At 73.5% G+C, this 57,112-nt stretch carries 49 protein-coding genes and 1 tRNA gene; 29 read left to right on the forward strand and 21 right to left on the reverse strand.

Annotation, left to right across the window (positions count from 1 at the left end; genetic code table 11):
• Positions 1-69: 69 nt before the first annotated feature.
• Positions 70-705 carry a TIGR03085 family metal-binding protein gene (locus IE321_RS08720; protein ID WP_190222384.1) on the reverse strand — a complete coding sequence of 212 codons (636 nt, stop codon included), beginning with the start codon at positions 703-705 and terminating at the stop codon, positions 70-72.
• Between the two features lie 84 nt (positions 706-789).
• Here IE321_RS08720 and hisI point away from each other — a divergent pair, with 84 nt between their 5' ends.
• From hisI to lgt, 11 genes are all read left to right on the forward strand, one after another.
• Entirely contained in the window at positions 790-1,161 is a 372-nt protein-coding gene (gene hisI, locus IE321_RS08725; RefSeq protein ID WP_043223190.1) for a phosphoribosyl-AMP cyclohydrolase, read from the forward strand.
• Between the two features lie 11 nt (positions 1,162-1,172).
• Complete coding sequence (locus IE321_RS08730; protein WP_190222385.1) at positions 1,173-2,672, forward strand: anthranilate synthase component I; 1,500 nt, start codon at positions 1,173-1,175, stop codon at positions 2,670-2,672.
• A 14-nt stretch (positions 2,673-2,686) separates the two neighbouring features.
• A complete protein-coding gene (locus tag IE321_RS08735) occupies positions 2,687-3,328 on the forward strand; it encodes a TIGR02234 family membrane protein (protein ID WP_043223196.1) in 642 nt (213 codons plus the stop codon).
• 116 nt (positions 3,329-3,444) lie between these two features.
• A complete protein-coding gene (locus IE321_RS08740; protein ID WP_190222386.1) occupies positions 3,445-3,699 on the forward strand; it encodes an HGxxPAAW family protein in 255 nt (84 codons plus the stop codon).
• A gap of 116 nt (positions 3,700-3,815) precedes the next feature.
• The gene (locus tag IE321_RS08745) at positions 3,816-4,307 is read left to right on the forward strand and encodes a DUF2752 domain-containing protein (protein ID WP_190222387.1); all 492 of its coding nucleotides are present in this window, start codon (positions 3,816-3,818) and stop codon (positions 4,305-4,307) included.
• A gap of 131 nt (positions 4,308-4,438) precedes the next feature.
• A complete protein-coding gene (gene trpC / locus IE321_RS08750) occupies positions 4,439-5,248 on the forward strand; it encodes an indole-3-glycerol phosphate synthase TrpC (RefSeq protein WP_043223201.1) in 810 nt (269 codons plus the stop codon).
• 67 nt (positions 5,249-5,315) lie between these two features.
• Positions 5,316-5,492 carry a tryptophan biosynthesis modulator TrpM gene (gene trpM / locus IE321_RS43160; protein WP_373316612.1) on the forward strand — a complete coding sequence of 59 codons (177 nt, stop codon included), beginning with the start codon at positions 5,316-5,318 and terminating at the stop codon, positions 5,490-5,492.
• 308 nt (positions 5,493-5,800) lie between these two features.
• On the forward strand, positions 5,801-7,039 hold the full coding sequence (gene trpB, locus IE321_RS08755; RefSeq protein ID WP_043223204.1) for a tryptophan synthase subunit beta: 1,239 nt from the start codon (positions 5,801-5,803) through the stop codon (positions 7,037-7,039).
• The gene (gene trpA, locus IE321_RS08760; RefSeq protein WP_043223207.1) at positions 7,036-7,857 is read left to right on the forward strand and encodes a tryptophan synthase subunit alpha; all 822 of its coding nucleotides are present in this window, start codon (positions 7,036-7,038) and stop codon (positions 7,855-7,857) included. Before trpB ends, trpA begins: the two co-directional genes overlap by 4 nt.
• A gap of 73 nt (positions 7,858-7,930) precedes the next feature.
• Positions 7,931-8,752, forward strand: a complete 822-nt coding sequence (locus IE321_RS08765; RefSeq protein ID WP_043223272.1) for a DsbA family protein — start codon at positions 7,931-7,933, stop codon at positions 8,750-8,752.
• 76 nt (positions 8,753-8,828) lie between these two features.
• Entirely contained in the window at positions 8,829-9,809 is a 981-nt protein-coding gene (gene lgt, locus IE321_RS08770) for a prolipoprotein diacylglyceryl transferase (RefSeq protein ID WP_190222388.1), read from the forward strand.
• A gap of 103 nt (positions 9,810-9,912) precedes the next feature.
• On the opposite strand, the gene IE321_RS08775 is transcribed toward lgt, so the two are convergent.
• The 7 genes from IE321_RS08775 to IE321_RS08805 all read right to left on the reverse strand — a co-directional run bounded on the left by IE321_RS08775 (position 9,913) and on the right by IE321_RS08805 (position 18,104).
• Positions 9,913-10,749: an HpcH/HpaI aldolase/citrate lyase family protein gene (locus IE321_RS08775; RefSeq protein ID WP_190222389.1), complete on the reverse strand. Its 837-nt coding sequence runs from the start codon at positions 10,747-10,749 to the stop codon at positions 9,913-9,915.
• Entirely contained in the window at positions 10,746-11,951 is a 1,206-nt protein-coding gene (locus tag IE321_RS08780) for a CaiB/BaiF CoA transferase family protein (protein ID WP_190222390.1), read from the reverse strand. The genes IE321_RS08775 and IE321_RS08780 overlap by 4 nt, the downstream gene beginning before the upstream one ends.
• A complete protein-coding gene (gene rbsK, locus IE321_RS08785; protein ID WP_043223219.1) occupies positions 11,948-12,868 on the reverse strand; it encodes a ribokinase in 921 nt (306 codons plus the stop codon). The genes IE321_RS08780 and rbsK overlap by 4 nt, the downstream gene beginning before the upstream one ends.
• A complete protein-coding gene (locus IE321_RS08790) occupies positions 12,865-14,265 on the reverse strand; it encodes an ADP-ribosylglycohydrolase family protein (protein ID WP_190222391.1) in 1,401 nt (466 codons plus the stop codon). Before IE321_RS08790 ends, rbsK begins: the two co-directional genes overlap by 4 nt.
• Positions 14,262-15,413 (reverse strand): ADP-ribosylglycohydrolase family protein, encoded by a 1,152-nt coding sequence (locus IE321_RS08795; RefSeq protein WP_079021945.1) that lies wholly within the window; start codon positions 15,411-15,413, stop codon positions 14,262-14,264. The genes IE321_RS08790 and IE321_RS08795 overlap by 4 nt, the downstream gene beginning before the upstream one ends.
• Positions 15,394-16,734 (reverse strand): ADP-ribosylglycohydrolase family protein, encoded by a 1,341-nt coding sequence (locus tag IE321_RS08800; RefSeq protein ID WP_308439703.1) that lies wholly within the window; start codon positions 16,732-16,734, stop codon positions 15,394-15,396. Before IE321_RS08800 ends, IE321_RS08795 begins: the two co-directional genes overlap by 20 nt.
• Before the next feature lie 377 nt (positions 16,735-17,111).
• Positions 17,112-18,104, reverse strand: a complete 993-nt coding sequence (locus IE321_RS08805) for an ADP-ribosylglycohydrolase family protein (RefSeq protein WP_043219237.1) — start codon at positions 18,102-18,104, stop codon at positions 17,112-17,114.
• Positions 18,105-18,409: 305 nt separating this feature from the next.
• Here IE321_RS08805 and IE321_RS08810 point away from each other — a divergent pair, with 305 nt between their 5' ends.
• The 3 genes from IE321_RS08810 (at position 18,410) to IE321_RS08820 (ending at position 25,717) form a co-directional block, all read left to right on the forward strand.
• The gene (locus IE321_RS08810) at positions 18,410-19,138 is read left to right on the forward strand and encodes a VIT1/CCC1 transporter family protein (RefSeq protein WP_043219239.1); all 729 of its coding nucleotides are present in this window, start codon (positions 18,410-18,412) and stop codon (positions 19,136-19,138) included.
• A gap of 551 nt (positions 19,139-19,689) precedes the next feature.
• Positions 19,690-24,264, forward strand: a complete 4,575-nt coding sequence (gltB, locus tag IE321_RS08815) for a glutamate synthase large subunit (RefSeq protein WP_190222392.1) — start codon at positions 19,690-19,692, stop codon at positions 24,262-24,264.
• Positions 24,257-25,717: a glutamate synthase subunit beta gene (locus tag IE321_RS08820; RefSeq protein ID WP_043219243.1), complete on the forward strand. Its 1,461-nt coding sequence runs from the start codon at positions 24,257-24,259 to the stop codon at positions 25,715-25,717. The genes gltB and IE321_RS08820 overlap by 8 nt, the downstream gene beginning before the upstream one ends.
• 70 nt (positions 25,718-25,787) lie before the next feature.
• Here IE321_RS08820 and IE321_RS08825 read toward each other — a convergent pair whose 3' ends face one another.
• The gene (locus tag IE321_RS08825) at positions 25,788-26,924 is read right to left on the reverse strand and encodes an LLM class flavin-dependent oxidoreductase (protein WP_043219245.1); all 1,137 of its coding nucleotides are present in this window, start codon (positions 26,922-26,924) and stop codon (positions 25,788-25,790) included.
• A 92-nt stretch (positions 26,925-27,016) separates the two neighbouring features.
• On the opposite strand from IE321_RS08825, the gene IE321_RS08830 reads away from it, so the two are divergent.
• From IE321_RS08830 to IE321_RS08850, 5 genes are all read left to right on the forward strand, one after another.
• Positions 27,017-27,613 carry a PadR family transcriptional regulator gene (locus IE321_RS08830; protein WP_051841600.1) on the forward strand — a complete coding sequence of 199 codons (597 nt, stop codon included), beginning with the start codon at positions 27,017-27,019 and terminating at the stop codon, positions 27,611-27,613.
• 1 nt (position 27,614) lies between these two features.
• Complete coding sequence (locus tag IE321_RS08835; protein WP_043219247.1) at positions 27,615-28,334, forward strand: VWA domain-containing protein; 720 nt, start codon at positions 27,615-27,617, stop codon at positions 28,332-28,334.
• A gap of 99 nt (positions 28,335-28,433) precedes the next feature.
• A complete protein-coding gene (locus IE321_RS08840; protein ID WP_190222393.1) occupies positions 28,434-28,811 on the forward strand; it encodes a VOC family protein in 378 nt (125 codons plus the stop codon).
• Positions 28,812-28,869: 58 nt separating this feature from the next.
• Positions 28,870-29,379 carry a pyridoxamine 5'-phosphate oxidase family protein gene (locus tag IE321_RS08845; RefSeq protein WP_190222394.1) on the forward strand — a complete coding sequence of 170 codons (510 nt, stop codon included), beginning with the start codon at positions 28,870-28,872 and terminating at the stop codon, positions 29,377-29,379.
• Between the two features lie 61 nt (positions 29,380-29,440).
• On the forward strand, positions 29,441-30,058 hold the full coding sequence (locus IE321_RS08850) for a TetR/AcrR family transcriptional regulator (RefSeq protein ID WP_043219254.1): 618 nt from the start codon (positions 29,441-29,443) through the stop codon (positions 30,056-30,058).
• A 71-nt stretch (positions 30,059-30,129) separates the two neighbouring features.
• On the opposite strand, the gene IE321_RS08855 is transcribed toward IE321_RS08850, so the two are convergent.
• The 4 genes from IE321_RS08855 to IE321_RS08870 all read right to left on the reverse strand — a co-directional run bounded on the left by IE321_RS08855 (position 30,130) and on the right by IE321_RS08870 (position 34,564).
• Positions 30,130-31,020: a tyrosine-protein phosphatase gene (locus tag IE321_RS08855; protein WP_190222395.1), complete on the reverse strand. Its 891-nt coding sequence runs from the start codon at positions 31,018-31,020 to the stop codon at positions 30,130-30,132.
• 315 nt (positions 31,021-31,335) lie between these two features.
• Positions 31,336-32,805: an ankyrin repeat domain-containing protein gene (locus IE321_RS08860; protein ID WP_190222396.1), complete on the reverse strand. Its 1,470-nt coding sequence runs from the start codon at positions 32,803-32,805 to the stop codon at positions 31,336-31,338.
• Positions 32,806-32,856: 51 nt separating this feature from the next.
• Positions 32,857-33,615, reverse strand: a complete 759-nt coding sequence (locus IE321_RS08865; protein ID WP_190222397.1) for a methyltransferase domain-containing protein — start codon at positions 33,613-33,615, stop codon at positions 32,857-32,859.
• 43 nt (positions 33,616-33,658) lie between these two features.
• A complete protein-coding gene (locus IE321_RS08870; protein WP_190222398.1) occupies positions 33,659-34,564 on the reverse strand; it encodes a hypothetical protein in 906 nt (301 codons plus the stop codon).
• A gap of 194 nt (positions 34,565-34,758) precedes the next feature.
• Between IE321_RS08870 and IE321_RS08875 the strand changes: the two genes are divergently transcribed.
• Positions 34,759-35,544: a S1 family peptidase gene (locus tag IE321_RS08875; protein ID WP_043219260.1), complete on the forward strand. Its 786-nt coding sequence runs from the start codon at positions 34,759-34,761 to the stop codon at positions 35,542-35,544.
• Positions 35,545-35,634: 90 nt separating this feature from the next.
• Here the strand turns inward: IE321_RS08875 and IE321_RS08880 are convergent, their stop codons facing one another.
• Positions 35,635-37,386, reverse strand: coding sequence for a glycoside hydrolase family 35 protein (locus IE321_RS08880; RefSeq protein WP_190222399.1), 1,752 nt, complete (start codon positions 37,384-37,386; stop codon positions 35,635-35,637).
• Positions 37,387-37,481: 95 nt separating this feature from the next.
• Here IE321_RS08880 and IE321_RS08885 point away from each other — a divergent pair, with 95 nt between their 5' ends.
• From IE321_RS08885 to IE321_RS08910, 6 genes are all read left to right on the forward strand, one after another.
• A complete protein-coding gene (locus tag IE321_RS08885; RefSeq protein ID WP_190222400.1) occupies positions 37,482-38,369 on the forward strand; it encodes a helix-turn-helix domain-containing protein in 888 nt (295 codons plus the stop codon).
• Between the two features lie 11 nt (positions 38,370-38,380).
• Positions 38,381-38,707: a chorismate mutase gene (locus IE321_RS08890; RefSeq protein ID WP_043219265.1), complete on the forward strand. Its 327-nt coding sequence runs from the start codon at positions 38,381-38,383 to the stop codon at positions 38,705-38,707.
• Complete coding sequence (locus IE321_RS08895) at positions 38,707-39,696, forward strand: asparaginase domain-containing protein (RefSeq protein WP_190222401.1); 990 nt, start codon at positions 38,707-38,709, stop codon at positions 39,694-39,696. The genes IE321_RS08890 and IE321_RS08895 overlap by 1 nt, the downstream gene beginning before the upstream one ends.
• 78 nt (positions 39,697-39,774) lie before the next feature.
• Positions 39,775-42,261: an aminopeptidase N gene (pepN, locus tag IE321_RS08900; protein WP_190222402.1), complete on the forward strand. Its 2,487-nt coding sequence runs from the start codon at positions 39,775-39,777 to the stop codon at positions 42,259-42,261.
• Between the two features lie 104 nt (positions 42,262-42,365).
• Positions 42,366-43,760 (forward strand): pyridoxal phosphate-dependent decarboxylase family protein, encoded by a 1,395-nt coding sequence (locus tag IE321_RS08905; RefSeq protein ID WP_190222403.1) that lies wholly within the window; start codon positions 42,366-42,368, stop codon positions 43,758-43,760.
• A 111-nt stretch (positions 43,761-43,871) separates the two neighbouring features.
• Positions 43,872-45,284 carry a lysine N(6)-hydroxylase/L-ornithine N(5)-oxygenase family protein gene (locus tag IE321_RS08910; RefSeq protein ID WP_043219270.1) on the forward strand — a complete coding sequence of 471 codons (1,413 nt, stop codon included), beginning with the start codon at positions 43,872-43,874 and terminating at the stop codon, positions 45,282-45,284.
• Positions 45,285-45,286: 2 nt separating this feature from the next.
• Here the strand turns inward: IE321_RS08910 and IE321_RS08915 are convergent, their stop codons facing one another.
• Positions 45,287-47,083, reverse strand: coding sequence for a bifunctional metallophosphatase/5'-nucleotidase (locus tag IE321_RS08915; protein WP_190222404.1), 1,797 nt, complete (start codon positions 47,081-47,083; stop codon positions 45,287-45,289).
• A 116-nt stretch (positions 47,084-47,199) separates the two neighbouring features.
• Between IE321_RS08915 and IE321_RS08920 the strand changes: the two genes are divergently transcribed.
• On the forward strand, positions 47,200-47,916 hold the full coding sequence (locus IE321_RS08920) for an SIMPL domain-containing protein (RefSeq protein ID WP_190222405.1): 717 nt from the start codon (positions 47,200-47,202) through the stop codon (positions 47,914-47,916).
• 147 nt (positions 47,917-48,063) lie between these two features.
• Positions 48,064-49,491 carry a pyruvate kinase gene (pyk, locus tag IE321_RS08925; protein ID WP_043219276.1) on the forward strand — a complete coding sequence of 476 codons (1,428 nt, stop codon included), beginning with the start codon at positions 48,064-48,066 and terminating at the stop codon, positions 49,489-49,491.
• Positions 49,492-49,655: 164 nt separating this feature from the next.
• Here the strand turns inward: pyk and IE321_RS08930 are convergent.
• Positions 49,656-49,728 (reverse strand) — tRNA-Leu (locus IE321_RS08930).
• 115 nt (positions 49,729-49,843) lie between these two features.
• Here IE321_RS08930 and IE321_RS08935 point away from each other — a divergent pair.
• On the forward strand, positions 49,844-50,497 hold the full coding sequence (locus IE321_RS08935; protein WP_043219279.1) for an ANTAR domain-containing response regulator: 654 nt from the start codon (positions 49,844-49,846) through the stop codon (positions 50,495-50,497).
• Positions 50,498-50,574: 77 nt separating this feature from the next.
• Here IE321_RS08935 and IE321_RS08940 read toward each other — a convergent pair whose 3' ends face one another.
• The 5 genes from IE321_RS08940 to IE321_RS08960 form a co-directional block, all read right to left on the reverse strand.
• Positions 50,575-51,291 (reverse strand): ABC transporter ATP-binding protein, encoded by a 717-nt coding sequence (locus IE321_RS08940; protein WP_043219280.1) that lies wholly within the window; start codon positions 51,289-51,291, stop codon positions 50,575-50,577.
• Positions 51,288-52,349 (reverse strand): ABC transporter ATP-binding protein, encoded by a 1,062-nt coding sequence (locus IE321_RS08945; protein ID WP_190222406.1) that lies wholly within the window; start codon positions 52,347-52,349, stop codon positions 51,288-51,290. The genes IE321_RS08940 and IE321_RS08945 overlap by 4 nt, the downstream gene beginning before the upstream one ends.
• 3 nt (positions 52,350-52,352) lie before the next feature.
• Positions 52,353-54,209, reverse strand: coding sequence for a branched-chain amino acid ABC transporter permease (locus IE321_RS08950; protein WP_372470227.1), 1,857 nt, complete (start codon positions 54,207-54,209; stop codon positions 52,353-52,355).
• Positions 54,206-55,135 carry a branched-chain amino acid ABC transporter permease gene (locus IE321_RS08955; RefSeq protein WP_043219283.1) on the reverse strand — a complete coding sequence of 310 codons (930 nt, stop codon included), beginning with the start codon at positions 55,133-55,135 and terminating at the stop codon, positions 54,206-54,208. Before IE321_RS08955 ends, IE321_RS08950 begins: the two co-directional genes overlap by 4 nt.
• A gap of 128 nt (positions 55,136-55,263) precedes the next feature.
• On the reverse strand, positions 55,264-56,502 hold the full coding sequence (locus IE321_RS08960) for a branched-chain amino acid ABC transporter substrate-binding protein (RefSeq protein WP_043219285.1): 1,239 nt from the start codon (positions 56,500-56,502) through the stop codon (positions 55,264-55,266).
• Positions 56,503-57,112: the final 610 nt, after the last annotated feature.

A 57,112-nucleotide genomic window follows, 5' to 3' on the forward strand; every position in this document is an offset into this window, starting at 1 on the left:
CCCCGGCCGCACGCCGATCGCACGCACCGGACGACCCGGCCTGATCCGACGCCAAGGGGCAGACAGGCCCTAGATCCCCAGCTGCTTCGTCGCGTTCAGCAGCTCGATCGCGTCCGGCTCGCCCTCCAGGCCCACCTTCGCCACCTCGGTCCGGCCGTACAGGTACATCGTCAGCTCGCCCGGCTCCCCAGAGACCGTCACCACCGGGGTGCCCTTGTGCGCGACCACCGTCTGGCCGTTCGGGCGGCGCAGGACCAGGCCGACCGGGGCCTTGCGGCCCAGCAGCCGGGCGCCCCTCTCCAGGCGGGACCAGAGGGCGTCCGCGAAGACCGGGTCCAGCTCCCGGGCCGACCAGCCGGGCTGGGCCCGCCGGACGTCCTCCGCGTGGACGTAGAACTCGACGACGTTCGCACCCTCGTCCACCTGCTTGATCGTGAACGGGGAGAAGCGCGGCGGACCCGTGCGGACGAGCTGGACCAGCTCCTCGTACGGCTTCGCCGCGAACTCGTCCTGCACCCGCCGCAGCCGCTCCTTCAGCGCCGGTACGAGCGTCCCGGCCGCCGCGTCCGGCCTCCGTTCCCGCACCACCACGTGCGCCGCGAGGTCCCGGGTCGCCCAGCCCTCGCACAGCGTCGGGGCGTCGGGGCCGGCGGCCTCCAACAGATCAGCGAGCAGAAGCCGTTCACGCCTGGCATGGGTCGACATGCCCGCCAGCGTACGACCGCGCCGCGCCGTCCGCCCAGTGGACGCCCCGCCGGACACGCTCCCGCGCCACGGCACAATGGCGCCATGAGCAGCACGCCCCGGACCCCCAGCGACCTCGACCCGGCCATCGCCGCCCGCCTCAAGCGCAGCACCGACGGCCTGGTCCCCGCCATCGCCCAGCAGTACGACACCGGCGAGGTGCTCATGCTCGGCTGGATGGACGACGAGGCCCTCCACCGCACCCTCACCACCGGCCGCTGCACCTACTGGTCCCGCAGCCGGAACGAGTACTGGGTCAAGGGCGACACCTCCGGGCACGTCCAGCACGTGAAGTCGGTCGCCCTCGACTGCGACGCCGACACCCTCCTCGTCAAGGTCGACCAGGTCGGCGCCGCCTGCCACACCGGCGCCCGGACCTGCTTCGACGCCGACGTCCTCCTTCCCGCATCCGAGTAGGGTCTGGCGCCATGGATCTCGAGACCTTCCGCAAGCTGGCGGCCGACCGCCGCGTCATCCCCGTCAGCCGCAAGCTCCTCGCGGACGGCGACACCCCGGTCGGGCTCTACCGCAAGCTCGCCGGCGAACGCCCCGGCACCTTCCTCCTCGAATCCGCGGAGAACGGCCGCAGCTGGTCCCGCTACTCCTTCGTCGGAGTCCGCAGCGACGCCACCCTCACCGTGCGGGACGGCGAGGCCCACTGGCTCGGCACCCCGCCCGTCGGCGTCCCCACGGACGGCGACCCGCTGGCCGCGCTGCGCGCCACCGTCGAGACCCTCCACACCCCGCGCGACCTGGCCGGCGGCCTGCCGCCCTTCACCGGCGGCATGGTCGGCTACCTCGGCTACGACATCGTCCGCCGCCTGGAGAAGATCGGCGAGCACGCCCGTGACGACCTGGAGCTCCCCGAGCTCACCATGCTCCTCACCAGCGACCTCGCCGTCCTCGACCACTGGGACGGCTCGGTCCTCCTGATCGCCAACGCGATCAACCACAACGACCTGGAGACCGGCGTCGACGAGGCGTACGCGCACGCCGTCGCCCGCCTCGACGCGATGGAGGCCGACCTGGCCCGCCCGGTCGCCACCACCCCCGTCGCCCTCCCCGCCTCCGAGCTGCCCGAGTACTCCGCGCTCTGGGGCGGCCCGGCCTACCAGGACGCCGTCGACGACATCAAGGAGCGGATCCGGGCCGGCGAGGCCTTCCAGGTGGTGCCCTCACAGCGCTTCGAGACCCCCTGCGCCGCCTCCGCCCTCGACGTCTACCGGGTCCTGCGGGCCACCAACCCGTCCCCGTACATGTACCTCTTCCGCTTCGAGAACGGCTTCGACGTCGTCGGCTCCAGCCCCGAGGCCCTCGTCAAGGTCGAGGACGGGCAGGCGATGGTCCACCCCATCGCCGGCACCCGGCACCGGGGCGCCACCCCGCAGGAGGACCACGACCTCGCCGAGGAACTGCTCGCCGACCCCAAGGAGCGCGCCGAGCACCTCATGCTGGTCGACCTCGGCCGCAACGACCTCGGCCGGGTCTGCGCCCCCGGCTCCGTCGAGGTCGTCGACTTCATGTCGATCGAGCGGTACTCCCACGTCATGCACATCGTGTCCACCGTCACCGGCCGGGTCGCCGAGGGCCGCACCGCCTTCGACGTCCTCACCGCCTGCTTCCCCGCCGGGACCCTCTCCGGCGCGCCCAAGCCCCGCGCGATGCAGATCATCGAGGAGCTGGAGCCCTCCCGGCGCGGCCTGTACGGCGGGTGTGTCGGTTATCTCGACTTCGCCGGCGACTCCGACACCGCCATCGCCATCCGCACCGCCCTGCTGCGCGACGGCACCGCGTACGTCCAGGCCGGAGCGGGTGTCGTCGCCGACTCCGACCCGGCCGCCGAGGACGCCGAGTGCCGCAACAAGGCCGCCGCCGTGCTCCGCGCCGTCCACACCGCCAACCGGATGAAGGGTTCACCGAGGCCGTAGGGGATAGTGGGTACGTGAGCGCCGTACCCGTACCCCAGCCCCGAGCCGCCCGCGCGGCCGTCACCTCCGGCGGTCGGCGGAGCCTCGCCCTCGCCCTGCTCCTCGGTGCCCTCGGGGCCACCGTCGTACTGCTCTCCGCCGGCCAGATCTGGGCCGAGGGCACCGCGTCGGTGGCCGGCGGCACCGTCCCCGTCGAAGCCGACGGCGGCACCGTCACCGGCGTCCCGACCGCCCTCGCGATCGTCGGCCTCGCCGCCCTCGTCGCCGTCTTCGCCGTCCGCCGGGCCGGCCGCACCCTCGTCGCCGGGCTGCTCGCCCTCAGCGGCGCGGGCGCCGCCCTCGCCGCCTTCCTCGGCGCCTCCGACAGCGACGCCCTGGACGCCGAGGCCGCCCGGATCAGCGGCGACACCGCCGCGGCCGTCGCCGGCCTCACCCATACGGCCTGGCCGTACGTGGCCGCCGCCGGCGCCCTGCTCATCCTCGTCGCCGGCCTCTTCGCCCTCCGCTACGGCAAGAGCTGGCCCGCGATGGGCGGCCGCTACGAGCGCTCCGGAGCGCCCCGTCCGGGACGCCGTCCCGCCGCCGGCGACCCCGACCGGCCCGAGGACCTGTGGAAGGCGCTCGACCGCGGCGAGGACCCGACACACGACGCGTGATCGTCCGGGACCCCCCGAGTCACCTCCGCGGGGCCATGTGCGGAAGAATGACGCCGTCATCACATGACAGCCGTCATTCGACGTCACCACCGAGCAACATCTACGAGGAGCAACTCATGGCGGGCAGCGCCCACGGACACACCCCGGCCGCCTGGACCGGTGTCATCATCTCCTTCATCGGCTTCTGCATCGCCGGAGTCTTCATGGTGGCGGCGAACGTGACCGGCTTCTGGGCCGGCATCGGCGTCATCCTCCTCGGCGGCGTCGTCGGCCTCGCGATGAAGGTCGCCGGCCTCGGCATGCCGAAGGAGTCGCAGGCCGTCGCCGCGGCCCGCGAGACCGCGAGCGCCGCGGCCCGCGCCCGCGCCTGAACCCCCAGGTCCGCCGCGTGACGCGCGCGGACCCGAGAACCACTCGAACGGCGCAGTCCGGCACGTCCGGACTGCGCCGTCGTGCGTCCCCGGACGCCCCGGGCGACAATCGCCGCGTGACCGCCGAGCCGACGCCGCAGACCGCCCCGCACTCCCCGCCCGACCCGCCGTACCCCCCGGGCCTCCGGGAGGCCGAGGAGTTCCGCCGCCGCCCCCTCGGACGCCGGCTGCTCGCCCCGCTCGCCACCCTCGCCGGAGTCGGCGCCGCCTTCGCGTACGTCGGCGCCGTCGACCCCAACGAACCCGGGCACTACCCCGTCTGCCCGCTGCTCCGCTTCACCGGCCTGTACTGCCCCGGCTGCGGCGGGCTGCGCGGCGCCCACGCCGTCGCGCACGGCGACCTCGCGACCGCTCTCGGTGCCAACGCCCTCGCCGTCGCCGGCTACGCCGTCTGCGCGGTCCTCATGGTGGTGTGGCTGGTTCACGCCGTCCGCGGCGCGCCGACCCGGATCGCCGTGAGGCCCGCCTGGTGGTGGGCGATCGGCGCGCTGACCGCCCTTTTCACGGTGATCCGGAACCTCCCGTTCGGCTCCGGGCTGGCACCCTGAAGTCCCAGCAGTTGGGACGCCGCGCCGCTCGATGCGGAGCCGAAGCCCACCTGCGGATACCATCGACGTGGCTGAACCGTGTTCATCAGGTTCCCGTGGAACCGTCACCGTCCCGGAAGGGGGCCTCTCGCGTGAGTGTGCTCGACGAGATCATCGAAGGCGTGCGCGCCGACCTCGCAGAGCGGCAGGCGCGGGTCTCCCTCGACGAGCTCAAGGAACGGGCCGCCAAGGCCCCGCAGGCCAAGGACGGGGTCGCCGCGCTGCGCGGCGAAGGCGTCACGGTGATCTGCGAGGTCAAGCGGTCGAGCCCGTCCAAGGGAGCCCTCGCGGCCATCGCCGACCCGGCCGGCCTCGCCGCCGACTACGAGGCGGGCGGCGCCGCCGTCATCTCCGTCCTCACCGAGCAGCGCCGCTTCGGCGGCTCGCTCGCCGACCTGGAGGCCGTGCGCGCGCGGGTCGACATCCCCGTCCTGCGCAAGGACTTCATCGTCACCGCCTACCAGCTCTGGGAGGCCCGGGCGTACGGAGCGGATCTCGCGCTCCTCATCGTCGCCGCCCTGGAGCAGGAGGCCCTCGTCTCCCTCATCGAGCGCGCCGAGTCCATCGGTCTCACCCCGCTCGTCGAGGTCCACGACGAGGAGGAGGTGGAGCGCGCGGTCGACGCCGGCGCCCGGATCATCGGCGTCAACGCCCGCAACCTCAAGACGCTCCAGGTCGACCGCTCCACCTTCGAGCGGGTCGCCCCGGAGATCCCGGACCACATCGTCAAGGTCGCCGAGTCCGGCGTCCGCGGCCCGCACGACCTGATCGCGTACGCCAACGCCGGCGCCGACGCGGTCCTGGTCGGCGAGTCGCTGGTCACCGGGCGCGACCCGAAGACCGCCGTCGCCGACCTCGTCGCCGCCGGCGCCCACCCCGCCCTGCGGCACGGCCGGAGCTGACCCGACCGGGACCCCGCGCCGCGCCGTGCCGACCGCCCCGGGCTCCGCAGCCCGCGGGCCGGTCGGCGTGCGCGCGGTCGCCGTGGCCGCCCACGCCCGGCTGGCCCGCGGCTGCCGGCCCCGGGGCTGCCGGGCGCCCGCCCGCCGGGTCCACGGGCGCCGGGTCCGCCACTGCATCGGCTCCGAGCCGGGCACGGTCCCGGGCATGCGATGGCGCCCCCGCCCCACGCGCGCGACCTCCTGACGGACCCCGTTCCGTTGTGGGCATACGTTCCGCAGGGGCGGAACGGGTGGGCACAACGGAACGGCGCCCCCTGCCGGGCCAAGGCTTTCCGCGCCTGGACCCGCACCCGCTGTACGACGCCGTACGGGTGCGGGGCCAGGCCCGGAAGCGGAGGCACCCGGTAACGGTGCCGTTCCGTTGTGCCCGCCCGTCCCGCCCCAGCGGAACGATTGCCCACAACGAAACGGCGGCGGCACCGCCACGCGCGCGCGTACGAAGCGAGTCACGTCCTTTCACGACCGCATCGCCCCGCGAGGAGCAGCATCCGCATGACCAGTGAGTTCTTCATCCCGGACCCGGAGGGTCAGGTCCCGTCGCCCGAGGGGTACTTCGGCGACTTCGGCGGCAAGTTCATCCCCGAGGCCCTCGTCGCCGCCGTCGACGAGGTCGCCGTCGAGTACGAGAAGGCCAAGAACGACCCCGAGTTCGCCCGCGAGCTCGGGGACCTCATGGCCAACTACACCGGCCGCCCCAGCGCCCTCACCGAGGTGCCGCGCTTCGCCGAGCACGCCGGCGGGGCACGGATCTTCCTCAAGCGCGAGGACCTGAACCACACCGGCTCGCACAAGATCAACAACGTGCTCGGCCAGGCGCTGCTCACCAAGCGCATGGGCAAGACCCGGGTGATCGCCGAGACCGGCGCCGGCCAGCACGGCGTCGCCACCGCCACCGCCTGCGCCCTCTTCGGCCTCGAGTGCACCATCTACATGGGCGAGGTCGACACCCAGCGCCAGGCCCTCAACGTGGCCCGGATGCGGATGCTCGGCGCCGAGGTCATCGCCGTGACGTCCGGCAGCCGCACCCTCAAGGACGCCATCAACGAGGCGTTCCGCGACTGGGTGGCCAACGTCGACCGGACGCACTACCTCTTCGGCACGGTCGCCGGACCCCACCCCTTCCCCGCGATGGTCCGCGACTTCCACCGGGTCATCGGCGTCGAGGCCCGCCGCCAGCTCCTGGAGCGCGCCGGACGCCTCCCCGACGCGGCCATCGCCTGCGTCGGCGGCGGCTCCAACGCCATCGGCCTCTTCCACGCCTTCCTGCCCGACACCGGCGTCCGGCTGATCGGCTGCGAGCCGGCCGGCCACGGCGTCGAGACCGGCGAGCACGCGGCCACCCTCACCGCCGGCGAGCCCGGCATCCTGCACGGCTCCCGGTCGTACGTCCTCCAGGACGACGAGGGCCAGATCACCGAGCCGTACTCGATCTCGGCGGGCCTCGACTACCCGGGCATCGGCCCGGAGCACTCGTACCTCAAGGACACCGGCCGCGGCGAGTACCGCGCGGTCACCGACGACGCCGCCATGCAGGCGCTCCGTCTGCTCTCCCGCACCGAGGGCATCATCCCGGCCATCGAGTCGGCGCACGCGCTCGCCGGGGCCCTTGAGGTCGGCAAGGAGCTCGGCAAGGACGCGCTCCTCGTCGTCAACCTCTCCGGCCGCGGCGACAAGGACATGGACACGGCCGCCCGCTACTTCGGGCTGTACGACGGGGAGGGCTCGAAGTGACGACCGGAAACATCCAGCTGCTCGCCGACACCCTGGAGCGGGCGAAGGCCGAGGACCGGGCCGCGCTCATCGCCTACCTCCCGGCCGGCTTCCCGACCGTGGACGGCGGCATCAAGGCGATCAAGGCCGCCTTTGACGGCGGCGCCGACATCGTCGAGGTCGGCCTCCCGCACAGCGACCCGGTCCTGGACGGCCCCGTCATCCAGACCGCCGACGACATCGCCCTGCGCGGCGGCGTCCGGATCGCCGACGTGATGCGCACGGTGAAGGAGGCCCACGAGGCCACCGGCAAGCCGGTCCTCGTCATGACCTACTGGAACCCGATCGACCGGTACGGCGTCGAGCGCTTCGTCCGGGAGCTGGCCGAGGCCGGCGGCGCGGGCTGCATCCTGCCCGACCTGCCGGTCCAGGAGTCCGCGCTGTGGCGGAAGCACGCCGACGAGCACGGTCTCGCCACCGTCTTCGTCGTCGCCCCCAGCAGCAGGGACGAGCGGCTCGCCACCATCACGGCGGCCGGTTCCGGCTTCGTCTACGCCGCCTCCCTCATGGGCGTCACGGGCACCCGCGCCTCGGTCGGCGAGCAGGCCGCCGACCTGGTCCGCCGCACCCGCGTCACCGCGAAGATCCCGGTCTGCGTCGGCCTCGGCGTCTCCAACGCCGCCCAGGCCCGCGAGGTCGCCGCCTTCGCCGACGGCGTCATCGTCGGCTCGGCCTTCGTCCAGCGGATCCTCGACGCCGACGGCGACGAGGCCGCCGGGCTCGCCGCCGTAAAGGAACTGGCGGCCGAACTCGCCGAGGGCGTGCGCCGCACCTCGTAGCGCGCGTAGTCCATTCGGGTGGACATCGGACCGGGGAGGCGCGGACGCGCCTCCCCGGTTCGTTGCTGTGGGCGTGAGCGAGAAGAACCGTGACGGTAGCAACAAGAGCGCGCGGGAGCGCCTGCAGCAGCAGCGCGAGCGCGAGAAGGCCCGCGAGAAGCAGCGGCGCGTCCTGATCGTGACGGCGGGAGTGGTCGGCGTCCTCGGCCTCGCCGCCGTCGTCGGGGTGATCGCCGCGAGCGGCGACAAGGACACCGGGTCCGACAAGGCCGGGCCCGTCGTCGCCCCCGCCGGCTCGATCGAGGGCGACAAGCCGGCCATCCCCACCGGCAAGGCCGACGCCCCCTCCACCCTCCAGGTCTGGGAGGACTTCCGCTGCCCGGCCTGCGCCCAGTTCGAGAACGTGATGCGGGACTCCATCCACGAGCTGGAGGCCGCCGGCGCGCTCAAGGCCGAGTACCACCTCGCCACCCTCATCGACGGCAACATGGGCGGCAGCGGCTCGCTCCGGGCGGCGAACGCGGCGGCCTGCGCCCAGGACGCGGGCAAGTTCACCGCGTACCACGACACGCTCTACACCAACCAGCCGCAGGAGACCGACGACGCCTTCGGGAACAACGCCAAGCTGATCGAGCTGGCGGCCAAGGTCCCCGGCCTCGACACGCCGTCCTTCCGCTCCTGCGTCGAGGACGGCACGCACGACAGCTGGGTCGAGAAGTCCAACGAGGCCTTCCAGGCCGGCGGCTTCCGCGGCACCCCGTCGGTGCTGCTCAACGGAGAATCGATCTTCCCGACCAAGGGCGGCGAGCAGATCTCGCCGGAGAACCTGAAGAAGTGGGTCGCCGAGGCCAACAAGGGCAAGAAGCCCGGCACGGCCTCCCCTTCGGCGGGATAGCGGGACGGAAGGTTACCCAGAAGTTGCCGTGCGGGCTGCCGGTCCGCCCGCCCGGCAGGGTAGCGTCGGACCTGCCATGGACCTTGCCTACATTCCCAGCCCGTCGACCGGTGTCATCCACCTCGGACCGATCCCGCTGCGCGGCTATGCCTTCTGCATCATCCTCGGTGTCTTCGTCGCCGTCTGGCTCGGCAACAAGCGCTGGATCGCCCGGGGCGGCACCGCCGGCACCGTGGCCGACATCGCCGTCTGGGCGGTGCCCTTCGGCCTCGTCGGCGGACGCCTCTACCACGTGATCACCGACTACCAGCTGTACTTCAGCGAGGGTGAGAACTGGGTCGACGCCTTCAAGATCTGGGAGGGCGGCCTCGGCATCTGGGGCGCCATCGCCTTCGGCGCCGTCGGCGCCTGGATCGGCTGCCGCCGCCGGGGCATCCCGCTGCCGGCGTACGCGGACGCCATCGCGCCCGGCATCGCCCTCGCCCAGGCCATCGGCCGCTGGGGCAACTGGTTCAACCAGGAGCTGTACGGCAAGCCGACCGACCTGCCGTGGGCGCTGAAGATCACCGAGAGCGCCAACCGCGAGGCCGGGCTCTACCACCCGACCTTCCTCTACGAGTCGCTGTGGTGCGTCGGCGTCGCCTTCCTCGTCATCTGGGCCGACCGCCGCTTCAAGCTCGGCCACGGCCGCGCCTTCGCCCTGTACGTGGCCGCCTACTGCGCCGGCCGCGGCTGGATCGAGTACATGCGCGTCGACGAGGCCCACCACATCCTGGGCCTGCGCCTCAACGTGTGGACCGCGATCATCGTCTTCGTGCTCGCCGTGGTCTACATGGTGGTCTCGGCGCGGGTCCGCCCGGGCCGCGAGGAGATCGTCGAGCCCCGCTCCCGCAAGCCGGTCGAGACCGGGAAGACGGACGACGACGCCGAGGACGCGGGCACCGGGAAGGCCGCCTCCGACGCCTCCGACGACGCGGCCGCCTCCGACGACGCGGGCGACTCCCACGACGTGGAGAACGGGGCCGGGAACGGCGCCGGATCGGCCGCCAAGGGCTGACGCCCCTTCCGCACGGACGACGCGAGGGCCGCCGGGACCGAAGAGGTCCCGGCGGCCCTCGCGCGTGTCCTGGCCCGGACCGGTGTGCGGGGGCCGGGCCGGGTCAGCCGACGCGCTCGACCAGGTCGAGGACCCGGTGGGCGCCCGCCACCACCGCCGCGTCCACGAACCGGCCGTCCGCCAGGGCCAGCGCGCCCCGGTCGGTCTCGGCGGCCGCCACCACCGCGCGGGCCGCGTCCACCTCCTGCGGGGTCGGCAGATAGGCCCGCTCGATGACCGGCAGCTGCCGGGGATGGATGGCCGCCCGGCCGAGGAAGCCGAGCGCCCGGCCCCGGGCACAGCCGGCGGCGAGCGCGGTCAGGTCCCCGATGTCGGCGTGCACCGACTGCACCGGCGGCGGCAGCTTCGCGGCCCGGGCGGCGACCACGATCCGGCTGCGCGGCCAGTCGAGCCCGCTGTCGTCCCGCACCCCCAGGTCGGCGCGGAGGTCGGCCTCGCCGAGGGAGAGGCCGCGGACGGCCGGGTGGGCGGTGGCGATGGCGTACGCCTGCTCCACGGCCAGCGCGTTCTCCAGGAGCGGATAGAGCGGGAGGCCGGGCGCGAGCTCGCTGATCCGGTGGATGTCGGTGGCGTGGGCCACCTTGGGGACACGGAGACCGCCGAGGCCGGGGAGGGAGGCCAGGACGGGGATGTCGCGCGGGGTGTGGATGCGGACGTGCACCGGGACCGGGTGGGCGTCGGAGAGCAGATCGACCGTGGCGTCGAGGGCGTACGCCTTGCGCTCCGGGGCGACCGCGTCCTCCAGGTCCACGATGACGACGTCGGCGCCGGAGCCGAGCGCCTTGCCGACCACGTCGGGGCGGTCGCCGGGGGCGTACAGCCAGGTGAGGGGGAGACGGCCGCGGTGCCGCCCGCCGTTCGCGGCGGCCGGGGTGCTCATACCGCCCCCTGGGCGCGCAGGGCGCTGATCTCGGCCGGGGCGAAGCCGGCCGCGGTCAGGACCTCCTCGGTGTCGGCGCCGTGCGGGCGGCCCGCCCAGCGGATCCCGCCGGGGGTGTCGGAGAGCCGGAAGAGGACGTTCTGCATGCGGATCGGGCCCAGCTCCGGGTCCGGGACCTCGGTGACCGTGCCGAGCGCCTGGTACTGCGGGTCGTCGAGGACGTCCCGGACGTCGTAGACGGGGGCGATCGCCGCCTCCGCCTTCTCGAAGGCGGCCATGGCCTCGTCGCGGGTGTGGCGGGCGATCCAGCCGCCGACCGCCGCGTCGAGCTCCTCGGCGTGCGCGGCCCGGCCCGTGCCGTCGGCGAACCACGGCTCGTCGATCAGCTCGGGGCGGCCGACCAGGCGCAGCACCCGTTCGGCGATGGACTGCGCCGAGGTGGAGACGGCCACCCAGGAGCCGTCGGAGGTCCGGTAGGTGTTGCGGGGGGCGTTGTTGCGGGAGCGGTTGCCGGTGCGCGGCTGGACGTAGCCGAGCTGGTCGTACCAGAGGGCGTGGGGGCCGATGACGGCGAGCATCGGTTCGATGATGGCCATGTCGACGACCTGGCCCTGGCCGGTCGTCGTCCTGGCGGTGAGCGCGGTCATCACCGCGTACGCGGTGGCGAGGGCGGCGACCGAGTCGGCGAGGCCGAAGGGGGGCAGGGTCGGCGGGCCGTCGGGTTCGCCGGTGATCGCGGCGAAGCCGCTCATCGCCTCGGCGAGGGTGCCGAAGCCGGGGCGGTGGGCGTACGGGCCGAACTGGCCGAAGCCGGTGACCCGGGCCAGCACCAGACGGGGGTTGACCGCGGACAGCTCCTCCCAGCCCAGGCCCCAGCGTTCCAGGGTGCCGGGGCGGAAGTTCTCCACGATCACGTCGGCGTCGGCGGCCAGCCGGAGGAGGGCGTCCCGGCCGCCGGGGGTGGACAGGTCGAGGGTGACGGTCCGCTTGTTGCGGCCCAGCACCTTCCACCACAGGCCCACCCCGTCCTTGGCGGGGCCGTGGCCCCGGGACGGGTCCGGCTTGCGGGGGTGCTCGACCTTCACGACGTCGGCGCCGAAGTCGCCGAGCATCATGGCGGCCAGCGGCCCGGCGAACAGCGTCGCCAGATCGAGGACGCGCAGCCCCTCCAGGGGCGGGGCGGGGGAGGGGGCGGTGGTCATGCGGGATCGGCCTCCAGGGACGAGGGGGTGCCGAGGGCCGTGTCGATCTCGGTGCGGTACGGCATCGAGGTCGACGCGCCCTCGCGCCGGACGGACAGGGCGGCGGCCGTGCCGGCCCAGGCCAGCGCCTCGGGCACGGGACGGCCCTCGCCGAGGGCGACCGCGAGGGCGCCGACGAAGGTGTCGCCGGCCGCGGTGGTGTCCACGGCCCGCACCTGGGGCGCGGGCACGGCGAGCAGGTCCGCGCCGCGCGCCGCGTAGAGGCAGCCGGCCGCGCCGAGGGTGACGACGACCTCGGGGACGACTTCGAGGAGGGCGAGCGCGGCGGCGTGCGGGTCGGCGCGGCCGGTGAGCGCCGTGGCCTCGTGCTCGTTGGGCACCAGCAGGTCGGTGACGTCGAAGAGTTCCGGTGGCAGCGGCTGGACGGGGGCCGGGGTGAGGACGGTCCTCACGCCGCTCCGGCGGGCGTGCGCGGCGCCGTCGACGACGACGGAGAGCGGGAGTTCGAGCTGGAGGAGGAGCAGGTCGGCGTTGGCGATCAGGGCCTCGTCGCCGTGGCTGAGGGAGGTGACGGTGCCGTTGGCGCCGGGGACGACGACGATGGCGTTGCCGCCCTCGTCGTCCACGACGATGTGCGCGGTGCCCGAGGGGCCCTCGACGGTGCGGAGCAGGTCGGTGTCGACGGAGCAGTGCTCCAGGGTGTCGCGGAGCCGGTATCCGAAGTCGTCGGAGCCGACCGCGCCGATCATGGCGACCTCGCCGCCCGCGCGGGCGGCGGCGACCGCCTGGTTGGCGCCCTTGCCGCCGGGGATCGTGCGGAACGAGCGGCCGGTGACGGTCTCGCCGCGCGCCGGGGCCTTCGCCACGTAGGCCACGAGGTCCATGTTGGTGCTCCCGAGCACCACGATGCTGGTCATGGGCGTACTGCCTCCAGGTGGGTCAGGTCGGCGAGCGCGTCGAAGCCGATGCCGTCGAAGGACGGCACCGAGGTCGCGAGCCGGTTCTTGAGGGGGGAGGTCCAGCGGTCGGGGAGCCGGTCCGGGTGGCCGGCGAGGAGGCCGGCGACCGAGCCGGCGGTGGCGCCGTTGGAGTCGGTGTCCCAGCCGCCGGAGACGGCCGCGCAGATCGAGCGGGTGAAGTCGCCGTCGGCGTGGGTGAGGGCGGCGGCGAGCAGCGCGGTGTTCGGCACGGCATGGACCCAGTGGTACCCGCCGTACCGGGAGTGCAGCCGGTCCACGACGGCGTCGAGGTCAGGGGTGGCGCGGGCGGTCGCGATGCCGTACCGGACGGCCTCGGCGAGCCGGGAGCGGGGCGGGACGACGGAGAGGCCGGCGGCCAGCGCCCGGTGGACGTCGCAGCCGCCGCCCGCGGCGGCGGCCACGGTGGCGGCGACGAACATCGCGCCGTGGACGCCGTTGCCGGTGTGGCTGAGGACGGCGTCCCGGTGGGCCTGGGCGGCTGCCGCGGCCGGGTCCCCGGGGTGGGTCCAGCCGTGGACGTCGGCCCGGATCTGGGCGCCGATCCACTCCCGGAAGGGGTTGCGGCGGACGGCGGTCAGCGGGGGCTCGATGCCGTCCAGGAGGTTGCGGTAGGCGATCCGCTCGGCGGTGAAGGCGCGGCCGGCGGGGAGTTCGTCCAGCCAGAGGCGGGCCACGTCGGCGGTGGTGAAGCCGCGGCCGTGGCGGCGGAGGAGGAGCAGGGCGAGGAGGGGGTAGTTGAGGTCGTCGTCCTCGGGCATGCCGTCGATCGTCTCGGCGAGCGAGGTGGCGGCGGAGCGGCGGTTCCAGGGGTGGGCCGCGAGCAGTTCCGGTGGCACCCCGCGGGCGGTGAACCAGTCGTCGAGCGGCCAGTTCCCGGCGGCCCGGGCGAGCGCCCGGATCGCACCGAGCGGCAGCTTCTCGACGGGCTTGCCGAGCAGGCACCCGGCGGCGCGGCCCAGCCAGGCGGCGTGCAGCCGGTCGCGCAGGCCGGGGGCGTACGCCGCTCCGTCGGGCGGCGGGGCGGGCGGGTCGGGGCAGGCGGCCAGGATCGCGTCGAGCGCGGTGGGCTCGGCGTCGGCCAGCGGGGACGGGAGGGCGGCGAGTTCGTCGAGGAGTTCCTCGGCGAGCGCCCGCAGTTCGGGCCGGGCGCCGGGCGAGGCGCCGGCGGCGGCCGGCGCGGGGTGCCCGCCGGCCGCGAACCAGCGGCCGGCGATCTCCCCGGCCTCCCGGCCGTCCTCGGCGGCCTGCCGCAGCTCGTGCCCGACGAGGTCCTCGGGCTGCACCCAGGTGAGCCGTACGGCCTCGGCGCCGGGGGCCGGAGCGCCGGGCGTCACCGGGAGGCGTCCGTCAGGGCGGCGCGGGCGGACTCGTGGGCGCGGCGGCGGGCGGTGTCCCGGGCGAAGACCTCGTGGGCGACGGCGGCGAGGGCCGCGGCCGGGGCGTGCAGGTCCAGCCGGCTGGCCTCCGCGACCCGCTTCACCCACTCGGCGGGGACCGCCGCCTCGCCGTGCAGGGCTCCGGCGACCGCGCCCGCCATGGTGGCGATGGAGTCGCAGTCGCGCCCGTAGTTGACCGCGCCGAGGACCGTGCGGCGGTAGTCGCCCTCGCCGACCAGGAGCATGCCCAGCGCGATCGGCAGCTCCTCGATGGAGTGGAGCCGGGAGGGGCGGCGGGCGTCCAGGCCGGGGTTGCGGTAGTCGGGGCCGACGGAGTCGTACGGGGCGACCGCCTTGCGGAGCGGGACCAGGGCGGACTCGAAGTCGCGGTGCCGGTCGGCGACTTCGGCGACGGCCTCGATCGCGGCGCGGGTGCCGTCCTTCGCGAGGGCGAGGGCGGTGTCGACGACCGTGCGCGCGGTGGCGCCGGGGACGCAGGCCGCCGCGACGGCCGCGGCGAAGACGCCCGCGGCCTCGCGGCCGTACGAGGACTGGTGGGCGCCGGCGACGTCGAGGGCCTCGGCGTAGGCGCCGTGCGGGTCGGCGGCGTTCACCAGGCCGACGGGGGCCATGTACATCGCGGCGCCGCAGTTGACGATGTTCCCGGAGCCGGCCTCGCGCGGGTCGTGGTGGCCGTAGTGGAGGCGGGCGACCAGCCACTTCTCGGCGAGGAAGATCCGCTGGAGGGGGAGGGCCTCCGCCTCCAGCTCGGGGATCCACACGGGGGAGCCCATGAGTTCGGGGACGAGGTGGTCCGCGACCGCGTACGCGTCGAGGTGGTCGCGGACCGTCTCGTACACCCGGATCAGGGCGTGGGTCATCAGGGTGTCGTCGGTGACGTGCCCGTCGCCCTTGTGGTACGGGGCGATGGGGCGGGCGGTGCGCCAGGAGTCGCCGTTCCAGGGGCCGACGACGCCGGTGACCCTGCCTCCGTGGCGTTCGGCGATCTGCTCGGGGGTGTACCCCTCCACGGGGCCGCCGAGGGCGTCGCCCACGGCGGCACCGAGGAGACTTCCGGTGATCCGGTCATCCAGAGTGGGTGTCATGTCGGAATTGTCCACCTGGGGGCGCCGGTTCCGTGGCTCCCAGGAGCCCGGCGAGTTCCACCAGGTCGGTTCCGGCGAGCCGGGGCAGCGCGCAGCCGGAGAGCGTCCGGCAGGCGTCCCGCCAGCTCGCCGGGACCGAACGGCCGCCGCCCAGCGCGCCGGTGAGCGCGCCGGCCAGGGCGGGCGCGGAGTCCGCGACCCGGGACAGACAGGCCGCGGCCGGGACCGCGGCCGTCATCGCGCCGCGCGCGGCGACGGTCAGGGCGAGCGCGACGGGGACGGTCTCGGCGGCGGCGATGCCGTAGCTGTAGACGTGGTCGACGATCTGGTGCTCCAGGAGGGGGACCAGTTCGAAGGCGGAGTCGGCGGTGCGGGCCAGCTTCACGGCGTGGCGGGCGTTGCGGCCGATCTCCGTGACCGGCGGGAGCTCGGCGACCGCGGCCTCCACGGCGGTCTCGGCGTCCGCGCCGCCGAGCGCCGCGGCGACCGCCGCCGCGGTGGCCCGGGCGCCGTGCACGCCGTCGCCGTCCTGGGTGTACCGGGCGTCGAACTCGGCGAGTTCCGCGGCGACGCGCGGGTCACCGGGGTGGACGACCGCGAGGACGGCGGCCCGGACGCAGCCGGCGTCGTCGAAGTAGTGCGGGTTGTCGTGGCCGGTCGCGGGCGGGCGCAGACCGGTGGCGAGGTTGCCGAGCCCGGCGCGGACCGAGATGCGGGCGCGCAGCGGGAGGACGGCGGACTCGATCTCGGGAGCGCGATCGGCCGCGGCGGCGATCTGGCCCGCGAGGTGGTTCCAGGCGAGGTCCACGGCGGCGCGGAGGCGGCGCTCGCGGGGGAGGGCGGCGAAGAGGGGACCGGCGGCGGCCAGGACCGCCTCCGCCGTGAAGGCCGCCCACTCGGCGTCGTCGGACGGGCCGAGGCGGAGCGGCTCGGGGGGCTGGTTCAGGGCGATCGGCACGGGGAGGGTGGTCGTGGCGTTCTGCTCCGCGAAGGTGTCGAGCTCGCGGGTGAGGCGGCGGGTCCACTCGGGCATCCGGGCGGCGCGGTGCCGGGCGGCGGGCCAGCCGGCGGCGTCGCCCGCGGCGAGGCCCAGGAGGAGGCCCTCGATCCTGTCCCGGTCCGCTTCGGTCCGGTCCGTCTCGGTCCGGTCCGTCTCGGCCTGGGCGGTCGGCCGTGGTGCCTCCCGTGGAGTCGCCCAGGCGCCGGCGGTACGTGTCGTGTCGGCGCCCGGCACCGGGGCGGGGTGCGGCGGGGCCAGGCCCTGCGTGTCGGCGCCCGGCACCTGGGGCAGGGTGTCGACGGCCGGGACGGTGCCCGGCACTGGAGGCTGTGCCCACCCTCCCCCAAGCTCTCGGCTCCGCTCGGGCAGGGGGGACCCCCCTCGCCCCGCGGAACGCCTGCCCACAGCGGGGGCGGCGGGCGCGCCTGAGGCGGCGGGGGCCACGGGGGTGCCGGGAGCGGTGGTGGGGACTGCGAGGGTGCCGGGAGTGCCGGGAACGGCGGGCGCGCCGGGAACGGCGGGAGTGGTGGCGGTGAGGGGTGCGGGGGTGCCGGGAGTGGCGGGGGTGGTAGCCGCGGGGGCCACGGAGGTGCCGGGAGGGGTGGGGGTGCCGGGAGCGGCGGGCGTGGGGGCCACAGGGGTCACGGGGGTCGCTGGGGTGCCGGGAGTGGTGGCGGTGGGGTTGGTCGGGTCGGGGTTCATCGGGGGTGCTCCGGGGTGAGGAGGTCGGCCACGTCGAGGACGTGGTAGCCGCGCATGGACGGGAGGCAGCTGCCGGTGACGGGGGTGATGGCCGTCGCCCAGGCGTCCGGGATCGCCGAGACGCCGCCCGCCGCGCCGGCCAGCGCGCCGGCGACCGCGGCCGTGGTGTCGGCGTCGCGGCCCATGTTCACGGCCGTGAGGACCGCGGTGCGGAAGTCGCCGCGGGCCGCCGCGAAGGCGCCGAAGGCGAGGCCGACCGCCTCGGGGGCGAGGTCGGTCCAGGGGTAGCCGCCGATGACGACCGCCGAGCGGACCTGGCGTTCGCGGGTGAGCGGGTCGGGCTGGACGCGCTGCGCGGCGACCACCGCGCGGCGCAGGGAGCGGGCCGTCCAGGAGTCCATCGGGATCACCGAGAGGGCCGCCGCGATGACGGACGTGACGGTCGCGCCGGACATCGCCGCGGCGACGCCCGCGGCGACGGCCTGGCCGCCGTAGATGCCCTCGCCCTCGTGGCTGACGCTGCCGTCGATGGCGACGAGCCGGGCCGCCTCCTCGGGGCGGCCGGCCGCGAAGACGCCGAAGGGCGCGGCCCGCATGGCCAGTCCGTCGGACCAGGCGTGGCGGTGCTGGGCGGAGATGGGGGCCGCCAGTCCGCGCCGGAGGTTCTCCAGGGTGCCGCGCTCGGAGAAGCCCGCGCCGCGGAAGGGGCCCTCGTCGAGGTCGGCGATCCAGTGGTGCCAGGCCCGTTCGACGTGGGCGACGGTGAGGGCCGAGCCGTGCCGGGCGAGCAGCAGCGCGGAGAAGATCGCGTACTCGGTGTCGTCCGTGCCGGCCGGACGGTCCGTCAGGAAGCCCTCGATCCGGCCCCACCGGCGGCGGATCTCGGACGGCTTCATGTTCTCGGCGGGGGCGCCCAGCGCGTCGCCGACGGCGAGGCCGAGCAGCGCCCCTCTCGCCCGTTCACGGGTGTCGCATGTCGTGGTCACCATCTCCGCGCGCGCCCTCTCCTCGGTGCGGGGCACCTCTTCGGCGGTACCCCCTCGCCTGGATCTGTGCCACGGCGGGCCGACGACTCGCCGGTGGGCCGCTTCTGTCACCCGTCTGTCGGTGGCTCGTACGGGGGACGCCGGTGGCGTGCGGGGGTGTTGACCTGGTGTCAGGCAAGGCTTCCCACACTGAGGCGGGCCTTACTAAGTACGGCCTGCCTTGCTGGCGCGCCCCTTACATCGCGCGTATTTTCGAGGGTGTTGGGGGCGGCGGGTGCGACCCGGCCCGCCGGAACGAGGGGAGAACCATGTCCATCATCGAGGCCCAGGCACCACTGCACGAGGCGCACCGGGACAACCACACCCACCGCGACGTGAACGGCGGTTGGCTGCGGCCGGCGGTCTTCGGCGCGATGGACGGACTCGTCTCCAACCTCGCCCTGATGACCGGTGTCGCCGGCGGTGCGGTCTCCTCGGGGACCATCGTGATCACCGGTCTCGCCGGACTCGCGGCCGGCGCCTTCTCCATGGCGGCCGGCGAGTACACCTCCGTCGCCTCGCAGCGCGAGCTGGTCCAGGCGGAACTGGACGTGGAGCGGCGCCAGTTGCGCAAGCACCCGATCGACGAGATGGAGGAGCTGGCGGCCCTCTACGTCTCCCGGGGCGTCGAGCCCGCGCTCGCCCGCGAGGTCGCCATGCAGCTGTCGAAGGACCCCGAGCAGGCGCTGGAGATCCACGCCCGCGAGGAGCTGGGCATCGACCCCGACGACCTGCCGTCGCCGGTCGTCGCCGCCGTCTCGTCCTTCGGCTCCTTCGCGCTCGGCGCCCTGCTGCCCCTGCTGCCGTACCTGCTCGGCGCGACGGCGCTCTGGCCGGCCGTGCTCCTCGCGCTCCTCGGGCTCTTCGCCTGCGGCGCGCTGGTGGCCCGGGTGACCGCCCGCGGCTGGCTCTTCAGCGGGCTGCGCCAGCTGGTCCTCGGCGGTGCCGCGGCGGCCGTCACGTACGGGCTCGGCATGCTCTTCGGTGCTGCGCTGTGACCGTCGGGACCCCGTCCCACCTGGTCTGATCCCGCTGTGTGACGGTCGCGACGGAATCCGTACCACCGCAGAAGTCCGAGAGGCCCCCGCAAGGGGCCTTTCGGGCTTTTCGGGGTGACATTTCGGCGCGAAGGGCCCATTCTCGCTGTGACGAATATCCCTGGTCGGAACGCTCGCGGCGGTGAGACACTATGCAGGACGCAACATATGTAGCCGGTTACCCGGCGGTTTCGAACCCGTGACCAACGGGAAAGAGGCAGAAGCGTCGTGGGGCAACGAAGCCCTTCCCCGACGGACCGGTCCGGTTCCGTCCCCCGCGGAGCAGTCACGGTGCCGTCGCTGCCCCCGCACCCCGAGAAAACAGGTGAACGCACACCACCGCTCCGTGTCGGAGGTGTCCGCATGCTGGAACGAGCTATCCGCTAGGCGAGAAGCACTCCATCATGTAACCTGCACGAAATTTCGCGGAGGGCCAACGTCGTCCCTCGGCAGCAGCTCCCCCAGACGTGGTCTGGGAGGTGCCCCCAGCCACGACGACGACGGGAGAGCCGATGCGTTCCGACGCCTGGTCGCCCATGGACGGTCGCCCCGCCCCCCAGGGCATGTACGACCCCCGTAACGAGCACGACGCCTGTGGTGTCGGGTTCGTGGCCACCCTCACCGGTGTGGCCAGCCATGCGCTGGTCGAGCAGGCGCTGACCGTACTGCGCAACCTCGAGCACCGCGGCGCCACCGGCTCCGAGCCGGACTCCGGCGACGGCGCCGGCATCCTGTTCCAGGTCCCGGACGCCTTCTTCCGCGAGGTCACCGACCTCGCGCTGCCCGAGGCCGGCGCGTACGCGGTGGGCACCGCGTTCCTCCCCGTCGACACCGCCGACGAGAGCGCCGCCGCGATCGAGACCATCGCCGCCGACGAGGGCCTCACCGTCCTCGGCTGGCGCGAGGTCCCCGTCGCCCCCGCCCTGCTCGGCGCCACCGCCCGCTCCACCATGCCGGTCTTCCGCCAGCTCTTCGTCACCGACGGGGAGTCCACCGGCATCGCCCTGGACCGCAAGGCGTTCGTGCTGCGCAAGCGCGCCGAGCGCGAGGCCGCGACGTACTTCCCGTCGCTCTCCGCCCGCACCATCGTCTACAAGGGCATGCTGACCACCGGCCAGCTGGAGCCCTTCTTCCCGGACCTGTCGGACCGGCGCCTGGCCTCCGCCATCGCCCTCGTCCACTCCCGGTTCTCCACCAACACCTTCCCGAGCTGGCCGCTCGCCCACCCGTACCGCTTCGTCGCCCACAACGGCGAGATCAACACGGTCAAGGGCAACCGCAACTGGATGACCGCCCGCGAGGCCCAGCTCGCCTCCGACGTCTTCGGCGAGAGCCGCGACGGCAAGGGCCTGGACCGGATCTTCCCGATCTGTACGCCGGACGCCTCCGACACCGCCTCCTTCGACGAGGTCCTGGAGCTGCTCCACCTCGGCGGCCGCTCGCTGCCGCACTCGGTCCTGATGATGGTCCCCGAGGCGTGGGAGAACCACGACTCCATGGACCCGGCCCGGCACGCCTTCTACCAGTACCACTCCACGATGATGGAGCCCTGGGACGGCCCGGCCTGCGTCACCTTCACCGACGGCGTCCAGGTCGGCGCGGTCCTCGACCGCAACGGTCTGCGCCCCGGCCGCTACTGGGTCACCGACGAGGGCCTCGTCGTCCTCTCCTCCGAGGTCGGCGTCCTCGACATCGACCCCGCCCGGGTCGTCCGCAAGGGCCGCCTCCAGCCCGGCAAGATGTTCCTCGTCGACACCGCCGAGCACCGCATCATCGAGGACGACGAGATCAAGGCCGGCCTCGCCGCCGAGCAGCCCTACGCCGAGTGGCTGGAGACCGGGGAGATCGAACTCTCCGACCTCCCCGAGCGCGAGCACATCGTGCACACCCACGCCTCGGTCACCCGCCGCCAGCAGACCTTCGGCTACACCGAGGAAGAGCTCCGCGTCATCCTCGCCCCGATGGCCCGCACCGGCGGCGAGCCGCTCGGCTCCATGGGCACGGACTCCCCGATCGCGGCCCTGTCCGCCCGCCCCCGGCTGCTCTTCGACTACTTCACCCAGCTCTTCGCGCAGGTCACCAACCCGCCGCTGGACGCCATCCGGGAGGAGCTCGTCACCTCGCTGCGCTCCTCCCTCGGCCCCCAGGGCAACCTGCTCGACCCGAACGCGGCCTCCTGCCGCTCGGTCACCCTGCCCTTCCCGGTGATCGACAACGACGAGCTGGCCAAGCTCATCCACATCAACCACGACGGCGACATGCCGGGCATGAAGGCCGCCACGCTCTCCGGCCTCTACCGGGTCTCCGGCGGCGGCGAGGCGCTCGCCGCCCGCATCGACGCCATCTGCGCCGAGGCCGACGCGGCCATCGAGGGCGGCGCCCGCCTGATCGTCCTCTCCGACCGGCACTCCGACGCCGAGCACGCGCCGATCCCGTCGCTGCTGCTCACCGCCGCCGTCCACCACCACCTCATCCGCACCAAGCAGCGCACCATGGTGGGCCTGCTGGTCGAGGCCGGTGACGTCCGCGAGGTCCACCACGTCGCCCTGCTCATCGGCTACGGCGCCGCGGCGGTCAACCCGTACCTGGCCATGGAGTCCGTCGAGGACCTGCTGCGCGCCGGCACCTTCCTCAGCGACGTCGAGCCCGAGCAGGCCATCCGCAACCTGATCTACGCCCTCGGCAAGGGCGTCCTCAAGGTCATGTCGAAGATGGGCATCTCCACGGTCGCCTCCTACCGCGGCGCCCAGGTCTTCGAGGCCGTCGGCCTCGACGAGGAGTTCGTCGGCCGGTACTTCAACGGCACCGCCACCAAGATCGGCGGCGCCGGCCTGGAGGTCGTCGCGAAGGAGGTCGCCGCCCGCCACGCCAAGGCGTACCCCGCCACCGGCATCGCCTCCGCGCACCGCGCGCTGGAGATCGGCGGCGAGTACCAGTGGCGCCGCGAGGGCGAGCCGCACCTCTTCGACCCCGAGACCGTCTTCCGCCTCCAGCACGCCACGCGGAACAAGCGGTACGACATCTTCAAGAAGTACACGGACCGCGTGAACGAGCAGTCCGAGCGCCTGATGACGCTCCGCGGCCTGTTCGGCTTCGCGAGCGAGGGCCGCACGCCGATCTCCGTCGACGAGGTCGAGCCGGTCTCCGAGATCGTCAAGCGCTTCTCCACCGGCGCCATGTCGTACGGCTCCATCTCCCAGGAGGCGCACGAGACCCTCGCCATCGCCATGAACCAGCTCGGCGGCAAGTCGAACACCGGTGAGGGCGGCGAGGACCCGGAGCGCCTGTACGACCCGGCGCGCCGCTCGTCGATCAAGCAGGTCGCCTCCGGCCGCTTCGGCGTCACCTCCGAGTACCTGGTCAACGCCGACGACATCCAGATCAAGATGGCCCAGGGCGCCAAGCCCGGCGAGGGCGGCCAGCTGCCCGGCCACAAGGTCTACCCGTGGGTCGCCAAGACGCGTCACTCGACGCCCGGCGTCGGCCTCATCTCGCCGCCGCCGCACCACGACATCTACTCCATCGAGGATCTGGCCCAGCTGATCCACGACCTCAAGAACGCCAACCCGCAGGCCCGCATCCACGTGAAGCTGGTCTCCGAGGTCGGCGTCGGCACGGTCGCGGCCGGCGTGTCCAAGGCCCACGCGGACGTCGTCCTCATCTCCGGCCACGACGGCGGCACCGGCGCCTCCCCGCTGACCTCGCTGAAGCACGCGGGCGGCCCCTGGGAGCTCGGCCTCGCCGAGACCCAGCAGACGCTGCTGCTCAACGGCCTGCGCGACCGGATCGTCGTCCAGACCGACGGCCAGCTCAAGACCGGCCGCGACGTCGTCATCGCCGCGCTGCTCGGCGCCGAGGAGTTCGGTTTCGCGACCGCGCCGCTCGTCGTCTCCGGCTGCGTCATGATGCGCGTCTGCCACCTCGACACCTGCCCGGTCGGCATCGCCACCCAGAACCCGGTCCTGCGCGACCGCTTCTCCGGCAAGGCCGAGTACGTCGTCAACTTCTTCGAGTTCATCGCGCAGGAGGTCCGCGAGCTCCTCGCCGAGCTGGGCTTCCGCACGATCGAGGAGGCCGTCGGCCACGCCGAGCTGCTCGACACCAGCCGCGCGGTCACCCACTGGAAGGCGCAGGGCCTGGACCTGCAGCCGCTCTTCCACGTGCCCGAGCTCGCCGAGGGCGCGGTCCGCCACGCCCTGGTCGAGCAGGACCACGGCCTGGAGAAGGCCCTCGACAACGAGCTGATCCAGCTCGCCGCCGAGGCCCTGAACGCCGCCTCGGCCGAGCAGGCCCAGCCGGTCCGCGCCCAGGTCGCGATCCGCAACATCAACCGCACGGTCGGCACCATGCTCGGCCACGAGGTGACGAAGAAGTTCGGCGGCGCCGGCCTCCCGGCCGACACCATCGACCTCACCTTCACCGGCTCCGCCGGCCAGTCCTTCGGCGCCTTCCTGCCGGCCGGTGTCACCCTCCGCCTGGAGGGCGACGCCAACGACTTCGTCGGCAAGGGCCTCTCCGGCGGCCGCGTCGTCGTCCGCCCGGACCGGGGCGCCGACCACCTGGCCGAGTACTCCACCATCGCGGGCAACACCATCGCGTACGGCGCCACCGGCGGCGAGCTGTTCCTGCGCGGCCGCACCGGCGAGCGCTTCTGCGTCCGCAACTCCGGCGCCCTGGTCGTCTCGGAGGGCGTGGGCGACCACGGCTGCGAGTACATGACCGGCGGCACCGCGGTCGTCCTCGGCGAGACCGGCCGCAACTTCGCGGCGGGCATGTCCGGCGGCGTCGCCTACGTCGTCGACCTCGACCGGTCGAACGTCAACTCCGGCAACCACGGGGCGATCGAGACCCCGTCGGACGCCGACAAGGCGTGGCTGCACGATGTCGTGCGCCGCCACCAGGAGGAGACCGGCTCCACCGTGGCCGAGAAGCTCCTGGCCGACTGGGACGCGGCGGTGAGCCGCTTCAGCAAGATCATCCCGACCACGTACAAGGCAGTGCTCGCCGCCAAGGACGCCGCTGAGCTCGCCGGTCTCTCCGAGCAGGAGACCACCGAGAAGATGATGGAGGCGGCGACCCATGGCTGACCCGAAGGGCTTCCTCACCACCGGCCGCGAGGTCGCCGAGACCCGCCCCGTCGCGGAGCGCGTCCGCGACTGGAACGAGGTCTACGTCCCCGGCTCCCTGCTGCCGATCATCAGCAAGCAGGCCGGCCGCTGCATGGACTGCGGCATCCCGTTCTGCCACAACGGCTGCCCGCTCGGGAACCTGATCCCCGAGTGGAACGACTACGCCTACCGCGAGGACTGGTCGGCGGCGTCCGAGCGCCTGCACGCCACCAACAACTTCCCGGAGTTCACCGGCCGCCTGTGCCCGGCTCCGTGCGAGTCGGCGTGCGTGCTCGGCATCAACCAGCCGGCCGTCACCATCAAGAACGTCGAAGTCTCCATCATCGACAAGGCGTGGGACGCCAACGACGTCAAGCCGCAGGCGCCCGACCGCCTCTCCGGCAAGACCGTCGCCGTCATCGGCTCCGGCCCGGCGGGCCTCGCCGCCGCCCAGCAGCTGACCCGGGCCGGCCACACCGTGGTCGTGTACGAGCGCGCCGACCGCATCGGCGGCCTGCTGCGCTACGGCATCCCCGAGTTCAAGATGGAGAAGCGCCACATCAACCGCCGCATCGAGCAGATGCGCGCGGAGGGCACCAAGTTCCGCACCGGCGTCGAGGTCGGCCGCGACATCACCGCCACCGACCTGCGCAAGCGGTTCGACGCGGTCGTGGTCGCCGCCGGCGCCACCACCGCCCGCGACCTGCCGGTCCAGGGCCGGGAGCTGAACGGCATCCACCAGGCGATGGAGTACCTGCCGCTCGCCAACAAGGTCGTCGAGGGCGACTTCGTGGCCGCGCCGATCACCGCCGAGGGCAAGCACGTCGTCGTCATCGGCGGCGGCGACACCGGTGCCGACTGCGTCGGCACCGCCCACCGCCAGGGCGCGGCCTCCGTCACCCAGCTGGAGATCATGCCGAAGCCGGGCGAGGAGCGGAACGCCGGCCAGCCCTGGCCGACCTTCCCCATGCTCTACAAGGTCACCTCCGCGCACGAGGAGGGCGGCGAGCGGGTCTACTCCGTCTCCACCACCCACTTCGAGGGCGACGCGGACGGCAACGTCCAGTTCCTCCACCTCATCGAGGTCGAGTTCGTCGACGGCAAGCTGACCCAGAAGCCGGGCACCGAGCGGAAGATCCCCGCCCAGCTGGTCACCCTCGCCATGGGCTTCACCGGCACGGACGTGGCCAACGGCCTGGTCTCCCAGTTCGGTCTCGCCCTGGACGAGCGCGGCAACATCGGCCGCGACGCGGACTTCGCCACCAACATCGACGGCGTGTACGTCGCCGGTGACGCCGGCCGCGGCCAGTCCCTCATCGTCTGGGCCATCGCCGAGGGCCGCTCCGCCGCCCGCGGTGTGGACCGCTACCTGACCGGCGCCAGCTCCCTGCCGGCCCCGATCCGCCCGACGGACCGGTCCCTGCTGGTCTGACGCGCCCCTGGATGTCCCGTACAACGACGTGCGGAACCGAGCGACGCCCGCCCCGTCCCCGACCAAGGACTCAGGGGCGGGCGTCGCCGCGCGTCCGGGCGCGGAAGCACGGGATGACCCGCTCGCCCCACTGCCGGATCGTCTCCAGGCAGACCTCCTGCGGCACCGTGCCCATCTGGATCAGGCACATCACCTCGTCGACGCCGATCTCCCGGAGCCGCTCCACATAGGCGATCGCCGTCTCCGCGTCGCCGTAGGCGTGGTCGGTGTTGTACGTGCCGGTGTCCACCGGCCGGGCCGGGATGTCCGCCTCGTGCAGCCGGGCCACCAGCTTCTCCCGCTGCTCGGCGAGCGCGCCGGTGTGGTCCTCGTCCTCCGCGTACCCGGTGGGCACGGGCCCGCCGCCGTACCAGTGGGCGATCGACTCGGCGAAGAAGCGCTGGCCGCGGGTGCCGAGCCGCAGCGCGCGGGCCGCGTCGTCCAGCACGATCGTCGGACAGAGCGCCGAGAAGTGGTCGTTGACCTCGGTGGAGACGAAGCGGGAGCCGTCCCGGGCGGCGCGGGCCCGGTCGTACACCCGCCGCATGGCGGCCACGTCCTCGGCGCCGGAGAAGCCCATCACCAGCGCCCCGATGCCGAGTTCGGCCGCCCGGCGGAGCGAGTCGTGCTGCGAGCAGGCCATGAAGAGGGGCGGGTGCGGGGCCTGGACGGGACGGGGGAGGACCGTGCCGGGGCCGATGTCGAGGGTGCCGTTCCAGCGGAACTCCTCCTCGCGCCAGGCCGCCGCGAGGATCCGCAGCGCCTCCTCGGTCTGCGGCAGGGTGTCCTCCGGCCGCACCCCGAACATCCGCATCTCCTGGCGGGTCGCGCCGCGGCCGGCGCCGATGTCGACCCGGCCGCCGGAGAGCACGTCGAGCATCGCGGTCCGCTCGGCGACCCGGACCGGGTGCTGGTAGCCGAACGGCAGGGTGACCACGCCGTGGCCGATGCGGATCCGCTCGGTTCTGGCCGCCACCCAGGTCAGGAAGATCTCGGAGGCGCTCATGTGCGCGTAGCGGACGAGCGAGTGGTGCTCCACCGCCCAGATCCGGTCGAAGCCCATCTCCTCGGCGAGGACGGCCTGTTCGACGCAGTCGTGGATCACCTGCCGTTCGCGGGCGGGGGTCGGGTCGACGAGCTGTGCTTCGAAGATCATGGAGAACTTCACGGGCTGCTCCTCCCGTTGACGGCTTCGTATGCCTATCCGAAGTACTTCTAGCAGGCACGGGGGAAGGGAGGAAGAGCCGTACACTGCGGTCCGTGGAGGACGACGACACGACCGTGCCCGGGCTCCCCGAGCTCCCCGCGCTTCCCGCGACCAGCTGGGCGGTGCTCGGACTGCTCTCCTTCGGACGGGAGTTGTCCGGCTACGACTGCAAGAAGTGGGCCGACCGCTCGCTCGGACTCTTCTACTGGAGCCCGTCCTTCAGCCAGATCTACAGCGAGCTGCGCCGCCTGGAGGCGGCCGGTTACGCCACCTCCCGGCTGGTCGCCCCCGAGTCCGGCAGCCGCGACAAGCGGAACTACCGGATCACCGACGCGGGCCTGGCCGCCGTCCGAGCCTGGGCGGGAACCGCCCCCGTCGATCCGCCCGTCCTCAAGCACGGACCACTGCTGCGGCTCTGGCTCGGCCACCTCCTCGCACCCGACCGCGTCCGGGAGGTCCTGACCGGCCACCGCGACCGGTCCGAGACCCTGCGCCGGCGCGCCGCCGCCGACGCGGCCGAGGCCGGCGCCGACGAGGCGTGGGCCTACCCGCGGCTCACCCTCACCTGGGCCGAGCGGTACTACGCAGCCGAACGCGACCTGGCCGAGGCCATGCTCGCCGACATCGAGAGAGCCGAGGGGGAGCGCTGACATGGCACTGAGCCTGCGCAAGGTGGAGGAGACCGCGCCCGCGCTGGTCAGCCTCTACAAGTCGGCGGGGGAGTCGCTGCGCCGGAACGGCGTCGACGGGCAGCGCGTCGCCGTCTACCTGGTGGTCGACTACTCCGGCTCGATGAAGCCGTACTACCACGACGGCAGCGTCCAGGCCCTCGCCGACCGGGTCCTCGGGCTCTCCGCGCAGCTCGACGACGACGGCCGGGTGCCGGTGGTCTTCTTCTCCACCGACGTCGACGCCGAGACCGAGATCCGGCTCGACGACCACCAGGGCCGGGTGGCGCGGATCGTCGCCGGCCTCGGCCACATGGGCAAGACGAGCTACCACCTCGCCATGGACGCCGTCATCGACCACTACCTCGACAGCGGGTCCACCGCGCCCGCCCTCGTCGTCTTCCAGACCGACGGCGGCCCGATCAACCGGCTCGCCGCCGAGCGGTACGTGTGCAAGGCGGCCCGGCTGCCGCTGTTCTGGCAGTTCGTCGGATTCGGCGACCCCGGCAGCAAGCAGTTCGACTTCCTGCGCCGGCTCGACGAACTCGCCGTCCCGGAGCGCCGCTGCGTCGACAACTCCGGCTTCTTCCACGCCGGGAAGGACCCCGGCCGGGTCGCGGACGCGGAGCTGTACGACCGGCTGGTCGCCGAGTTCCCCCGCTGGCTCGCCGCCGCCCGCGCCCAGGGCATCGTCCGCTCCTGAACCGCGCCGCCGCCGGGGGCGAAGGGCGCCGTGACACGGTCCCGACGGCCCGCCGGAAACGCGGTGGCCGGGGGCGGGCCGGGCCGGGACCATGGGCGCATGAGTTCTCTCGTACGCCACGTGACCATCGACTGCGCCGACGCCTACGCCCTGGCCGGATTCTGGGCGGAGGTGCTGAACGGCAAGGTCTCCGACGACGACCGGCCCGGTGACCCCGAGGCCCTCGTGGAGTCCGAGGGCGCCGGCCTCCTCTTCATCCGGGTCCCGGAGCCGAAGACGGTCAAGAACCGCGTCCACCTCGACATCCAGCCGCAGGACCGCACCCGCGACGAGGAGGTCGAGCGGCTGCTCGCCCTCGGCGCGACCCTGGTCGGCGACCACCGGAAGCCCGACGGGACCGGCTGGGCGACCCTGGCCGACCCGGAGGGCAACGAGTTCTGCGTGGAGCGCGGCCGGGCGGAGCGCGCGGCCTCCTGAGGAACCGGCCGGAGCAATCCGGACCGTGGATGTCGGGTATCCGGTGTCTGCTGGAGTCATGACAGACACCGGAACCACCACCTGGGCGGCCTTCGAGGCCGCCGAGCCCGCGCTCGCCGCCACCGTGCGGGAGCGCTTCGGGCAGTACACCCACCACGCCCTCGCCACCCTCAGGAAGGACGGCGCGCCACGGCTCAGCGGCATCGAGGCCGACTTCCGGGACGGCGAGCTGTGGCTCGGCATGATGCCGAACTCCCGCAAGGCCCTCGACCTGCGCCGCGACCCGCGCCTGTCGCTGCTCGCCAACCCCGGCGCCGGCACCGGCATGGGCGGCGGGGACGTGCGGATCTCGGGACGGGCCGTCGAGGTCACCGACCCGGACGCGCTCGCGCGGTACGCCGCCGAGGCCGGGGCGCCGTCGCCCTTCCACCTCTTCCGGGTGGAGCCCGCAGAGGTGGTGCGGACCTGGGTGGACGGCGAGGAGATCTGCTTCACCACCTGGCGGCCCGGCCGCGCGCCCCGCACCCTGCGGCGGGGCAACGACGACGCGCCGCCGCGCGAGGCGTGACGGCGGACGCGCGGGCGACACCGCCGCCGACGGCGCGCCCGGCGGGGACGACAATGGGCGGGTGTCAGCGACCAAGAAGAAGAACCAGGCGAACGCCGCCGCGCCCGAGCGGCGCCGCGAACTCCTCGACACGGCCGCCGAGGTGTTCGCCGCCCAGGGCTACAACGCCACCACCGTCCGCAAGATCGCGGACGCCGCCGGGATGCTCGCCGGCAGCCTCTACTACCACTTCGACTCCAAGGAGTCGATGCTCGACGAGATCCTCTCGACCTTCCTCACCGAGCTCTGGGAGGGGTACGACGCCGTCCTCGCCGCCGGTCTCGGCCCCCGGGAGACCATCGAGGCCCTGGTCACCGAGTCCTTCCGGGAGATCGACCGGCACCGCGCCGCCGTCGCCATCTACCAGAAGGAGTCCCGGCACCTCACCGACCTGCCGCGCTTCCACTACCTCGCCGACTCGCAGCGCCGGTTCGAGAAGGCGTGGCTCGGCACCCTGGAGCGGGGCGTGGCGGACGGGGTGTTCCGCGCCGACCTCGACATCCGGCTGACCTACCGCTTCGTCCGCGACACCGTCTGGGTCGCGGCCTCCTGGTACCGGCCGGGCGGGCGCCACAGCCCCGACGAGATCGCCCGCCAGTACCTGTCGATGGTCCTGGACGGCATCGCCGTCGGCGGCTGACACCCGGCGGGGCGGCGTCCTCGCGGTACGCGGGCGGGCGCGGCCCCCGCACGGGCCGCGCCGCACCCGCGTCAGCCGACCAGCCGCTCCCGCAGACCCGCCACGGTGCGCAGGTCCAGGCCCAGGCCGGCCGTCACATAGCGGTACAGGCCGCCGTAGCCGGCGCGCACCTCGTCGAGGGCCGCGTCCAGGTACTCCCGGCGGACCTCCTGGAGGGGCACGATCAGCTCCGGGTTCCGCATCATGCCGCTCTGCCTGAGGCCCTCGCGGACGCGGGCGTCGTGGGCGGCGCGGAGGGTGTTGGAGGCCAGGTAGTCCTCGGTGGCGGACCGTTCCGGCACGCCGACGAGCCGGAGGAGCAGCCAGCTGGTCCAGCCGGTGCGGTCCTTGCCCGAGGTGCAGTGGTAGAGCACCGGGCCGGTGCCGGGAGCGGCGAGTTCGCGCAGGGTCCGTCCGAAGGCGGCCCGGTTCGCCGCGTCGGTGACGAAGGTCCGGTAGACGTCCGCCATGAAGGCCGCCGCCCGTCCGTCGCCGAGCATCCGCTCCTGGAGGACCGGGTCGCGCGAGCCGATCGCGGCCATCAGCTGTCCGAAGAGGCCGTTGTCGGTGATCGGCCGGGCGACGGCGGCGACCCCGGAGGGGAGCCGGTCGGCGCCGTCGTATCCGACCTCCATGGGGATCCGGAAGTCGACGGCCCGGGCGAGCCCGAGCCCGGCGAGCGTGACCAGGTCGGCCTCGGTGAGCTTCCCGAGGTGGTCGCTCCGGTAGACGAGGCCGTGCCGGACCCGCTCGCCGTCGTAGGTGGGGTAGCCGCCCAGGTCGCGGACGTTCACCGCGCCCTGGAGCGGGATCTGGCGGATCGGGGTGCCGGTCCTGGGGCGGGCGGCGGCCGGAGGGGCGACCGCGGCCAGGACGGCGGTGGCGCCGGCGGTGCTCAGCAGTGCGCGTCTCGACAGAGACATGGCGGAGTTCCTTTCCACCAAACATTAGTTAGGTGACATCGAGGGGAAGGTAGCAGCCCGGCACCGCCGTGCGGGAGGGGTGCGGCGACCGGTCCGTCGAGGAGATCCCGCGGGTCGCGGCCCGCGGGCGGGCGGTGGCGCCGATCAGGAGGCGCGGCACGGTGCGCGGTTCGGTGCGCGGTTCGGCAGTGCTGAACCCGTCGTGGAGTTCGCGCACTTCGCGGGGCCGGCGCCTACGCCCTCACCGCCCCGCCGAGCCCGGGCCCGCCGCGCACGGCCGTGACGGAGGCCGGCCGAGCGGGCCTCCCCGTGCGGTCAGCGGCGGCGCGGGGGGACCCACTCCAGGCGGGTCCTGACCCGGGCGTCGCGCACGAACTCCAGGGCGGCCAGCGCCGTCTCCCGGGGCGCGCCGTCCGGTTCGCCGTCCGCGAGGACCGTCGCCAGCGCGTCCACCGCCCGCGGGTCCTGCCGGATCGCCAGGCCGCGGGCCGCCTCCGCCGCCGTCTCCGGATCGGGGTCGGCGAGCCGCTCCGCCAGCGCCTCCCGCACCAGCGGTGTGTCGTCCGGCAGCTCGGCGAGGGCCAGCACCGCCCAGTCCCGCACCCGCGCGTCCCCGTCCCGGCTCAGCCGCAGCAGCACCCCGAGCGCCGCCATGTCCCCGGCCGGCACGATCCCGGCCAGCGCGCCCGCCACCGCCCGCCGCACCTCCGGGTCCGGATGGTCCGCGGCGGTCAGCAGCTCCGGCACCGCCGCCGGCTCCGCGCACGCCCCCAGCGCCGTCACCACCGACAGGACCGGCTCCCGCGCGGGGCCGGCCGCCTCCGCCGCCAAGCGCCGCAGCACCGGCACCGCGCTCGCCGCGAACCCCGGCAGCGCGCCGAGGACCCGCACGCCGAGCGCCTGCCGCAGCGGATCGCGGTAGGCGCACCAGGCGGCGGCGGCCGCGAAGGTCTCCTCGTCGGCCCGCCCGGCGAGTCCGGCCACCGCCGTCGTCCAGTCGTCCAGCTCCGGGTCCCCGCAGCGCAGCGCCCGCGCGGCGAGCTCCTCGTGCGGGGTGGTCCGGCCGAGCGCGGCCTCCAGGAGGGTGGCGACGGCCGCGTGCCCGGTCTGCCGCTCGTCGCCGCGCCCGGGCCGGCCGTCCTCGCGCAGCAGCTCGACCACCACGGTCACCCCGCCGTCCTCGCGGACCCGCCGGACCACCGCCTCGTAGGTCTCCCCGCCGCCGTTCCCGGCCACCAGGCCGCGCCGCAGCTCGGCCGCCATGTCCACGCCGATCCAGCGCCGCGCCTCCCGCAGCGCCGGCGCCGCGCCCCGCGCCCCGTGGTCGAGCAGCGCCCGTACGCAGGCGGTCGAGCCGCGCCGGGCCGCCGCCGTCAGCGGGGCCAGCCCGTCGGGGCCGGGGCGGACCGGGTCGGCGCCCAGGTCGAGCAGCGCCCGTACGGTCTCCGCGTGGCCGAGCCGTACCGCCCAGGCGAGGGCCGTGAAGCCGAACTCCTCCTGGAGGGCGGGGTGGGCGCCGGCGGCGAGCAGCTCCCGCACGGTGCCCGCGTGGCCGCCGCAGGCCGCCCCGCACAGCGGCAGGTCGCCGCCGTCCGGGCCGCTCACCCGGCCGGGGTCGGCACCGGCGGCGAGCAGCAGCCGGACGATCCCCGGCTCGTCGGCGACCGCCGCCAGGTAGAGGGCGGTCTCCCCGTCGTCGTCGGCCTCCGGGTCGGCGCCCCCGCGCAGCGCCCGTACGACCGCGTCCTCGTCCCCGGCGCCGATGGCGTCGAACAGCGTGCTCATCCCCCGACCCTGACCCGCCGTCGCCTTCCGGCGCAAATCCGACCCCGCGGGTCAGGGCTTGCGCGCCTCGATCAGGAAGCGGGCGGTCCGTGCCACGAACGGGCCCTCCCGGCCGATCCGTTCGTGCAGCTCGCGCAGCCGGTCGCGGTGCGCCTCCACGGTGAACCCCGGCACCATCCAGATCACCTTGCGCAGGAACCAGACCACGGCCCCCACGTCCAGGAACTCGGTCCGCAGCGTCTCCACCCGCAGGTCCACCACCTCCAGACCGGCGGCCTCCGCGTCCCGCCGGGCGTCCTCGGGGTGCCGGGCGCGGCGGACCTCGGGCGGCTGCGGCCCGAGGAAGTACTCGACCAGCTCGAAGACGCTGGCCGGGCCCACCTGCTGGGAGAGGTAGGTGCCGCCGGGCCGCAGCACGCGCGCGACCTCCGCCCACCACACGGTCACCGGGTGGCGGCTGACGACCAGGTCGAAGGCGGCGTCGCCGAAGGGCAGCGGCGGTTCGTCCTCGTCGTGGACGACGACCGCGCCGAGCGGGTGCAGCAGCCGGGTCGCCGTGGCGACGTTCGGCGGCCAGGACTCCGTCGCCGCCATCAGCGGCGGCAGCCCTCCCGCCCCGGCGAGCACCTCTCCGCCGCCGGTCTGGACGTCCAGCGCGGCCGTGGCGGCGGCGAGGCGCTCGCCCAGCAGCCGCTGATAGCCCCACGAGGGCCGTTCCTCGGTGGCCCGCCCGTCGAGCCAGGAGAAGTCCCAGCCCTCCATGGGGGCCGCCTCGGCCTCCGCCACCAGTTCCTCGAAAGTCCGCTTCATGTCCGTATGGTCGCCGACGGGCGCGGGGGAGTCGCGGTCATTTCTACCCGGCGCAGTCGAGGACCGTCCCGCAGAGCCGGCAGCGGGCGCGCAGCGTGCGGCCGGCGGGGACGCGCAGACGCTGCCGGCAGACGGGGCAGGGGAAGGCGACGGCGCTCGCGGGCGCGCCGCCGTCGAAGGCGTAGGGGGCGCCGGGCGCGGCCCGCCCCAGGCGCCGCTGCCGGACGTACCGGCGCCGGTCGGCCCAGCCCGCCCCGGCCAGCGGGGGCAGCCGCCGCTCCCGGTCGGCCTCGGCCCGGCCCCGCCGCCACGCCTCGTAGGCGACCGCGCTGCTGAACCACGGCGAGGGGTCCTCGCCGAAGAGTTCGGCCCGCTGGGCGAGCACCCAGCCGAACTCCTCCGGGGTCAGGTAGCCGAGCTTCTGGCTCTCGGCGCCGTCCTGCCGGAAGGCGTCGAGAAGCAGCCAGCCCGCGCCCAGGTAGGCGGTCACCACGTCGGTGAGGATCTCGTTGCGCCCGGTGTCGGGGAAGCCCAGGCCGAGGCGGTGCAGCAGGACGTGGGTGATCTCGTGGGCGAGGGCGGCTCCGATGTCCCGGGGGCGGGTCCGGAAGCGGGCGTTGAGCTCGACGAAGTACTCGGGCCCGGCGGCGAGTTCGACGGTGGCGGCGTGCTCCATCGCGCGGAACGACACCACCATCCGGGCCTCCGGGAGCAGCAGGTGGCGCACCAGGACCCCGGCGACCCGGGTGGCGCCGAGGAGCGGGTCCTCGCCGGGGGAGAGGGTCACGTCGGCGGCGGCCACGCTGGTGGCGTACCGGCCGACGCCGTCGGGGCCGAGGCGGCGCCAGAGCACGGTGAGCGAGGCCCGTACGGCCTCCCGGTGGGGGAAGCCGTGCCGCACCCCGTGGGCGTCCTCGCCGACCCGGTCGGCCCTGTGGCGGTCCGTCATGCGCGCTCCACCCCCGCTCCCACTGTACGGTCCGACCCGGGTGGCTGGCCGAAAAGGCTTCCTTGTGACGGCAGTTGAGGGCTGTCCATAATCCGGACATGCCTTGACGGGCGCATGTCATTGCGATGGCGTGCGCGACCCGCCGTCACGGCCGCACCCCCCATGCAGGAACCCCCCACGAGAGAAGGCAGACCGTGCAGAAGAACCGACTCGTCCGCACCCTGCAGAAACTCGCCGCCGCCGGCGCCGTCGCCCTCGCCGCCCTCAGCCTCCAGCCCGTCTCCAGCGCCACCGCGGCCCCCGCCCCGGTCGTCGGGGGCACCCGCGCCGCCCAGGGCGAGTTCCCCTGGATGGTCAGGCTGTCCATGGGCTGCGGCGGCTCCCTGATCAGCCCGCAGGTCGTCCTCACCGCGGCCCACTGCGTCAGCGGCTCCGGCAACAACACCTCCATCACCGCCACCGCCGGCGTCGTCGACCTCCAGTCGAGCAGCGCCATCAAGGTCCGCTCCACCAAGGTCCTCCAGGCCCCCGGCTACAACGGCAAGGGCAAGGACTGGGCCCTCATCAAGCTCGCCAGCCCCATCACCTCGCTGCCCACCCTGAAGATCGCCGAGACCACCGCCTACAACAGCGGCACCTTCACCGTGGCCGGCTGGGGCGCGGCCCGCGAGGGCGGCGCGCAGCAGCGCTACCTGCTCAAGGCCAACGTCCCCTTCGTGTCGGACGCCTCCTGCCAGTCCGCCTACGGCAGCGACCTCGTCCCGTCCGAGGAGATCTGCGCCGGCTACAGCCAGGGCGGGGTCGACACCTGCCAGGGCGACTCCGGCGGCCCGATGTTCCGCAAGGACAACGCCGGCGCCTGGATCCAGGTCGGCATCGTGAGCTGGGGCGAGGGCTGTGCCCGGGCCGGCTACCCCGGCGTCTACACGGAGGTCTCGACCTTCGCCGCCGCGATCAAGTCGGCCGCGGCCACGCTGTAACCCACGGACGGGGGCCCCGGGGCGGCACAGCGCCCCGGGGCCCCTCCCGTCCCCGCCCCCGGCCCGGCTCCACGGGCCCCGTCCCCGCCCTCAGCCCAGCTCCACCGCCCGGGGCCCGGCCCCCTCCACCTCCAGGACCCACACCTCGTTCGCGCCCTCCCGCAGCACCGGACCCGGCACGAACAGGCCCTCCTGCGGGCCCGCCGACGGCCAGTGCCGGCCCAGGCAGAAGCCGTTCACCCAGACGAAGCCCCGGCCCGCGCCCGGCAGCCGCAGCTCCGCGTCCCCGGCACCCGCGACCTCCACCGAGGCCCGGTACAGGCCCCGCCCCCCGCTCCGCTCCGCCACCGGCCGGAACGGCACCCGGCCCACCGCCTCCGCCGTGAAGGCGTCCAGGCGCAGCCCCCGGGCCCGCACCCCGTGCACGTACTGACGCTCGTGCAGCAGCCCGCCGGTGATCCCCTTCGGCTCGGCCAGCCGCGGCCCGTAGTTCACCCGGCCCAGCGACTCCACCCACAGCTCCACCACCGCCGGACCCGCCACCGGCTCCGGCAGCACCGCCTCCTCCTCGGTGAGCACCCCGGCGAAGACGCCGTCCACCCACACCTGCGCCCGGTCCCGCAGCCCCGTCACCCGCAGCGGATACGGCTGCCGGGGACCCGGCACCGCGAAGCGGTAGCGCACCAGACCCCGGTCCACGCCCAGCTCCTCGAAGCCCGGCGGCACCCCCGTCTCCCGCTCCTCGCCGCCCAGCTCCGCCAGGACCGCCCCGAGCGGCGCCCACTCCGCGGCCTCCGCCCGCACCGGCGCCGCCGGCCGGGCCGGCGGCTCCGGCACCTCGGGCAGCGGCCCCGCCGCGTACGGCGCCAGCACCTCCCGGAAGCGGTGGAACTTCTCCGTCGCCCGCCCCCGCTCGTCCACCGGCGCGTCGTAGTCGTACGAGGTCACCGTCGGCAGCAGCCGCCCGTCGTGCAGGTCACCCGAGCGGTTCGCGCCCGCCCAGCCGCCGAAGTTCGAGCCGCCGTGCGCCATGTAGACGTTCACCGACGCCCCGCACTCCAGGACCTCCCGCAGCGCGTCCGCCGCGTCCGCCGCGTCCCGCACCGCGTGCTCCGTGCCCCAGTGGTCGAACCAGCCGCACCAGAACTCCATGCACATCAGCGGCCCCGACGGGCGGTGCCGCCGCAGCACCTCGAACCCCTCCTTCGCGCCCGAGCCGAAGTTCGCCGTCGCCAGCACCCCCGGCACCGAACCGCCCGTCAGCATGTGGTCCTCCGGCCCGTCCGAGGTGAAGAGCGGCACCGTCACCCCGCACTCCCGCAGCAACCCCGCCAGCCACTCCAGATAGCGGGCGTCACTCCCGTAACTCCCGTACTCGTTCTCCACCTGGACCATCACCACCGGACCGCCCCGGTCCACCTGCCGCTCCACCACCTGCGGCAGCAGCCGCCGGAACCACCGCTCCACCGGCGCCAGGAACTCCGGGTCCCGGGTCCGCACCCGCCGCCCCAGCGGCCCCGTCACCCAGTGCGGCAGCCCGCCGTTCTCCCACTCGGCGCAGATGTACGGCCCCGGGCGCACCAGCGCCCGCATCCCGGCCGCCGCCACCGCGTCCAGGAACCGCCCCAGCGCCTCCGGATCCGCCCACCGGCCCGGCTCCGGCTCGTGCAGGTTCCACGGCACGTACGTCTCGACGCAGTCCAGGCCCATCGCCCGCAGCATCCCGAGCCGGTGCTCCCAGTGCCCCTCGTGCACCCGGAAGTAGTGCAGCGCCCCCGACAGCAGCCGCACCGGCCGCCCGTCGACCAGAAAGTCCTCGTCACCCACAGCGAACGTGCTCATGGGCCCACCCTCACCCCCTGGCGGCGAGCCGGTCCATGGACAAAGATCGTCGCAGTTTGGACCTTAGAAGGACGGGCGGAAGGGCAGGCCGGCGGATGTACCACACCTGGATGCGCTACTTCACGCCCGGACCCGTCCACCACCGCCTCGGCCTCGTCTGCCTCGGCGTCGGACTCCAGCACGGCCGCCTCCCCGTCGTCGGCCCCCGCACCCTCGACCACCACGTCGCCGTCGTCGTCACCGCCGGCGGCGGCTGGTACCGCTCCGCCGACGGCCGCCGCACCCCCGTCGCCGCCCCCGCCCTGCTCTGGCTCACCCCCGGCGTCCCCCACCACTACGGCGCCGACCCCGCCACCGGCTGGGACGAGTCCTTCGTCGACTTCACCGGACCCGCCGCCGCCACCTACACCGAACTCGGCTACATCGAACCCGACCGGCCCGTCGTCCCCCTCGCCGACGCCGCCCCCGCCCGCGCCGCCATCGGCCGGATCGCCCGCGCCGCCCGCCCCGGCAACCCGCTCCTGGAGGTCGAGACCGCCGCCGCCGTCCACGAGCTCCTCGTCGCCCTGCGCCGCGGCCGCGCCGACACCGACGCCGACGGCGACCCCGTCCTCACCGGCCTCGCCCGCGACGCCTTCCAGCCGCTCTCCGTCGCCGAACACGCCGCCCGGCACGGCATGACCCCCGCCGAGCTGCGCGCCGCCGTCCGCCGCGCCGCCGGCTGCAGCCCCAAGGACTACCTGCTCACCGTCCGCCTCGGCCGCGCCAAGGAACTCCTCGCCGCCACCGAACTGCCCGTCGCCTCCGTCGCCCGCCGCGTCGGCTACGACGACCCCGCCTACTTCTCCCGGCTCTTCACCCGAAGGGTCGGTCTCGCCCCCGTCCGCTTCCGCGAGCAGCAGGGCCGCGCCGTCCACGGCGGCTGGAGCGACCGCGTACCGGATCCCGAACACCCGCCCACCCTCACCGGAGACTCCGTCTAAGCTCGCTGACCATGAGCGACACCGCGAACGACTCCAGCGCCATCGACCCCGCCGTCCGTGCCGAGCTGACCCGGCTGCGCGAGTCGATCGACAACATCGACGCCGCCGTCGTCCACATGCTCGCCGAGCGCTTCAAGTGCACCCAGCAGGTCGGCGTCCTCAAGGCCGAGCACCAGCTCCCGCCCGCCGACCCGGCCCGCGAGGCCCGCCAGATCGCCCGGCTGCGCGAACTCGCCGAGAGCGCCCGACTCGACCCGGCCTTCGCGGAGAAGCTCCTCAACTTCATCATCGCCGAGGTCATCCGCCACCACGAGACGATCGCGGACGGAGCGCGCTGATGAGCCGCGTCACGGTCTTCACCCTCGGCGGGACCATCTCCGCGCGCGGCGGCGACGCCGCCCGCATGACCGGCCCCGAGGTGCTCGCCGCGCTCGGCGCGCCCGAGGACGTCGAGCTGCGCGACTTCCGCCGGCTCCCCTCCTCCTCCCTCGCCCCCGAGGACCTCGCCGCACTCGCCGCCGAGGTGAACGAGACCGTGGCCGCCGGCTCCGGCGTCGTCGTCGTCCAGGGCACCGACACCCTGGAGGAGACCGCCTTCCTCCTCGACCTGCTCTGCCCCACCGAGCGGGCCCCCATCGCCGTCACCGGCGCCATGCGCCGCCCCGACCTCCCCGGCGCCGACGGCCCCGCCAACCTCGCCGCCGCCCTCGCCGTCGCCGCCGACCCCGCCTGCCGGGGCCTCGGCGTCCTCGTCGTCCTCGCCGACGAGATCCACGCCGCCCGGCACGCCCGCAAGACCCACACCACCTCGGTCGCCACCTTCGCCTCGCCCGGCGCCGGCCCCCTCGGCAGCGTCGTCGAGGGCACCCCGCGGATCCTGCTCCGCCCCACCGTGCCCACCGCCCCCTGCCGGCTCTCCTACGACCCCGCGGTCCGGATCGCCCTGCTCACCCTCACCCTCGGCGACCGCGGCGACCTCCTCTCCGCCGTCGACGACCGCTTCCAGGGCCTCGTCGTCGCCGCCTTCGGCGCCGGCCACGCCCCCTCCTGGCTCGTCGAACCCCTCGCCGCACTCGCCCGCCGCGTCCCGGTCGTCCTCGCCTCCCGCACGGGAGCCGGCACCGGACTCAGCCGGACGTACCGCGGCCCCGGCTCCGAGTACGACCTGATCCACCACGGCCTCATCCCGGCCGGCCCGCTCGACCCCGCCAAGGCCCGGCTGCTGCTCGCCGCGCTCGTCTCCAGCGGCGCCGCGGGACCCGGCGGATACGACCGGCCCCGGATCACCGCCGCCTTCGCCCACCTCGACGGCACCGGCCTCGCCTGACCGCTCCGCCCCCGCCGCCCGGGCCGCGCTCCCCACCACCCCTGCCACCCGACCGGACGATCGGGCAGCATAGGGCCCATGTCCGTACTGACGCGCGACGAAGCGCAGACCCGTGCCCAGCTGCTCGACGTCCACCGCTACACGGTGGACCTCGACCTCACCACCGGCGACGAGACCTTCCGGTCCACCAGCCTGATCCGCTTCACGGCCCGCGCCGCCGGGGACACCTTCGTCGAACTCAAGCCGGACACCCTGCACTCCGTCACCCTCGACGGCGAGCCGCTCGACCCCGCGGACCTCACCGAGAACCGGCTCCCCCTCACCCTCACCGAGGGCGAGCACGAGCTGAGCCTCACCGCCACCATGCGCTACTCGCACACCGGCGAGGGCATGCACCGCTTCCTCGACCCCACCGACGGCGAGTCCTACGTCTACACCCAGCTCTTCATGGAGGACGTCCAGCGCGTCTTCGCCGCCTTCGACCAGCCCGACCTCAAGGCCGTCTTCGAGCTGACCGTCACCGCCCCCGACGGCTGGACCGTCCTCGCCAACGGCATCACCGAACGGCAGGACGACGGCCGCTGGAAGGCCGCCCCCACCCAGCCGCTCTCCACCTACTTCGTCTGCGTCGCCGCGGGCCCCTGGCACTCGGTCCTCACCGAGCACGCCGGCCTGCCCTTCGGCCTCCACTGCCGCCGCTCGCTCGCGCCCCACCTCGACGCCGACGCCGACGAGATCCTCGCCGTCACCAAGGCGTGCTACGACCGCTACCACGAGAAGTTCGACGAGCCCTACCCCTTCGACTCCTACGACCAGGCGTTCGTCCCCGAGTTCAACTCCGGCGCCATGGAGAACCCCGGCCTCGTCACCTTCCGCGACGAGTTCGTCTTCCGCTCCGCCGTCACCGCCACCGAGCGGATGACCCGCGCCATGGTCATCGCCCACGAGATGGCCCACATGTGGTTCGGCGACCTCGTCACCCTCCGCTGGTGGGACGACATCTGGCTGAACGAGTCCTTCGCCGAGTACATGGGCTACCGGACCATCAACGAGGCGTGCTCCGACCTCTTCGCCGACACCTGGATCGACTTCGGCGTCGCCCGCAAGTCCTGGGGGTACGACGCCGACCAGCGCCCCTCCACCCACCCCGTCGCCCCCGACCCGGAGGCCGTCCCCGACACCGCCTCCGCGCTCCTCAACTTCGACGGCATCTCCTACGCCAAGGGCGCCTCCGCCCTGCGCCAGCTCGTCGCCTGGCTCGGCGAGGAGGACTTCCTCGCCGGCATCAACATCCACTTCAAGCGGCACCGGTTCGGCAACGCCACCCTCGCCGACTTCATCGACAACCTCGCCGCCGCCACCGACCGCGACGTCCACGCCTGGGCCGAGCAGTGGCTCCGCACCATCGGCGTCGACACCCTCACCCCCCGCCTCACCGGCGAGGGCAGCCGCTGGGACCTCGCCGTCGAGCGCGCGGGCAGCCGCCCCCACCGCATCACGGCCGGCCTCTACGACCGCCGCCCCGACGGCGAACTCGCCCTGCGCGAGCGCGTCTGGGTCGACGTCCCCCAGCAGGAGCCCACCCGCCTCACCGGCCCCCGCCCCGCCCTCGTCGTCCTCAACGACGGCGACCTCACCTACGCCAAGCTCCGCTTCGACGAGGTCTCCGAGGAGTCCGCCCTCCGCGGCCTCTCCCGCATCCCCGACCCGCTCACCCGGGCCGTGGTGTGGAACGCCGTGCGCGACATGGTCCGCGACGGCGAACTGCTCCCCGCCGACTACCTGGACTTCGCCCTCGCCCACCTCCCCGAGGAGACCGAACTCGGCATCGTCCAGGGCGTCCTGGCCTTCGCCCGGCAGCAGATCGCCGACCGGTACGTCCCCGAGGACCAGCGCCCCGCCGCCCTCGCCACCCTCCGCGAGATCGCCCGCGCCCTGCTCCGCCGCACCGAGGACGGCGAGGAGCCCGGACTGCGCCTCACCGCCGTCCGCACCCTCGTCGACAGCGCCACCACCCCCGACCAGATCGCCTCCTGGCTCGACGAGGGCACCGTCCACGGCGGCCCCGAGCTCGACCCGGAGCTGCGCTGGCGCATCCTCGCCCGGCTCGCCGTCCTCGGAGCCACCGACGAGGCCGCCATCGCCGCCGAGCTGGCCCGCGACCCCAGCGCCACCGGCCAGGAGGGCGCCGCCCGCTGCCGCGCCGCGCTCCCCGACCCGGCCGCCAAGGCGGCGGCCTGGGCCGCCATGTTCGACTCCGACGACCTGTCGAACTACCTCTTCACCGCCACCGCCCTCGGCTTCTGGCAGCCCGAACAGGCCGAACTGCTGCGGGAGTACGTGGACCGCTTCTACGACGCGGCCATCGCCCTCGGCGACCGCCGCGGCCCCGCCATGGCCGAGGCCGCCGGCCGCCTGGCCTTCCCGGCGTACGCGGTCGACGCCGCCTCCCTCGCCGTCGGCGAGGCCCGCCTCGCCGACGGCACCATGCTCCCGGCCCTCCACCGCAAGCTCGTCGACCAGCTCGACGACCTCGCCCGCGCCCTGCGCGTCCGCGAGGGCTGAGCCACCCGGGACGGCACCCCCTCTCTCAAGGTGCCGTCCCTCGTTCGGGTCACAAGCGGCGACTCCCCGGACAGGGGAGCGCCCGCCCCGGCACGCTGTCGTCCATGCGTGCCGCACCCCCGCCACCCCTCGCCGCCCACCCCACCCCGCTCAGCCGCCTCCTCGGCATCGCCCTGGACGCGCTGCGCACCGGAGCGGAGGAACGGGGCGGCCCGCTGCCGGCCGGCGGGCCCGAGGCGGTCACCGCCCGGGTGCGCGCCGCCCTCGGGGAGGTCCTGCCCGGGACGGGCACCGGACCGGACGAGGCGCTGCGCACACTGGTCCACCTCGTCGCCGCCGGCGCCGCCGACCCCGCGCACCCGCTCTGCGCCGCCCATCTGCACACCCCGCCCCTGGCCCTCGCCGCCGCCGCCGACCTGGCCGCCGCCGCGCTCAACCCCTCGATGGACTCCTGGGACCAGGCCCCGGCCGCCTCCGCCCTGGAGGCCGAGGTCACCGCCGCGCTCGCCGCCGAGGTCCACCCGACGGCCGACCGGCCGGACGCGCTCGTCACCACCGGCGGCACCGAGTCCAACCAGCTCGCCCTGCTCCTCGCCCGGGAGCGGCACGGGCCCCGCCTCACCACCGTCACCGGCGCCAACGCCCACCACTCCTTCCGCCGCGCCGCCTGGCTCCTGGGCCTCCCCGAGCCGGTCGCCGTCCCCACCCCGCGCGGCCTCCTCGACCCGGAGGCCACCGCCCGGGTCCTCGCCGGCCTGGACGGGCCCGTCCTCCTCGCCGCCACCGCCGGCACCACCGACGAGGGCCTGATCGACCCGCTGCCCGCGCTCGCCGACGCCTGCGCCGCGCACGGCGCCGACCTGCACGTCGACGCCGCCTACGGCGGGCCGCTCCTGTTCAGCGACGCCCACCGGCACCTCCTGGACGGCCTGGACCGGGCCCGCACCGTCACGCTCGACCTGCACAAGCTCGGCTGGCAGCCGGTCGCCGCCGGACTCCTCACCGTCCGCGAGGCGACCGACCTCGCCGCCCTCGCCCACACCGCCGACTACCTCAACGCCGGCGACGACACCGAGGCCGGCCTCCCCGACCTCCTCGGCCGCTCCCTGCGCACCACCCGCCGCCCCGACGTCCTCAAGGCCGCCGTCACCCTGCGCGCCCTCGGCAGGACCGGGCTCGGCGCCCTGGTGGACCTCTGTCTGGAGCGCGCCCGGGACCTGGCCGACCTGGTGGAGAAGAGCCCGGAGCTCGAACTGCGGGACCGGCCCGTCCTCACCACCGTCCTCTTCCGTCCGGCCGGCGCCGACGACGCGGCGGTCGCCGGGGTCCGCCGCCGGCTCCTCGCCGACGGCCGGGCCGTCCTCGGCCGGGCCCGCGCGGACGGCCGCCTCTGGCTGAAGGCCACCCTGCTCAACCCCCACACCACCCTCGACGACCTGGCCCGGCTCGTCACCCTCGTCGAGACCGCGCGCCCCACCGCACCCGCGGCGCGCCCCTAGCTCCGGCCGCGGTGCCGACGCGCCCCGCGCCCCCGCCGAACCCCGCACCCGCACTCCCGAACCCGCACCACACGTCGACCCCGCAGCACTCGTGGAAGGCAGCACCGACCGATGACCGGCAGCACCCCTCAGCAAGAACTCGACCGCCCGCACGACCTGGTGGGCGTCGGCATCGGCCCGTTCAACCTCTCGCTCGCCGCGCTCGCCGACGGCGTCCCCGGCGGGCTCGCCGCGACCTTCTTCGAGCAGCGCCCGGCCTTCCACTGGCACCCCGGCCTGCTGATCGAGGGCGCCACCCTCCAGGTGCCCTTCCTCGCCGACCTGGTGACCCTCGCCGACCCGGCCAGCCCCTGGTCCTTCCTCAGCTACCTGCGCAGCCGCGAGCGGCTCTTCCCCTTCTACTTCGCGGAGAAGTTCCACATCCAGCGCGCCGAGTACGACGCCTACTGCCGCTGGGTCAGCGAACGGCTGCCCGGCCTCCACTTCGGCCACCAGGTCGACTCGGTCCGCTGGAACCCCGAACGACGGCTCTTCGAGGTCGACTTCACCCAGCTCGACCCGGACGGCGAGGCCGCCGCGCTGGGCCGCGCCTACACCCGGAACGTGGTCCTGGGCGTCGGCACCGAGCCCTACGTCCCCGAGCCGCTGCGCCCGCTCGCCGAGGCCCCCGGCGTGCCCGTGATCCACGCCGCCGACTACCTCGCGCACCGGGAGTCCCTGCTGGCCGCCGGGCACGTCACCGTCATCGGCTCGGGACAGTCCGGCGCCGAGGTCTTCCTCGACCTGCTGCGGGCCCGCCCGGCCGGCGCCGAGCGGATCAGCTGGCTCTCCCGCACCGAGGCGTTCGCGCCGATGGAGTACTCCAAGCTGGGCCTGGAGCACTTCACCCCCGACTACACCCGCTACTTCCACGCCCTGCCGGAGCCTGTCCGGGGCGAACTCGTCCCGCGCCAGTGGCAGTTGCACAAGGGCATCGACGCGGAGACCATCGCCGCCGTCCACGACGAGCTGTACCGCCGCACCCTGCACGGCGGCTGGCCGGACGCGGTGCTCACCCCCGGCGTCCGGGTCCGCACGGCCGGGCGGGTGGCCACCACCCAGGTCGAGCTGCACCTGGAGCACGTCCAGCAGGGGACCCGGTCCCGGCTCACCACCGACGCCGTGGTCCTCGCGACCGGCTACCGGGAGCGCCCGGTCGACTCCATGCTGGCCGGCCTGGACCCGTACCTGCGGCACGACGCGGCGGGCCGGGCGCGGATCGACGAGCGGTACCGGCTGGTCCTCGACCCCTCGGTGACCGGCTCGGTGTACGTGCAGAACGCGGAGCGCCACACCCACGGCGTGGGCGCCCCCGACCTGGGCCTGGCGGCCTGGCGCAGCGCGGTCATCCTCAACGCGGTCACGGGCAAGGAGCCGTACCCGCTGCCGCGCCGGACCGCCTTCACCAGCTTCGGCCTGGACGCGCGAGAGGCGCCGAGCATCCCGTCCCAGGACCGGAAGCTGACGCCCCTCGTGCAGAGCTGAGGCTAGAAGACGGGCACGCCGTCCCGGGTCAGCCTCCAGTCCACCGACGCGAACCGCGCCGGGTCGACCGTCCCCTTGGCCCGCACCCACTGGATGATCGTGTTGCGGATCTCGTCCGAGTTCGCCCACAGCTGCTCGGCCTTGGCGACGTGCGGGAAGGCGCCGCCGCCGCTGGCGCGGTAGTTGTTGACGGCGAGCACGAACCGCGCGGCCGGGTCGAGCGGCGCGCCCTCGAAGGAGAGGTTCACGATCCGCTGCCCGGCCGGCCTGGCGATGTCGATGTCGTACGTCAGCCCGGAGACGGCGTCGTAGTTGTAGTCCGGGGTGCCGTCCGCGTTGGTGAGCTTCGCGGTGTCGACGGGGGCGCCGGCCGGGGTCTGGACGTAGTACTTCGCCGAGTACTCCAGGTACTCCCGGAGCTGGGCGCCCGTCATCAGACGGGCCTCCAGGGTGTTCTCGAAGGGGTAGAGCCCGGCGGCGTCCTTGATGGTGATCTCGCCGGCCGGGATGCGGGCCGTGCGGGAGAAGCAGGACGCCTGCGAGAGCACCGGCAGGCCGGCGTACGCGCCGCCGGCCAGGGCCGCCTTCACGGTCTCGGCCTGGACGACGTTGATCAGGTCGATGATCGGCTCGTCCTTCCACGGCGCGTCGGCCGTGGTCATGGCGGCGGTGGAGGTGCCGATGACCGTGTTGACGTAGGCCACGACCTTCTTGTGCTCGTCGGCGAGCAGGCCGGTGATCTCCGGGTCCTCCTCGACGGTGTTGGAGTTGAGGACCTGGGCGGCGACCTTCTCCACCGTCCAGCGGCCCTTCTCCCACACGAGGTCGAAGTCGAAGAGGGTGAGGCGCTGGCCCCACTTCAGCGGCTCGGAGAGGACGACCTCCTTGCCGGTCTCCTTGTTGGCGATCCGGTACTCGGGGATCTCGGTGTGGGCGTGACCGACCAGGATCGCGTCGATGCCGGGGACCTGCTCGGCGACGAGTCCGGCGGCGTTCTCGACGTGGGGGAGCTGGTCACCGTACGAGGAGGTGCCGCTGGAGCCGGAGTGCGCGGAGACGACCACGACGTCGGCGCCCATCGAGCGCAGCTTCGGCACCCACTTCGCGGCCTGCTCCTCGAGGCCGGGGAAGACCATCCGGCCGCTGACGTTGGCCTTGTCCCAGATGGCGATGCCGGGGTTGGTCAGGCCGAGCACCGCGACCTTGACGTCCTTGCCGTGCGGGGTGCGCAGCCGGTGGAAGCTGTACGGCGGGAAGGCCGGGCGCAGCGTCTTCGCGTCGAGCGCGTTGGCGCCCAGCAGCGGGAAGTCGCACTGCTCCTCGAACTTCCGGAGCACCGGGATGCCGTAGTTGAACTCGTGGTTGCCGAGCGCGGCGGCGTCGTAGCCGATGGCGTTCATGGCCTGGGCCATCGGGTGGACCGGGCCGCCGGCCTTCGTGATCGGGTCGATCTTCGCGTAGTAGTACGAGAGCTGGGTGCCCTGGATGGTGTCGCCGGCGTCGATGAGGAGGGTGTTGCGGCGGCCCTTGGCGGCGCGGACCTGCTCGACGAGGGTGGAGATCTTGGCGAGGCCGACGTCGTTGTGGGCCTTGTCGTCGAACTCCTTGTCCGTGAAGTAGTCCCAGTTGAGGACGTTCCCGTGCAGGTCGGTGGTGCCCATGACGGTGAAGGAGTACCGCTTGGCCGGCTTGGGGCGGGCTCCGTGGGCCTCGGCGGGGGCGGCGACCCCGGCGGTGAGGGCGGCCCCGGCTCCGATGGCGGCGGAGCTCTCCAGGAAGGTCCGGCGGTTCAGCGGCATGTGTGTGACTCCTCGGTGTTCGTGGCGCTGTCTCAGGTGCACAACGCGCGTAGATTCTGGCTCAGACGCCTCCTCCGCAACAGCCCTTTCGGGTTACGGAGTGGGAAAGTGTTCGTATGCCACCGATCCCCGGTTCCGAGGAGCACGCCGTGTCGCATCCCCACCCCACCCCCCAGGCGCCCCAGGTGACGGTCCTCGGCGAGGGCCGTCTGGAGGTCGACCCGGAGCTGGCCCGGATCCTGCTGACCGTCTCCGCGCGCGGCACCGACCGGACGGCCGTGCTGGCGGACCTCACCCGCCGCAACACCGAGGTGCTCGACCTGCTCCGGGCGCGCGGGTCCGCGGTGGCGAAGCTGGAGACCGGCAGCTTCTCGATCGTCCCGGAGCAGTCCCGGCGACAGCGGGGCGAGCACGTGCGGACCTACCGCGGACACGTGCGGATCGCCGCCGAGCTGACCGACTTCACGGCCCTCGGCGAGCTGGTGCCCGAGCTCGCCGACCGGGAGCTGACCGAGGTCGACGGGCCGTGGTGGGAGCTGCGCCCGGACTCGGAGGCGTACGCGGAGGCGCGCCGGCTCGCGGTGGCGGAGGCGGTGCGGCGGGCGCGCGCCTACGCGGAGGCGCTGGGCACCTCGCTGGGCTCACTCCTCGAACTGTCGGACGCCGGACTGCCGGAACCGGGCGTGCGGCACGGGGGCGGCTTCTCCCCGATGCGCGCGGCGTTCGCCCAGGAGGGCGACGGCGGAGCCCCCTCCCTCGACCTCGAACCGCAGCGCCGGACGGTGACCGCCGAGGTCGTCGCGCGCTTCACGATGCTGCCGCCCGCACTCTGAGACGAAGGGCCCGGGGGCGCGAAAAACGCTCATCGGAGCACTCCGGCGCACAGATTCAAGTCTTGTCAACAACGTTTCACGGAAAGGTTGTTGAGTAGTCATGCGGGACCCACCGGCTACTGATGGGTAAGGCCCTAGGCTCGCCTCATGCGCCGAGCGAAAATCGTTTGTACCCTTGGGCCCGCCACCGAAACATACGACCAGATCAAGGCATTGATCGAGGCCGGAATGGATGTGGCCCGCCTCAACCTCAGCCACGGCACCTACGTCGAGCACGAGGAGCGTTACCAGCGGGTCCGCAAGGCGGCCGAGGAGACCGGTCGCAGCGTCGGGGTCCTCGCCGACCTTCAAGGCCCGAAGATCCGGCTCGGCCGCTTCCGCGAGGGTCCCGTACTCCTTGAACGCGGCGACGACTTCACCATCACCGTCGAGCCGACGGAGGGCGACCGCCACTGCTGCGGCACCACCTACCCGGGCCTCGCGGCCGACGTCACCTCCGGCGAGCGGATCCTCGTCGACGACGGCCGGGTCACCCTGGAGGTCACCTCCGTCGACGGGCCCCGGGTGCACACCCGGGTCGTCGAGGGCGGCATGGTCTCCGACCACAAGGGCCTCAACCTGCCGGGCGTCGCGGTCTCCGTCCCCGCGCTCTCCGAGAAGGACGTCGAGGACCTCCGCTGGGCGCTGCGCACCGGTGCCGACGTCATCGCCCTCTCCTTCGTCCGCTCCGCGCGGGACATCGAGGACGTCCACCGGATCATGGACGAGGAGGGCCGCCGCCTCCCGGTCATCGCCAAGATCGAGAAGCCCCAGGCGGTCGAGAACATCGAGGAGATCGTCGCCGCCTTCGACGGCATCATGGTCGCCCGCGGCGACCTCGGCGTCGAGATGCCGCTGGAGCAGGTGCCGATCGTCCAGAAGCGCGCGGTCAAGCTCGCCAAGCGGAACGCCAAGCCGGTCATCGTCGCCACCCAGATGCTCGACTCGATGATCGACAACTCCCGGCCCACCCGCGCCGAGGCGTCCGACGTGGCCAACGCCGTCATCGACGGCACCGACGCCGTGATGCTCTCCGGCGAGACCAGCGTGGGCCGCCACCCGGTCGAGACGGTCCGCACCATGAGCCGGATCGTCGAGGCCGCCGAGGAGGACGTCCTCGCCAAGGGCCTGCCGCCGCTGACCGAGCGGAACAAGCCGCGCACCCAGGGCGGCGCGGTGGCCCGCGCGGCCGCCGAGATGGGCGACTTCCTCGGCGCGAAGTTCCTGGTGGCCTTCACCCAGTCCGGCGACACCGTGCGGCGGCTCTCGCGCTACCGCTCGCCGATCCCGCTGCTCGCCTTCACGCCGGACCCGGCGACCCGCTCCCAGCTCAACCTCACCTGGGGCGTCGAGACCTTCCTCGGCCCGCACGTCGACTCCACGGACGCCATGGTCGCGCAGGTCGACGAGGAACTGCTGCGCATCGGCCGCTGCGCCAAGGGCGACGTCGTGGTGATCACGGCCGGCTCCCCGCCCGGCGTCTCGGGCTCCACCAACCTGGTCCGCGTCCACCACATCGGAGACCCGCTCTCCTAGCCCGCGGACACCCGCACGCGACGGCATGCGAAAGAACCCCGCTCCCAAGGACTGGGCGGCGGGGTTCGGGTGCTTCCGGGCGGAGGGGACGTCCTGGGCGGGCCGGTCGCCGGTCCCCTCACCGGAACGCCTGAGGATCTCATTCCTAGGAATCGAAGGTAATGTGCCCCGGGTGGGATTCGAACCCACGCTGGATGGTGTTTGAGACCACTGCCTCTACCGCTGGGCTACCGGGGCTTCCTTCGAAACAAAGGCCGATGATCACCCGCCGTGCCCCTACCTTACAGGAGGTGGGTAGGCTCATGGAGAGCTGTATCCGCCTCGGAACGAGGCCATCGAACGAGGAGCCCGCGTGACTGCCCCCGAGTCGCCCCAGCCCGCCGACGACGCCGAAGCGTCCCACGTCCCGCCGCTGACCACCCGTGTCGTCATCGCCGAGGACGAGGCCCTGATCCGCCTCGATCTCAAGGAGATGCTGGAGGAGGAGGGCTACACGGTCGTCGGCGAGGCGGGCGACGGAGCCACCGCCGTCGAGCTGGCCCGCGAGCACCGCCCCGACCTGGTGATCCTGGACGTGAAGATGCCCGTCCTCGACGGCATCTCGGCCGCCGAGAAGATCGCCGGCGAGTCCATCGCCCCGGTCCTCATGCTCACCGCCTTCTCCCAGCGCGACCTCGTCGAGCGCGCCCGCGACGCCGGCGCCATGGCCTACCTGGTCAAGCCCTTCAGCAAGAGCGACGTGGTGCCGGCCATCGAGATGGCCGTCTCCCGCTTCGCCGAGCTGCGCGCCCTGGAGCAGGAGGTCGCCGACCTCAGCCAGCGCCTGGAGACCCGCAAGCTGGTCGACCGCGCCAAGTCGGTCCTCCAGACCCAGTACGGCCTCTCCGAGCCGGCCGCCTTCCGCTGGATCCAGAAGACCTCCATGGACCGCCGCATGTCCATGCAGCAGGTCGCCGAGGCCGTCATCGAGGACGCCGAGGAGAAGAAGGCCGCGAAGGGGCAGTAGCCCACCGCCCGCCGCGTACGACGAGGAGGCCCGCCCCGCGCGACGCGGGGCGGGCCTCCTCGTTGCCGTACGGGACGTCAGTCCTCGCCGAGGTACGCCTTGCGCACCGACTCGTCGTGCAGGAGGTCGCCGCCCGTGCCCGAGAGCACGATCTTGCCGATCTCCATCACGTGACCGTGGTCCGCCAGCGCGAGCGCGGCCTGGGCGTTCTGCTCGACGAGCAGGATCGTGGTGCCCTGGGCCTTCAGCTCGGCGATGGTCGCCATGATCTTCTGCATCATGATCGGCGAGAGACCCATGGAGGGCTCGTCGAGCATCAGCAGCTTGGGCTGGGACATCAGCGCCCGGCCCATGGCGAGCATCTGCTGCTCACCGCCGGAGAGCGTGCCGGCCGCCTGCTTGCGACGCTCGCCCAGGATCGGGAAGAGGTCGTAGGCGCGCTGGACGTCCTTGGCGATCCCGGCGCTGTCCTTCCGGAGGAAGGCGCCGAGGAGCAGGTTCTCCTCGATGGTCATGCGCGGGAAGATGTGCCGGCCCTCGGGGGAGTGGGCCAGACCCAGCGAGACGATCTTGTGCGCGGGGATCTTGCGGAGGGACTTGCCCTCGAACTTGATCTGCCCGCCGACCGGCTTGAGGAGCCCGGAGAGGGTCCGCAGGGTGGTGGTCTTCCCGGCGCCGTTGGTGCCGATGAGGGTGACGACCTCGCCCGCCTCCACGGAGAAGGAGATGCCCTTGACGGCCTCAATCTTTCCGTAGGCGACGCGCAGGTCCTCGACTTCGAGCAGTGCGGTCATGCGTCGTTCTCCTTGCCCGGAGCGGCGTCCTTCGCGGCGTCCGCCGCGTCCGCCGGGGTGTCGTCCTCGGCCGGGGTCCCGTCGGCGGCCGGAGCCTCGTCGGGCGCCTCGTCGTCCGCCGGCGCCTCGGCCTCGTCGGCCTCGTCCGCCGGCGCCTCGGCCTCGGGGGCCTCGTCCGCGTCGGTCTCCGCCGCCGGAGCCTCGGCCTCGGGGGTCTCCGCCGCCAGGGCCTCCGCCTTCGGGGTCTCGTCGATCGGCTCGCCGAGGTACGCGGCGATGACCCGCTCGTCGCCCTGGACGGTCTGGCTGTCGCCCTCGATCAGCTTCTGGCCCTGCACGAGCACGGCGACCCGGTCGCACAGGTTGAAGATGAAGCGCATGTCGTGCTCGATGACGAGCACGGCGATGCCCATGTCCCGGATGGCGAAGATGAGTTCCTCGGCCGCACGGGTCTCCTGCGGGTTCATGCCGGCGGTCGGCTCGTCCAGCAGGATCAGGCCCGGGTCGCTCGCGAGCGCGCGGGCGATCTCCAGCTTGCGCTGCTCGCCGTACGGCAGGTTCTTGGAGAGGTGCTGCGCCTTCTCCGCGAGCCCGACGAACTCCAGGAGCTCCATCGCGCGCTTCTCGGAGGCCGCCTCGGCCCGCTTGAAGCCCGGGCCGCGCAGCAGGGCGGACCAGAGGCCCTCCTTGGTGCGGGTGTGCCGGCCGACGAGCACGTTCTCCAGGACCGTCATGTTGTTGAAGAGACGGATGTTCTGGAAGGTACGGGCGATGCCGGCCGCGGTGACCTTGAAGGACTTCGGCGGCAGGACCTGGCCCTTGTAGCGGACCTCGCCCTCGGTGGGCACGTACAGACCGGTCAGGCAGTTGAAGAAGGTGGTCTTGCCGGCGCCGTTCGGGCCGATCAGACCGACGATCTCGCCGCTGTTGACGGTGAGGTTCACGTCGCGCACGGCGGTCAGGCCGCCGAAGCGCATGGTGACCCCGCGCGCGTCCAGCACGGTCTCGCGGGCGGCCGGCTCCGCGCCGGCCTCGGCCTTGGTGGTGGTCGTCGTCATGGTTCAGGCACCTGCCTTGGCGGGCGTCGCGGCGGGCGCCGGCTGCTCGTCGTGCTCGTGGAACTCCAGCTGACGGCGCTTGTCGGCGACGATGCCCTCCGGACGGAAGCGCATGATCAGCACGAGCGCGACACCGAAGGCGAAGAGCTGGTACTCGCCCATGAACTGGAGCTTGTTCGGGATGAGGAACAGCAGCGCCGCGCCGACCAGCGGACCGCTCATCGTGCCCATGCCGCCGAGGACGACGGCCGCGAGCAGGAAGGCGGAGTTGGGCGGGATGGGACCGGCGAAGAGGTACTGCTCCGGGGTCACCGTGTAGGTGACGTGGGCCTGCACCGTACCGGCCAGACCGGCCAGACCGGCGCCGAGCGCGAAGGCGATCAGCTTCACGCGGAAGCCGTTGATGCCCATCGCGAGCGCGGCGGTCTCGTCCTCGCGGATCGCCACCCACGCGCGGCCGATGCGGGAGTCGCCGGAGCGCCGGAAGACCAGCACGACGACCGCCGTGATCAGCAGCATCAGGAAGAAGTAGTTGGCGAAGCGGCCGATGGTGAAGCCGGCGATGGTGTGCGCCTGCCCGAAGTCGAACCCGAAGAGGTTCAGGTTCGGGATGGACGCGATGCCGTTGGAGCCGTTGGTGATGTCCGGACCCGAGGTGCCGTCCGTGTTCATCACCGTGATGCGGAAGATCTCACCGAAGCCGAGCGTCACGATGGCGAGGTAGTCGCCGCGCAGCCGCAGGGTCGGCGCGCCGATCAGGACGCCGAAGACCACGGAGGCCGCGGCGCCGACGAGGATCGCCGCCCAGAAGGGGAAGTGCACGCCGAAGGGCGAGGTCGGGGCGCCCGAGACGAGGGCCGCCGCGTAGGCGCCGACGCCGAGGAAGGCGACGTAACCGAGGTCGAGCAGACCGGCCAGGCCGACGACGATGTTCAGGCCCAGGGCGACCGTGGCGAAGATCAGGATGTAGACGCCGAGCGTCGCGTACTGGTCGTCGGTCTGGGTGAAGGGGAACAGCGCCGCGGCGATGAACGCGCCCGCGATCGTCAGGTTCTGGTGCTTCGCGGTGAGCTGCGTGACCTGCTTGAGCAGACCCGAGGCGCCGATCGCGGCGAAGCCGAGGCCGGCGGTGATCAGGAAGCCGAGGAACAGCTCGTCGTACTCGGTGCCGATGCCGTAGGTGAAGACGCTCAGCGCCAGGCCGAGGACGACCGCGATGATCAGGATCTCGACGGCGGTCGGCAGCGGGCGGAGCTTCTTCACTGGGCGGGGGGCGGAGAAGGTGGCCTTGAAGGAGGCCCAGCCGTTGCCGGCCCGGTGCTTGAACTGGTCCCAGCCGGTGTCCTCCGGGTCGACCGGCAGCACGGTCGGACGCTTGAAGGGCAGGTCCAGGGCGGCCAGCAGGGTGACCAGGGTGGCCACCGCGAGGACGAAGCCGCCGGGCTCCAGGTTGACGAGCCCGCCGAGTTCGACGCTGATCGCGATGACGGTGAACCAGGCGGTGCCGAAGGAGGCGAGGGCGCCGAACTTGACCGCGCCGTCGGCGCCGGCCGGCGTCAGCCAGCCGAGGCCCTTGACCCCGTACGAGGAGAGGGCGAAGAGGACGGTCAGGACACCGAGCAGCAGGACCTGCAGCTGGAGTCCGGCCGGGTAGCCGTACACGGTGAGGTCGCCCGGGAAGTCGGGGTCCCAGGTCCAGGAGAGGAAACAGCTCGCGACGGTCAGGGCGGCGCCGCCGAGGGTGACGGCGCGGGCGGTGCGCTCGGGCAGGAGGCCGATCAGGCCGCGGTCCGCGGTCTTCGCGGACTCCGCCGTGGCGGGCGCCTGGGGGTTCTCGGAGATGGTGGTCATGGTGCTCACGCCCTGTCCGCGACGCGCTCGCCGAGCAGACCCTGGGGCCTGGCGAGGAGGACGACGATGAGGAGTACGAAGGCCCAGACGTTGGCCCAGGACTGGCCGCCGAGCTGCTCCATACCGGGGATCTGGTCGACGTAGGCGGTCGCCATGGTCTCGGCGACACCGAGGACGAGGCCGCCGATCATGGCGCCGTAGATGTTGCCGATGCCACCGAGGACGGCGGCGGTGAACGCCTTCAGTCCGAGGAGGAAGCCCATCTTGTAGTCGACGACGCCGTACTTGAGGCCGTAGGCGACGGCGCCGACGGCGGCGAAGATGGCGCCGAGGGCGAACGCGATCACGATGATGCGGTCGGTGTTGACGCCCATGAGCTTCGCGGTGTCCGGGTCCTGCGCCGTGGCCTGCATGCCGCGCCCGGTCCGGGTGCGCATGACGAAGAAGGCGAGGAAGGCCATGCAGACGGGGGCCGCGATCACCAGGAAGACGTCACCGGTCTGGATGGTGACCGGCCCGAGCTCGATCGGGCCGCCGGGGATCTGCGGGAAGGTGCGCGCGGACTTCGCCTCCGGGTACCAGACCCAGACGGCGTACTGCAGGGCGAGCGAGAGGCCGATGGCCGTGATGAGCGGGGCGAGGCGCGGACCGCCGCGGAGCGGACGATAGGCGAAACGTTCCGCTCCGACGGCTATGGTCGTCGCGACGATCACGGCACCGATGATCATGAGGGGCAGAGCCACCCACATGCTGGTGCCGCCGGGCAGGATGAGCCAGACCGTCAGGGCCCCGAAGCCGCCGGTCATGAAGATCTCGCCATGGGCGAAGTTGATGAGCTGGACGATGCCGTAGACCATCGTGTAGCCGACGGCGACCAGCCCGTACATGGATCCCAGTAGCAGGCCGTTGACCAGCTGCTGCGGCAGTTCGTTCACCGCATTGTCCTCCGAGACTTTCGACGGATATGACACCGCGCGGGGTGCCGGTTGTGTGCGGCCCCCCGCGCGGTGAAAGGTGGTGCTGAGTTGGGGTGGAGCTGAGGATCAGCCGCCGAAGAGCGTGGTCACTCGCCGAAGGAGTCGGACTTGACCGGCGCGAAGGCGCCGTTCTTGACCTGGTAGACGGTGAGCTGCTTGTTGGTGGTGTCACCGAACTCGTCGAAGGCGACCGAACCGGTCACGCCCTCGAAGGAGACACCCTGCAGGGCCTCGACGACCTTGGCGCGGGCGTCGTCGGGCAGCTTGCCGCCGTTGCCGTCGACGACCTTCTTGACGGCCTCGATGATCGACCAGGTCGAGTCGTAGGAGTAGCCGCCGTAGGCCTCGAAGGCCTCCTTGTAGTTCTCGGCCTTGTAGTTGGCCAGGAACTCCTTGGCGGAGGCCAGGGTCTCGATCGGGGCGCCGACGGAGGTGGCGAAGTCGCCCTCGGCCGCGGTGGCACCGGCCAGCTTGACGTACTCGGGGCTGAAGAGCGCGTCACCGCCGACGACGGTGACCTTGGCGCCGGCCTCCTTGATCTGCTTGGCCAGCGGGCCGGCGGCCGGGTACTCGCCACCGTAGTAGACGACGTCCGCGCCGGAGTTCTTGACCTGGGTGGCGACCGCGGAGAAGTCCTTGGTGTCGGGGTCGATGTGCTGGGTGCCGACGGTCTTGCCGCCGAGCTTCTCCCACTCGCCCTTGAAGGTGCCCGCGAGGCCGGCGCCGTAGGTCTTCTTGTCGTCGATGATGAACGCCTTGGTCTTCTTGGCGTCATTGAAGACGTACTGGGCCGCGAACGGGCCCTGGATCGCGTCCGTGGTGGCGGTGCGGAAGTACGACTTGTAGCCGCGCTTCTTGTCGCCGGAGGCCCAGTTCGGGCCCTGGGACAGCGCCGGGTTGGTGTTGGCCGGGGAGACCTGCACCAGCTTCGCGTCGTCGAAGACCTTCTGCATGGACTCGGCGACGCCGGAGTTCAGCGGGCCGACCACGCCGAGGACGGTCTTGTCGGCGACCAGCTTGGTGGCGTTCTGCTGGCCGGCCGACGGCTGGGCCTGGTCGTCCAGGGTCTCCAGCTTGAAGGTGACGCCCTTGACGTACTGCTTCTTGTTGGCCGTCTTGACCGCGAGGTCGGCGGAGTTCTTGATGCCGAGGCCGAGGGCCGAGAGCTCACCGGTGAGCGGGGCGTCCAGACCGATGGTGACGGTGACGCCACCGCCCTCGCCCGAGCTGTCGCCGCCCTTGTCGTCGCGCGAACCGCAGGCGGTGAGAGTGAGTGCTCCCGCGGTGACCGCGGTGGTGAGTATGAGCAACGAACGGTTTCGCACGAAGGGTCCTTTCCCTGGCGCGGCCCCCTCTGCCGAGGCGGTGCCGTGGAGCTGCGGAGCAAGAGGTGCCGTTGGTGAATGCCGGGCCGTACTGAGCGCTGATACGAGGCCGTGCAGTAGGTCGCGCCGAGTGGCGCGGTGACTGGCGGTGACTCTAAGCGCAGGTGGGGAGGGTCGGGGAGCGCCGAGGGAAGGATGTGACTGTCTTGTTATGCCGACGGCTCGAGCCGGGCTGAGAGGTCCGGGTAAATCCGGTCATAGCGCCCTGTAACACGGTGTTCACATAGTGAGAACGCGCAGTTCCGCTAAGGGGCTTGAGGGAATCTTGGTACTGACGGGGAACTTTGAGCACTCTCCGGATATCGGACAGGGCGCCCGAACTGAGCGGACGGATGTCAAGCCTCGGCCCCCGGCCGGCACCCCCGGGCGTCCATTACGGAGCGTGACGAATTCCGCCCGCAGGGGACCCTCGGAGGGGCTCTCGCGGACGGCTGGAATCCACCACTTTCGAACGTACCTCCGAGGCCCGGGAGTTGGGAGGGGCTGGCGTGAAAACGACATACGGGGGCGGCAGTTGGGGCGCGCACGGTGACCACGGTCACGACGGACA

This window comes from Streptomyces hydrogenans, assembly GCF_014656075.1.
Classification (GTDB): domain Bacteria; phylum Actinomycetota; class Actinomycetes; order Streptomycetales; family Streptomycetaceae; genus Streptomyces; species Streptomyces hydrogenans.

Excerpts from the sequence above, each read along its gene's own strand:
- IE321_RS08720 (WP_190222384.1), bottom strand. The coding sequence starts at position 705 with ATGTCGACCCATGCCAGGCGTGAACGGCTTCTGCTCGCTGATCTGTTG.
- hisI (WP_043223190.1), top strand. The coding sequence starts at position 790 with ATGAGCAGCACGCCCCGGACCCCCAGCGACCTCGACCCGGCCATCGCC.
- IE321_RS08730 (WP_190222385.1), top strand. The coding sequence starts at position 1,173 with ATGGATCTCGAGACCTTCCGCAAGCTGGCGGCCGACCGCCGCGTCATC.
- IE321_RS08740 (WP_190222386.1), top strand. The coding sequence starts at position 3,445 with ATGGCGGGCAGCGCCCACGGACACACCCCGGCCGCCTGGACCGGTGTC.
- trpB (WP_043223204.1), top strand. The coding sequence starts at position 5,801 with ATGACCAGTGAGTTCTTCATCCCGGACCCGGAGGGTCAGGTCCCGTCG.
- lgt (WP_190222388.1), top strand. The coding sequence starts at position 8,829 with ATGGACCTTGCCTACATTCCCAGCCCGTCGACCGGTGTCATCCACCTC.
- IE321_RS08775 (WP_190222389.1), bottom strand. The coding sequence starts at position 10,749 with ATGAGCACCCCGGCCGCCGCGAACGGCGGGCGGCACCGCGGCCGTCTC.
- IE321_RS08780 (WP_190222390.1), bottom strand. The coding sequence starts at position 11,951 with ATGACCACCGCCCCCTCCCCCGCCCCGCCCCTGGAGGGGCTGCGCGTC.
- rbsK (WP_043223219.1), bottom strand. The coding sequence starts at position 12,868 with ATGACCAGCATCGTGGTGCTCGGGAGCACCAACATGGACCTCGTGGCC.
- IE321_RS08795 (WP_079021945.1), bottom strand. The coding sequence starts at position 15,413 with ATGACACCCACTCTGGATGACCGGATCACCGGAAGTCTCCTCGGTGCC.
- IE321_RS08805 (WP_043219237.1), bottom strand. The coding sequence starts at position 18,104 with ATGGTGACCACGACATGCGACACCCGTGAACGGGCGAGAGGGGCGCTG.
- IE321_RS08810 (WP_043219239.1), top strand. The coding sequence starts at position 18,410 with ATGTCCATCATCGAGGCCCAGGCACCACTGCACGAGGCGCACCGGGAC.
- gltB (WP_190222392.1), top strand. The coding sequence starts at position 19,690 with ATGCGTTCCGACGCCTGGTCGCCCATGGACGGTCGCCCCGCCCCCCAG.
- IE321_RS08820 (WP_043219243.1), top strand. The coding sequence starts at position 24,257 with ATGGCTGACCCGAAGGGCTTCCTCACCACCGGCCGCGAGGTCGCCGAG.
- IE321_RS08835 (WP_043219247.1), top strand. The coding sequence starts at position 27,615 with ATGGCACTGAGCCTGCGCAAGGTGGAGGAGACCGCGCCCGCGCTGGTC.
- IE321_RS08840 (WP_190222393.1), top strand. The coding sequence starts at position 28,434 with ATGAGTTCTCTCGTACGCCACGTGACCATCGACTGCGCCGACGCCTAC.
- IE321_RS08845 (WP_190222394.1), top strand. The coding sequence starts at position 28,870 with ATGACAGACACCGGAACCACCACCTGGGCGGCCTTCGAGGCCGCCGAG.
- IE321_RS08855 (WP_190222395.1), bottom strand. The coding sequence starts at position 31,020 with ATGTCTCTGTCGAGACGCGCACTGCTGAGCACCGCCGGCGCCACCGCC.
- IE321_RS08860 (WP_190222396.1), bottom strand. The coding sequence starts at position 32,805 with ATGAGCACGCTGTTCGACGCCATCGGCGCCGGGGACGAGGACGCGGTC.
- IE321_RS08865 (WP_190222397.1), bottom strand. The coding sequence starts at position 33,615 with ATGAAGCGGACTTTCGAGGAACTGGTGGCGGAGGCCGAGGCGGCCCCC.
- IE321_RS08870 (WP_190222398.1), bottom strand. The coding sequence starts at position 34,564 with ATGACGGACCGCCACAGGGCCGACCGGGTCGGCGAGGACGCCCACGGG.
- IE321_RS08880 (WP_190222399.1), bottom strand. The coding sequence starts at position 37,386 with ATGAGCACGTTCGCTGTGGGTGACGAGGACTTTCTGGTCGACGGGCGG.
- IE321_RS08885 (WP_190222400.1), top strand. The coding sequence starts at position 37,482 with ATGTACCACACCTGGATGCGCTACTTCACGCCCGGACCCGTCCACCAC.
- IE321_RS08890 (WP_043219265.1), top strand. The coding sequence starts at position 38,381 with ATGAGCGACACCGCGAACGACTCCAGCGCCATCGACCCCGCCGTCCGT.
- IE321_RS08895 (WP_190222401.1), top strand. The coding sequence starts at position 38,707 with ATGAGCCGCGTCACGGTCTTCACCCTCGGCGGGACCATCTCCGCGCGC.
- pepN (WP_190222402.1), top strand. The coding sequence starts at position 39,775 with ATGTCCGTACTGACGCGCGACGAAGCGCAGACCCGTGCCCAGCTGCTC.
- IE321_RS08905 (WP_190222403.1), top strand. The coding sequence starts at position 42,366 with ATGCGTGCCGCACCCCCGCCACCCCTCGCCGCCCACCCCACCCCGCTC.
- IE321_RS08910 (WP_043219270.1), top strand. The coding sequence starts at position 43,872 with ATGACCGGCAGCACCCCTCAGCAAGAACTCGACCGCCCGCACGACCTG.
- IE321_RS08915 (WP_190222404.1), bottom strand. The coding sequence starts at position 47,083 with ATGCCGCTGAACCGCCGGACCTTCCTGGAGAGCTCCGCCGCCATCGGA.
- IE321_RS08920 (WP_190222405.1), top strand. The coding sequence starts at position 47,200 with ATGCCACCGATCCCCGGTTCCGAGGAGCACGCCGTGTCGCATCCCCAC.
- pyk (WP_043219276.1), top strand. The coding sequence starts at position 48,064 with ATGCGCCGAGCGAAAATCGTTTGTACCCTTGGGCCCGCCACCGAAACA.
- IE321_RS08940 (WP_043219280.1), bottom strand. The coding sequence starts at position 51,291 with ATGACCGCACTGCTCGAAGTCGAGGACCTGCGCGTCGCCTACGGAAAG.
- IE321_RS08945 (WP_190222406.1), bottom strand. The coding sequence starts at position 52,349 with ATGACGACGACCACCACCAAGGCCGAGGCCGGCGCGGAGCCGGCCGCC.